Origin of the sequence: Schwartzia succinivorans DSM 10502, assembly GCF_900129225.1 — a bacterium.
Classification (GTDB): domain Bacteria; phylum Bacillota; class Negativicutes; order Selenomonadales; family Selenomonadaceae; genus Schwartzia; species Schwartzia succinivorans.
On record NZ_FQUG01000012.1, the window covers coordinates 1 to 51192 of the forward strand.

A 51192-nucleotide genomic window follows, 5' to 3' on the forward strand; every position below is an offset into this window, starting at 1 on the left:
CATCTAAGCGTGAAGCCTGCCTTAAGATGAGGTTTCTCACAGCACAAGCTGGTAAGGCACCTTGAAGACGACAAGGTTGATAGGTTGGGAGTGGAAGTCCCGTGAGGGATGGAGCGGACCAATACTAATATGCCGAGGGCTTGACTTACAAGACTAAAATGTTCGAATCTTCTTCTGTATAGTTTTGAGAGAGCAATCTCTTAACAAAATATATCCGGTGGTGATGCCTACGTGGTTCCACCTGTTCCCATTCCGAACACAGTAGTTAAGCACGTAAAGGCCGAAAGTACTTGGCTGGAGACGGCCCGGGAGGATAGGAAGCTGCCGGTTAAAATGAGCGATACACCTTTTGGTGTGTCGCTTATTTTATTTGCCTTCCCCTTTAGGGGGAGGGGGACCGCGTCAGCGGTGGAGGAGGTACACAGAGGCAAGTCACTATATATGTAGATAGTAGGCAATTTGGGGAACACCTCATCCGAGCCCTACGGGCCCACCTTCTCCTAAAGGAGAAGGCATGCAGGAGAGGAAGGAGCGCAGCGACGCACATCGACGTGCGAGTCGGCTATGCAGGCGTGAACGAAACATAAAGCTATAGAAGAATAAAATGCCAGCTGGATAGGAAGCTGCCGGTTAAAAGAAAAGACACGCCTTTGGGTGTGTCTTTTCTTTTATGTGTATGAGCGTCCTGTCCGACCGGGGCCCCCTACTTGTTGAAACGCTGACAGAGGAAGTTTTGCCCTTGGCAAAACCGGAACAAAGGCGTTATAATACTTCTAAAGAGTATGAAAACTCTATATGTTGATGGAAGGACAATCTATGGAAATAATTGATTTACATACACATTCTACTGTTTCGGACGGAACCTATACACCTTGTGGACTGGTTGAGCTTGCCTCCAAAAGAAATATCCGCGCTTTTGCTTTAACCGACCATGATAATGTAAGCGGTTTGGAAGAGGCAAAGAAAGCTGCCGATAAGGTTGGTATCGAGCTTATTCCTGGCATGGAAGTTACTATGAACTTTCATGGCAGAAAAATTCATGTTATTGCGTTAGGGTTTGCTGTTGATTCTCCGGATTTTCAGGAGCTGTACAGGAAAATTCGTATCAACAAGGAAGAGAAAATTGATAAACTCATTGAAGGTATTCAGCGGTGCGGGGTGCCTATTACGCTGGAGATGGTGCAGAAGCATTCCTCAGGACAGATGGATCAGTATACTGTTATGAGATGTCTTGTTTCGATGAAGATAGAGAAAAAGATTCAGCCGTTATGGGATAAATATATTGACCCGATTGCCGCGGATCTTGGAATGAATGAAAATGTTACCCCCGAAGAGGCGTTTCCGATTCTGCATAAAGCCGGAGCTGTTGTTTCTTTGGCACATTTTCATAAAAAAATCGGATTGAAGGATTTGTCCAGAGAGGCCCAGGCAGATGCGATTCGTGAGCTGCGCCATTTAGGTCTTGATGGAGTTGAAAGATGGTATCCTTCATATTCGGAGGATGACATGGTGTTCCTCCAGAGCATGATAGATGAACTTGGAATGTGTTCAACCGGGGGAACAGATTTTCATGGTCTTAACCGTTCGGGAGTGGAAATGGGAACCGGTATTAATGGGAATATTTCAATTCCCTATAGTGCATTAGAGGCTATTAACGAGTACAAAAGAATGGAGGGCTTGAAATGAAAAAATGGGTATGCGGCGTATGCGGATGGATTTACGATGAGTCTCTTGGTGATTCGGATTATGGTCTTGAGCCTGGAGTAGCTTTTAAGGATTTACCTGATGATTTCGTTTGTCCTTTGTGCGGTGTCGGAAAGGATCAGTTTGAAGAGCTGAATGAATAGTTTAAAGTCGTGCACCGTCGTGCACGACTTTATTTTTGCACGTTTAAGGGATTATTGATTTTTTTCGATAACAGTATTGAAAATATTTATTCTGTCGGGAGGTGTTGGTTATGGCTGAACGTATTGAAAAGATTTCAGCGTCTAAGAAGGTTACGTTTGATGTTGAACAATATGGCAGCAAACGTCGATTTGTTGATGACAACGGAGAGTCTTTCCGCCATGAACTAAAAAAGAATCTCGAAAAGAAGGATGACAAAGAGGAAAATAAGGACGAGGGGTCCGAGCCTTATGTCGTGAATATAAGCAGAGCAACACAATCTTTGTTTTATGAAGATGATTCTACGGTTAAGGAGATAATTAAGGAGATAAATGAGACCTGATTATAAATATATGGCTATGGCACTTGAAGAGGCTGAGTTGGCAATGGCTCAGGACGAAATCCCTGTAGGTGCTGTGCTGGTAGATTCAACCGGCCGTGTTTTGTCAAAAGGCCATAATGAGCGTGAGTCTTTGCATGACGCTACCGCACATGCAGAGATACAGGTAATTCGTGAGGCCGGGAAGATAATGGGAGACTGGCATCTTACCGGATGCACGTTGTATGTAACCTTGGAGCCATGTCCGATGTGTGCAGGAGCATTGATTATGGCTAAAATTTCCAGAGTCGTGTATGGCCTTCCTGATGCCAAGACCGGGGCCGTCGAGTCTATTTTTAATATACCGGGACATCCTGCGCTGCATCAAAATATTGAGGTAACGGCCGGAATTATGGAAGATGAGTGTCACGAAATTTTGATGCGTTTTTTTAAGAAAAGAAGATAAAAGCTGTAATCCTTTCATTTGGATTGCAGTTTTTTTGTGTATGATGTTCTACAAATTGAGACTTAATCAGAAGGCTTATTTTTATCCATTTATCTTCACTTACGGGAGAAGGTATGATAAAATAAACTAGCGAAAAGAGAGTAATAGGAAGGAGTTCTTACAAAAAAATGTGGAGTCTGTTTGGTGGTTTGTCTCGTGATATGGGAATTGATCTTGGTACGGCTAATACGCTTGTGCATGTTAAAGGAAAGGGTATTGTACTGCGTGAGCCGTCTGTAGTTGCTATAAAGGGTGATAATGGAGAGGTTTTGGCTGTTGGCGAAGATGCTAAGCGCATGATTGGCCGTACGCCGGGAAATATTGTTGCTATTCGTCCTATGAAGGATGGCGTTATAGCCGATTTTGATGTTACCCAGGCTATGCTTAAGTACTTCATCCGCAAAGCTATGAACACGAAATCCTTCATTCGTCCCCGTGTTGTTGTGGGTGTGCCTTCCGGTGTTACCGAGGTTGAAAAGCGTGCGGTTATTGACGCAGCGCAGCAGGCAGGAGCACGTGAGGCATATCTGATTGAAGAGCCGATGGCTGCTGCTATCGGTGCAGGTCTTCCGGTAGAGGATGCAACGGGAAGCATGGTTGTTGATATCGGCGGCGGTACAACTGAAATCGCGGTTATTTCTCTGGGTGGTATTGTTACCAGCCGTTCTATACGCATTGGCGGCGATGAGATGGATTCCGCTATCGTTCAGTATGTAAAGCGTATGTATAATCTTATGATAGGCGAACGTACTGCCGAAGAGGTCAAAATAACGATTGGTTCGGCTATTGTTACTCCTGAAGCTGATAAATCCATGGATATTCGCGGACGCGATTTGGTAAGTGGACTTCCAAAGACGTTGAATATCAAGGCTAGCGAAGTTCGTGATGCTTTGGACGAACCGATTTATAAGATTATTGATGCTGTAAAGGGTACACTCGAAAAGACCCCGCCTGAACTTGCTGCTGATGTCATGGATCATGGCATCATGATGACGGGCGGCGGTGCGCTTCTCACGAACCTTGACAAGCTTCTCAGCAAAGAGACAGGTATGCCTGTTCTTGTTTCGGAGGATGCATTGTCATGTGTAGGTGAGGGAACAGGCAAATCCCTGGAAAATATTGAACTCCTTAAACGTGTTGTAATGACGACGAAGAAGCTGAGATAATGGGAAAGATTAAACGCGAACAGGAATCTGGTCGTGTCGTTTGGATTCTGGTTTTTGTTGCGGCCAGTATTTTCATATTGATTTTCTTCGCTGCCAAAGGGCGGTTTAATGTCCCTGTTCATAATCAGACTGTAATGACGCTTTTAGCTCCGTTTCAAAGGGCTGCATCGTGGGCAGGTGACGGGATTCATGATGGACTGGCAGAGATTTGGGACATCCTTACTGTACAGAAGCAAAATAAAATGCTGAGAAATGAAGTTGAGCAGCTTCGGGTACAGAACGTCAAGGCTAATGAGTATGCCGCAGAAAATCAACGGCTGCGTGAACTTCTTGGGTATAAAAACGCGGCTGTTCAATTTGATCTTGTTGTTGCGCGTGTCATCGGACGAGAGTCAGCGACATGGACACGGATGATTGTGATTGACCGCGGTACACGGGACGGCGTTGAGAAAAATATGGCCGTTGTGACGTCACGCGGCCTGGTTGGGGTTGTTACTGAGGCAGGGCCGATATCATCGAAGGTAGAAATGATTCTTGATACGAGAGCTGCTGTCGGTGCATTGGTTCAGCGTTCACGTGTTGCGGGGATTATAGAAGGCAGTCCGGATAATGCAAGTCAGCCCAGGATGGTTAATATTCCAAGAAATGAGGATGTACAGGAAGGCGACATTGTTGTCACATCCGGTTTCGGCGGTGTATACCCCAAGGGAATTATGGTTGGAAAGATTGAGAGTGTCCATAATGATTCCGGAGGTCTTTTGAAGTACGCTGTTTTGGAGCCAGCTGTTGATTTTCAGCGGTTAGAAGATGTTGCTGTGATTGTTGCTTCAAGAGAAGCACCACCGGAACCGCTGGTTCCGCCGAAGCAGACTCCGGGGACTGAAACAAATGTCCAGGAGACCGTGGAGCAGGCCGATAGTGCTCCAACTACAGTTAATAATATCAGTCAGGATGTCCCTGCTTCTAATTCAGGGGCTGTTTCCTCCGGTTCACCGACTGTAAATCCTAATTCCGGGGTGAACGCTTCGGCCGGGGGCACCGGGAAGAATTCTACTGCGGGACGTGGAACAAGGTGACACGAAAATATATTCTGTGGGCTTTATTTGTTTTAGCATTATATGTTATTCAATCTTCACTTATGCCGTTTATTTCTATACATGGCATAAGTGCTGATTTGCTTTTGTTATTTGTTGTTTCTGTGTCCTTTCAAAAGGGAAGCAGGAATGGTTCCCTGGTCGGATTCCTTTCAGGCTTGCTGCAGGATTTGGCAACGGGTACTTTTTTTGGAATAAATATCTTTATTAAGATGATTGTGGGGTATGTGTGCGGAAGATTTTCCAAGCAGGTATTCAAGGAGCAGTTTTTTCTGATGATAGCTGCTGTCGTTTTTGCGAGCGCATTCAATTATGTTATTTATGCGTCCTTTATGTTTATGCTTGGATACAGCTTTAATTTGCTTCTTCAGTTTAATTCCGTGTTTATGCCTATGATGTTTTATAATGTTGTGTTTTCTCTGCCGGTTCACATTGGTGTATGTAAAATGTGTGAACGGCTTCAAGAGGATAAGTAAGAAAAGCACAAGATGTCCTTTTGTGGATGTCTTGTGCTTTGTGTAGTCATGTAAAGTTTTTCGGGAGCGATTTTTTTGGTTGTCAATGAGTATGAAAACCGTTTGAGAATATTAGGCTGTCTTGTAATTCTTATCATAGTGATTCTGGTTGCTCGGGTAGGATATTTACAGGTCTATGATGGGGAAAAATATGCCCGGCTTGCAGATGGTAATCGTATAAGATTGATTCCTACTATGGCTCCGCGAGGAACATTTTATGATCGTAATGGCAATAATATCGTTACGAACCGCCCCGGATTTACTGTTTCTTTGCTTCCTCTTACGGGGCCGATATCTCCTGATGTTATTTCAAGGCTGTCCAGCCTGCTTAATATCTCAGAGGAAGAAATAAAGAGCAAAATCGAATCACATGTTGGATTTGAACCGATTAGAATTAAGAATGATGTCGGTCCGGAAATAAGGACAATTATTGCCGAGCAAAAAAATTTATATCCGGGAGTCGTCATTGAGGTTCAGGCTGTACGTGATTATCTCTATAAGGAACGTGGTGCTCATGTTCTTGGATATGTCAGCGAAATCAGCGATTCGGAGCTTGAAAGCAAGAAGGAGCAGGGCTATAAGACAGGAGATATTATAGGAAAGTTTGGGCTTGAGAAGATATATGACCAGCAGCTTCGCGGGTCTAACGGCGGACGTCAGGTCGAGGTTGATGTTACAGGCAAGCCTGTGCAGATTCTTGGACGGAAGGACGCAATAGCAGGAAATGACCTCATTTTAACGATTGATTGGAAGCTGCAGCTTGCGGCTGAGCAGGCTGTTGATGCACAATTAAAGTTGATTGGAGCACACGCTGCGGCTGCCGTTGTCATGAATCCGCAGACAGGTGAAGTTTTGGCTTTGGTAAGCCGTCCTGCCTTTGATCCGAATTTGTTTGTTCACGGAATTTCTGAGAAGGATTGGAAAACAATAAATGACAATCCGTATTTTCCGTTGGATAATAAAGCTATTACCGGTGAATATCCGCCGGGTTCTACATTCAAAATTGTAACGGGTACTGCTGCACTGACGGAGGGTGTAATAACACCTTATGAACAGATTTTTGACAGTGGTACTTACTGGTTGGGTGAAAAAGGAAATGCTGACGGTGAGGCTCTTGGCTGGCTGAATTTTTCTCAGGCATTGGCCCATTCCGATAATGTGTATTTCTATGAGCTTGGATACAGGCTGGGTGTGGACCGCCTTGAGCATTATGCCCGCATGTTCGGTCTTGGAGCAAAAACCGGAATAAATCTTCCTTTTGAATCAGAGGGACTTGTAGCAAACAAAGCATACAAGGAGAAGGTTTTTGAGGAAGACTGGTATATTTCAGAGACTCTTGATGCCGCGATAGGACAGGGCTTCAACCTTGTTACACCGCTTCAGGCGGCCATGGTCATGGGCGAAATCGCTGCTGATGGACGGCGGTATCAGCCGTATCTTGTTCAGCGTATTGTTGGACCGGACGGTAAAACCATACAGGAATTTCAGCCTAAGCTTTTATCAACGCTTGAGGTTCCGAGTGATGTAATCCGTGAAGTGCAGAATGGTCTCCGTGATGTTACCAAAATCGGTACGGCGGCATCAATCTTCGGGCCTAATTTTCCAATTGATTTAGCCGGTAAAACAGGAACCGCAGAAAATCCGCAGGGAAAAGATCATGGTTGGTTTGTTGCATATGGACCGTTTCAAAATCCAAATATCGTGATTGCGGTTATTGTGGAAAACGGCGGATATGGTTCACAATCAGCTGTTCCGATAGGAAAGAAGATTATTGAGGCTGCCTTTGGATTAAATAATCCGGTGACGATGCCAAAATAAATGGATATGTGTTGTTTTGAAACAAATTATGTTAGGCGGGGGATTTATGGGTGACGAGGTTTTTAAGTTAAAAGGCAATCAGACAGGCTTACAGCTTGTTTTTGCCCCCGGTATTGCTTTTGAAACACTGCGAAATGAAATTCAGAAGCGTTTGGAATCGGGCTCGCAGTTTTTTAAGCGCGGAACTGTGATACAATTAGTACCGGATCAGCTTTCAAAGGAAAATGAAGAAAGCTTGAGAAAGTTGTTTCACCAGTACGGCGTACTATTCAGGGTTGAGCCGATTGAAGATGTATCAAAGGCACGGCGGCCGATACCTAAGCAGAAGGCACCTGAAACAAATATTCCGGCGGCACAGGCTGCTGCAAAAGAGAGTCCTGCTGAACCAAAGCCTGCTGAAGAACACAGGATGATGGTAATCAATCGGACTGTCAGAAGCGGACAGGAGATACAAACGCAGGGAAGTGTATTGATTTGCGGTAATGTAAATCCCGGGGCAGAGATTATTGCAGGCGGAAGTATTGATATCAGGGGAACCTGCAGAGGTATTGTTCATGCCGGAGCGTATGGGGACCGTAATTCTTTTATAATAGCGGATTGTCTGATGCCCGTTCAAATCCGTATAGCTGATTTGATAGCGCAGGCTCCGGATTCGATAGAAAAACCGGCTTATGCTGAAAAAGCATCTGTTAAAAATAATCAAATAATAATCGAGCCGATAGAAAGGTAGGAACAGGGATATGGGTGAAGTAATTGTTATTACGTCCGGTAAAGGCGGAGTCGGAAAATCAACAACAACAGCCAGCTTGGGTGTAGGCCTGGCAATGCGTGGCAAAAAGGTTGCTTTGATTGATACAGATACAGGGCTTAGAAACCTTGATATTCTGCTCGGCCTTGAACGCCGTATCGTTTATACTTTGGTAGATGTTGCGCAAAAACGTGTAAATTACGGACAGGCATTGGTTCGTCATAAGAAATATTCCAATCTGTTCCTTCTGCCGACCTCCCAGGTTGCTGATAAAACAGCGATTGAGCCTGAACAAATGAAGCAGCTTGTGGATACTATGCGGAATGAGTTCGATTTTATTTTGATTGACTGTCCGGCCGGAATAGAACAGGGCTTCCAGACAGCTGTCATCGGAGCTGATTGGGCTGTCGTTGTAACTATTCCTGAGGTTTCAGCTGTTCGTGATGCTGATAAAATTATTGGAAGGCTGCAGGCAGTCAACAAGGATATAAAGCTTATTGTTAACCGTATTGATCCTCAGATGGTCAAAGCAGGAACTATGCTCGATATGACATCAATAGATGACATTTTATCGCTGCCATGCATCGGACAGATTCCTGATGACCGTGAAGTCATCAATGCGTCAAATCAGGGTATTCCAATCATTGAGTGGAGTAACACAGCGGCCGGAAGAGCCTATAATGATGTTGTCGGACGTATCTGCGGAGAGGACATTCCGTTCAAACCTTTTGAAACAGAAGGCTTCTTTGCACGTCTTAAACATGTGTTTGGGCACTAAGGAGGGAGTGTCGGACTATGAGTATTTGGGATAAGCTTTTTGGCAGTTCAAACAACCGTTCTTCGAAGCAGATTGCTCACGACAGATTGAAAGTTGTTTTGATTCATGATCGTGCAAATGTTTCTCCTGATGTTATGGAGCATATAAAGAACGATATCATAGAAGTTATTTCGCATTATATGGATATTGATAAAAATGCAATGGAGATAGCGCTGGAGAATGATGCTGATTCTGTTGCGTTGGTAGCAAATATTCCTGTAAATAATATGCGGCATGATGCAGGGGTAAGGCGTCGATAATTTTAGATTAAATGATTGGTGAACGCTTCTGGCTTGCCGGAAGCGTTGTTCTTTATATGCCTTCATGTTATTATGTTTTTAAATTGGGTGTCTTTCAGGGAGGCTTGTTGGGTTCATGAATAAGCGGTTGCTTAGACGAACAGATTTTACATTGATTTTTGCTGTGGGTGCGATTATCATACTGAGCTTGGTGATTATCGGAAGCGCAACCCACATTAATGAGGCAGCATCAGGACAGCGTTTTGCATTTGTAGAACGTCAGGGTTTTTTTGCTGTTTTAAATATTGCACTGGCGGCTTTTTTTATGAATTTTGATTATAAAATGCTGCAGCGGTACGGAAACCGATTGTATATATTCAATCTTATCCTTTTGATTGCGGTAATGCTTATTGGTCATTCGGCTCTTGGAGCACAGAGATGGATACAGATTGGACCTGTTACATTGCAGCCTTCCGAGTTTGCAAAGCTCATTATGATAGTATCCCTGGCCTCGATGCTTGAGGATAAGGTGGGTAAGCTGAACACCCTGCATGATTTGCTGCCTATAGCTCTGTATGTAGGCATTCCATTTATTTTGGTTCTAAAACAGCCTGATTTGGGAACTTCATTGGTTTTCATTGCTATCTTCATTGGCATGATTTTTGCCTGTGGGGTTAATTTGAAGCTGCTTGGCGGTTTGTTTGCCGCAGGCGTGGCATGTGCTCCGATTTTATGGCATTTTTTGAAGGATTATCAAAAAATGCGTATTATGGTTTTTTTGGATCCTAATGTAGATCCCCTTGGTTCGGGATATCATATTATCCAATCAAAAATTGCTATCGGTTCGGGTATGCTTTTCGGCAAGGGGCTTTTTGGAGGAACACAAAGCCAATTGAATTTCCTGCCGGAGAATCATACTGATTTTATTTTTGCTGTTGTTGGTGAAGAGCTGGGATTTCTTGGGGCAGCAGTTCTTTTACTGCTGTATCTTGTTGTTTTGTGGCGCGGTATCATGATTGCACGTGATGCCAGTGATACCTTCGGTATGCTTCTGGCTGTCGGAATAACTTCAATGCTGGCATTTCATGTGCTTGTCAACATAGGAATGACAACCGGTATAATGCCTGTTACTGGAATACCGCTTCCGCTGATGAGCTATGGCGTAAGCTCACTTACAACCAATATTATGTCAATTGCTATTTTGCTGAACATTCATATGAAAAAACAGAAATTATTATTTTAAAGCTCGGAGGATTTAAGTTTTATGGTTCGTATTACATCTGATATACTTCAGTCCGTTGTAAAACCGGCACGATATACAGGTAATGAATGGAATTCTGTACACAAAAAGTGGGAGGATGTTTCTTGTCATTTTGCACTTTCTATGCCTGATGTATATGAGGTCGGAATGTCAAATCTTGGGTTAAAAATCCTGTATGAGATTTTAAATAACCGTGAAGATACATGGGCTGAACGTGTATATGCTCCTTGGATTGATATGGAAGAGGAGATGCGCAGCCGTAATATACCTCTTTATTCTCTTGAGTCATTTACTGAACTGAATAAATTCGATTTTATTGGCTTTTCTTTGCAGTTTGAGATGTGTTTTACAACTGTGCTAAACATGCTTGATTTATCGGGTATAAATGTTTGGGCGAAGGACCGTGGGGACGATGAGCCTTTTATTATTGGCGGCGGTCCGTGCGTTTATAATGTTGAACCGGTAGCAGACTTTTTTGATTTATTTCTTATAGGAGAAGCGGAAGAGGCACTTCCTGAGCTGGTAGAAGTATTCTGCGAATGGAAAAAGGAAGGCCGTCCGAATGGCCGGGGAGAATTTTTGAAGCGTGCAGCCCGTGTGAGAGGCATTTATGTCCCGAGCTTGTATGTTCCTCAGTATGATGAAAAGGGAATGTATACGGGACTTCAAACAATTGGCGAAGATACACCGCCGGTAATTTACAAGCGTATCATACAGGATATGGACAGTGTTGCGACGATGGAACGCCCGATTGTACCTTATATCGATATTGTTCATAATCGTATTATGCTTGAGCTGTTCAGGGGATGTTCACGGGGCTGCCGGTTCTGTCAGGCCGGGGTTGCATACCGTCCGGTGCGTGAGCGGACAGAGTCACGGCTGCGTGAGCTGGCACGTAAAATGATTGATGTGACAGGATATGATGAAATTTCGTTGACTTCATTAAGCTCAGCGGATTATTCCTGCCTTGGCGGACTTGTTGACAATCTCATGAATGATTTCAGCTGTGAAAAGGTCGGTTTTACGCTGCCATCGTTGAGAATAGACAGCTTTTCAATTGATTTGGCTGATAAAATGCAGCAAATCCGGAAAAGCGGCCTTACTTTTGCACCTGAGGCCGGAACACAGAGAATGCGTGATGTTATAAATAAGGGTGTCACAGAGGAAGATTTGCTTAAGGCGACAGGCGCGGCCTTTAAGAAGGGCTGGAAAACAGTAAAGCTCTATTTCATGATAGGACTTCCGACGGAGACTGATGAGGACGTTATCGGTATAGCTGAGTTGGCACAAAAGGTTGTCAATCATTATAAAGAAACAACAGGAAGAAAGGATGTAAAGGTCACGATAAGTGTCTCATGCTTTGTTCCTAAAGCATTTACTGCATTTCAATGGTTTGGACAAAATACTTTGGAAGAATTTTCAAGGAAGCAGATGCTTATCAAAGAGCATATAAAGGACCGTTCCATCCATTATAATTATCATGACGCTCATGTCAGTCTGCTTGAAGGTGTGTTGGCAAGAGGCGACCGCAGATTGTCAGGGGTTATTTATTCTGCATGGAAAAATGGGTCCAGGTTTGACGGATGGACGGACCAATTTGATGAAAGCCGCTGGACAAGGGCTTTCGAGGAAAATAATATAGATCCGGCACAATACAACATCCGTGAGCGTGCTTTTGATGAGGTATTCCCCTGGGAACACACAACTCCGGGAGTAAGCAGGGCCTTTTTAAAGCATGAATACGAGAAGGCTGTTGCCGAGTCGCTGACAAAGGACTGCAGACGCGGAGACTGTACAGGCTGCGGAATTTGTCAAAAGCTTGGCGTAAATATTGTTGACTGGGGGAAAGAACGTGCCTGAGGTAGTTTCTTATACATATCGTGCGGAATTGACCAAGGATGCGCAATTGCGCTTCATTTCACATCTCGATTATGCTGCACTTGTAGAACGTGCAATCTGCCGTGCAAAGCTTCCGGTTGTGTATTCTGAAGGCTTCAATCCACATATGAAGCTTTCTTTTGCATCAGCATTAGCGTTGGGTGTCACAAGTGAAAGCGAATATATGGAATTTATACTTTCCAAGGATTTGTGTCAGCCGGAGGTGTTTGACAAGCTCAGTTCTCAGCTTCCTGACGGTGTCAGACTGAAGGCCCTGAAGAAAATTGAGGGAAAGCACAAGGCATTGATGGCATTGGCTGATGAGGCAAGGTACAGGATTTCTTTTTCGACTGCCAATCCGCTGAGTGAATGGGAAACGGCGGTTTCTGAATTTAATAATGCGGAGAGCTGCTTTTTCCAAAGGAAGACGCCGAAAAAGACACGTGATATTGAAATAAAGCAATACATGATAGGCCAGCTTGAAATTGAAGCAAATGATGGACTGATTGAATTGTCTGCTTCGGTAAAGATTACTCAGCAGGGAAGCGTTAAACCGGCTGAGATACTTGAGTATTTGCGGAAAAGCAGCGGTAGTGAATACGATATTTCGAATGTTGAAATCCGACGGACAGCGCTTTTATGCGGCGGCAGAAATTTGATGGATGTAATGTGATTGGAGGCGATACTCCATGAAAATGATACTGGTGTCTGTATCAAAGGAAGAAACACGGACAGCAATCGTTCAGGACGGGGAGTTAATCGGGTTTGAGCTTGAACGACCTGCACATTCACATTTGGTAGGCAACATATACAGCGGCAGGATACAGAATGTTCTGCCCGGCATGCAGGCGGCTTTTGTAGATATCGGATTTCAAAAGAATGCGTTTTTGTATATAGGTGACGGCATGCCGCCTGACGTAATGAAAGCATTTCCAACGCAAACGAGGATACATGTCGGACAGGTTCTTCCGGTACAGGTTGTGAAGGATGCAATCGGTATGAAGGGGCCGCGTGTAACTACGCATTTGTCTATCCCCGGACGTAATGTTGTGCTGATGCCAACGGCAAAATACATCGGATTGTCAAGGCGTGTATCGGATGACGCTGAACGTAAAAGATTAAAGGATATTGCCGAGGATGTGTGTCCTGAAAATATGGGATTGATTATTCGTACGGCGGCTGAAAATCAACCAAGAGAAGCACTTGAAAATGAAGTGAGATATCTCGAAAAGCTGTGGGATTCAATTCAGGCAAAGCAAAAACGGGCATCTGCGCCGGCTCTTTTATACAGAGATGCAGATTTGTTAATCAGACTGGTCAGGGATCAGGCTGCTGAGGATATAGACAAGATTATCATTGATGATGAAGAAGCTGCACACCGTGTAAGCGACCTGCTGGAGATTATTTCATCGCAGACAAGGGAAAAACTTTTTGTCTATAAAGAGGAGAAACCACTTTTTGAAGAGTACGGGATTGAAGAACAGCTCAAACAGCTCAGTTCCCGTATAGTTGAATTACGTTCGGGTGGTTTCCTGGTTTTTGACCATACTGAAGCACTGACTGTTATTGACGTAAATACCGGGAAATTTGTTGGCAGTGATAATCGTCTGGGAAACACTGTTTATGATACCAATATCGAAGCAGCACATGAGATTATGCGTCAAATTTTCTTGAGGGATATTGGCGGAATCATAATCGTAGATTTTATCGATATGGAAAAGGAAGCGCAGAAAGAAGAGCTTTTACAGCTGCTGCGTGATTTGAGTGCTGATGACAAAAAAAAGACAAATATTGTTGGAATCACAGCACTTGGTCTTGTGGAAATAACACGCAAAAAAACGCGGGAGAATATGGAAAGCTTATTATATGCTGACTGCCCGTGCTGCGATGGAAGCGGGAAAATTTTATCTGCAGAGACAATTGCGGTAAATATATGTCACGATGTTCGAAGGATTGAGAAACACTCACACGCTCCATTTGGCTATGAAATTGACCTAAATCATGTTACAATGGAGCTGTTAAGAAATTCGTATGTTTTGGAGCAGTTCAGTAAAGAGTTGAGCATTGATATTGTTTTGCATAAAAAGGACGATTTGTATCCGGGGAAGTATTTAATTACGCGCCGCTCCAGTGATTCTTGACTGATATCAAGAGCCTGCATATGACAGGAGGCATTGACATGGTAGAAAAGAATACTGAAAAAATGGAAACAGGCAGCAATTCAAAAATGGCTTCAAAAGCAGACAGCTCGGTTGAAATGAAGAAACTGTCAATGAAAGAACCGCTGTGGGTATCTGTTGTTAAAGCCTTTTGGGGAGTTTGTGTTTTCCTCGTTTTATGTGGAGGAATGTATTATGCATGGACCAGTCATCAACTGAATGTTTTTCGGGATGAAGTGCAGGCAGTGCTGGACAGCGGAAAAGGTTTGGAGACGCTGCGCCTTATTGATGATTGGCGGGTCGATAATATTACGGAGACAACAAAGCGGGTATCCAGAGCAGATGGGCATTATGTGCTGCTGGTATGGTATTTGCCGAATGGTAAATATCTTGTAGAAACAGTGGACAGATGATGCTTGCATAAATTTTAATCATGTGGTATCATATCTAGGTATGCGGGCGGTCCTCTGGACAGATATATTTTCTGCCACGAACGTCACGGAAATGGAGGAACAGACAAATGAACATTATTCAGGCTTTAGAGCAGGAACAGCTTCGCTCGGACATTCCGGAGTTTCGTCCGGGAGATACGGTTCGTGTACATGCGAAAATCGTTGAGGGTACACGTGAGCGTATTCAGATGTTCGAGGGTGTCGTAATTGCTCGTCAGGGTTCGGGCGTACGTGAGATGTTTACGGTTCGTCGTATCTCTTACGGTGTCGGTGTTGAGCGCACATTCCTGGTACATTCTCCGCGAATCGATAAGATTGATGTCGTTCGCCGTGGTATTGTACGCCGTGCTAAGCTCTATTATCTCCGCAACCTGACAGGTAAAGCAGCACGCATTAAAGAGCGTCGTTGATGATGATGGGGGACTGCAAAACAGTCCCCCAATTTGTTTTTATGCCGCTAGAAGGTGAAGGGATGAGTTCATTGGGAGAAGAAATTAAGGACTGGATTGTATCAATTGCCATTGCTGTTGTTCTGGCATTGGGAATTCGTTATTTTATCGTTGAATTATACTTGGTAGACGGTCCATCCATGCGGCCGACACTTCAGAGTGCGGAACGTCTTGTGGTCAATAAGTTTATATACCGTTTTCGGGCTCCTGAGCGTGGTGAGATACTGGTATTCAGGTATCCGCGTGACCCGAGCAGAGATTTCATAAAACGCGTTATCGCAGTTCCGGGTGACACAATCGAGATTAAAGACGGAAGGGTATATGTTAATTCTACGATTTTGAATGAACCATATATTTTAAGCAAGACGAGAGGCGATTATCCTCTGGCAACTGTTCCCGAAGGGCATATTTTTGTTATGGGAGATAATCGTAATAACTCAGAGGACAGTCGTTTTGCGGATGTAGGATTTGTCCCGTATGAACTGATAAAGGGAAAGGCTATCTTAGTATTTTGGCCGTTCAGTCAGTTTAAGGCATTGCCGTGATTTGCATTTAAAAAATACCTATGATAATATGAACATGTGAAGTCTTTGAGGCGGGGTGCGATTCCCCACCGGCGGTACAGCCCGCAAGCCGAGAGGCATGATCCGGTGTGATTCCGGAGCCGACAGTATAGTCTGGATGATAAAAGACGGTCCTAGTTGTGTTTGTTTAGCAGCCGCCTTTATTGGCGGCTTTTTTTATGGGGCGAGTATATGACTGATGAAGAATATATGCGTGTGGCGCTTGATGCTGCTTCGTACGCTAAAGGCAGAACATCTCCGAATCCTTTGGTGGGGGCAGTTGTAGTAAAGGATAACCGTATAGTTTCCGTCGGCTGGCACAGAAAAGCAGGAACGGAGCATGCTGAGATTCATGCACTTAAGATGGCCGGGGATTTGGCAAAGGGTTCGACTATATACGTTACCCTTGAGCCTTGTTCACACTACGGCAGAACCGGTCCCTGTGCAAAGGCTTTGGTGGAAGCCGGAATATCACGTGCTGTAGTTGCAATGCCGGATCCTAATCCGCTGGTCAGCGGCAGAGGGATTCAGATTCTGAAGGATGCTGGAATACAGGTAGATGTCGGGATTCTCGAAGAAGAGGCAAGGAAACTGAACGAAGTTTTCTTGAAATGGATAGTAAAAAAAATTCCGTTTGTTACGCTGAAAATGGCGATGTCCCTGGACGGGAAAATAGCAACATGTACGGGGGAATCCCAATGGATTACAAGTGCGGAATCTCGGCTTAAGGGACATGAGTGGCGTGACAGCACAGATGCTATTCTTGTGGGGATAGGAACTGTATTGGCTGATAACCCGCAGCTTACTGCAAGAATCGGAAATGGAGGACACAATCCTGTACGCATTGTGTTGGACAGCAAGGGCAGAATACCGTTGGAATCCAAAATACTGCATGACAATGAAGCCCCTGTGTGGGTTGCTGTTACAGAAAATGCTCCGTCTGAACGAATTGAAGCAATAAAAAGCACAGGCGCTGATATTATCGTCTGCGGAAGCGGTGATACTGTAAATCTTAAGTCTTTACTGGAACAAATAGGAGAAAGAGGAATAACATCGCTTCTTGTTGAGGGCGGCGGACAGACTATATACTCTTTCCTTCATGACGGTTTAGCGGATAAGGTAGAGGCTTTTATTGCTCCTATGCTTATAGGAGGGAAGGATGCAAAAACTCCTGTAGAGGGAGACGGCTTCGCCAGCCTTGAAGCTGCGGTAAAATTGGAGCAGATGACATATCAAATGATTGGAAGCGATATCCTTGTTACGGGATATGTGAGGAAGTGAGCGAGTGTTTACCGGAATTATAGAAGAACTGGGAACGGTAAAAAAAGTTACAACAAACACAATAGAGATTGCGGCATCAAAGGTTTTGGAGGATGTTCATATAGGTGACAGTATTGCCGTGAACGGAGTATGTCTCACGGTAGTTTCCTTCAGCAAAAATGATTTTTGCGCTGATGTAATGCCGGAGACTATGCGATGTACAGCATTAGGCAGGCTTGCGGCAGGAAAAAAGGTAAATCTGGAGCGGGCGCTGACATTGAATGGCCGTTTAGGCGGACATGTTGTAAGCGGTCATGTTGACCATGTCGGAGTAATCAGGGAAATACATGAAGAGGACAACGCGAAAATTATTTCCGTAGAAGTGCCGTCTGAGGCAATGGATTATATCATTCCCAAAGGCTCTGTGGCAATTGACGGAGTGAGCCTTACTGTGGTTGATACAGCCGATGACAGTTTTCGTGTATCTCTGATTCCCCATACGCAGCTGGAAACAGACCTGCATTTAAAAAAAGTCGGAGATCCTGTGAATATAGAAACAGATATACTTGCTAAATACGCGGTTAATCTTTTAAGCAGAAACCGTAGCAGGTCACAGGTAACAAAACAAAAAATAACGGCCGAGTTTTTGGCTGAACATGGATTTGATTCATGACAGGAGGTAAAGAGTTAATGGGATATGCAAGAGTTGAGGATGCAATCGAGGATATCCGCCAGGGAAAAATGCTGGTGGTTGTAGATGACGAAGACCGTGAAAATGAAGGCGATTTGATTATAGCGGCTGACTTTGTCACTCCTGAGGCTATAAATTTTATGGCAACATACGCAAAGGGGTTAATCTGCACCCCTATTGAAGGTTCGCGCCTTGATGAACTGGACATTCCGCAGATGGTTACAAACAATACGGACAATCATGAGACGGCATTTACCGTTTCGGTTGACGCATACGATACAGAAACCGGAATTTCGGCATATGAACGCTGTCAAACAGTGAAGATGCTGATTGACCCGAAGGCAAAGCCGTCCAGCTTCCGCCGCCCGGGGCATGTTTTTCCGCTTCGTACCGTACCCGGAGGTGTTCTGCGGCGTGCGGGACATACTGAAACCACGACAGATCTGGCACGTCTGGCAGGTCTTTATCCCGCAGGACTGTGCTGTGAAATCATGGCTGACGACGGACACATGATGCGTACGCCTGAGCTTATGAAATTCGCTGAGCATCACGGGCTGAAGATGATTACCGTACAGGATTTGATTGCTTACAGAAAAAGAACAGAAACCTTCATCAAGAAGGTGGCTGATGTGGATTTCCCAAGCAAGTACGGCCATTTCAGAATCAAGGCGTATGAAAGTACACTGGACGGAAAATGTCATCTGGCAATTGTTAAAGGTGATATCGCAGGCAAGGAAAACGTACTTGTACGTGTTCATTCCGAATGTCTTACAGGCGACGCCCTTGGTTCACTCCGCTGCGATTGCGGCGACCAGCTCGCAGCCGCATTGAGGCGTATCGAGGAAGAGGGCGAGGGAGTTGTGCTCTACATGCGTCAGGAAGGCCGCGGAATCGGTCTGGCCAACAAAATCCGTGCTTATGCGCTGCAGGACGAAGGAAAGGATACAGTAGAAGCGAACGTGCTTCTCGGATTTGCTCCTGACCTTCGCGATTACGGAATCGGAGCTCAGATTTTGTCAGATCTGGGACTGACCAGTCTCCGCCTTATGACGAATAATCCGGCAAAGAGAGCCGGGCTTGAAGGATACGGTCTTAAGATTACGGAGCGTGTACCGCTGGAAATTCATTCAAATAAATATAATCGCCGTTATCTCAAGGTAAAAAAGTTAAAAATGGGTCACATTTTGAAAGAGGAATAAGGAGGAAGAAAAATGGCTAACATTTTAGAAGGAAAATTAATCGCAGAAGGAATGCGTGTTGCAATAGTTGCATCGCGCTTCAATGAATTTATTACAAATAAGCTTTTGTCCGGTGCGCTGGATGTGCTTCACAGACACGGGGTTGCTGACGGCGATGTTGATGTAGCCTGGGTACCGGGAGCTTTTGAGATTCCGATGATTGCAAAAAAATTAGCAGAAACAAAAAGATATGATGCTGTTATCTGTGTAGGTGCGGTTATCCGGGGTTCAACATCCCATTACGATTATGTTTGCAGCGAAGTTTCAAAAGGGGTAGCGCAGGCAGGACTGGCTACAGGAGTTCCTGTTATTTTCAGTGTGCTGACTACAGAGAATATTGAGCAGGCAATCGAGCGTGCCGGAACGAAAGCAGGAAATAAGGGCGCTGACGGAGCAATGGCTGCAATCGAAATGGCAAATCTTTTACAGCAGATTCATTAATGGTAAAAGTTATGAAAATAGGAATTATTAGTGACACGCATGGCAGTGCAGAAGCATGGAATAAAGCGTATAAGGATTTTTTCTCGGATGTTGATTTGATTCTTCATGCCGGAGATCATCTGTATCATGGACCGCGTAACAAGCTCGCAGTGGATTATTCACCAAAGGATTTGGCTGAAAAAATCAATACCTGTGATACAACTATATTGTCTGTACGGGGAAACTGTGATTCTGATGTTGATGCGGGAGTACTTGATATACCGCTTGTTTCTCCATATTTATTCACCTATATTGAAGGTTTTCGCTTTGTTGTGACTCATGGAGATGTTACGGAAACGGATGAGGATAAACTGCAACTTGCACAAAAGCTGCATGCTGATATATTTATAAGCGGACATACTCATGTTGCCGGCATAAAAAAGGAAAACGGATGTGTTTTTATCAATCCGGGTTCTCCTTCGCTTTCAAAACGCAGTGACGGCAGACAGACTATTGCTGTGCTCGATTTAATCGAAAAATACGTTAGAATTTATGACCTGTACACAAAAGAAGTAATTGAAGAGGTTGAAATTTAAGGAGTTAGTATGGATCAATTAGTAAAGGCAACATCTGAAGGTATTCGAATTTACGCGGCTGTTACCACAGATTTGGTAAAAGAAGGAGCACGCAGACATAAATGCGGTGCACTTGCTACAGCTGCTTTGGGACGGACAATGACCGCAGCTCTTTTGATGGCTGCAAACCTGAAGGAAAAGGAATGTATCACGCTAAAGTTTAATGGTGATGGGCCGCTTGGAAACGTCACTGCAGATGCTTCCTCAGACGGCTATGTACGTGGTTATGTAAAGCATCCGGAGATAGAGCTTCCTCTTAATAACGGAAAGCTTGCTGTAGGACAGGGCATTGGACAGGGACTCCTGTCGGTTACCCGTTTTACAGGTGTAAAAGAGCCGTTTACCGGCAGCTGCGAAATCTATACCGGAGAAATTGCCGAGGATATTACGCAGTATCTTTTCCAGTCCGAGCAGACACCATCAAGCGTAGCTTTGGGTGTATTGATAGGTAAGGACGGTATCACACAGTCTGCCGGCGGATTTATTGTGCAGCCTTTGCCTGATGCTTCGGAAGAGGTAATAGAGAAGCTGGAAAACAATCTGAAGGATCTGCAGCCTGTTTCCGCAATGGTAAATGAAGGACTGGACGGAAAAGAAATTATCAAAAATGTTCTGAAGGGCTTTGAAGATATTCATTTTCTTACAACAACAGACCTGTCATTCAAATGCCAGTGCTCCAAAATACGTACTGAGGACATTCTTGTAACCTTGGGCCATGATGACCTGCAGGCGATGGTAAATGAAGGCCATGCCGAGGTAGTATGTCAGTTCTGCGGTGAGAAATATCAGTTCAACAAGGAAGACCTTACTGTTATTTTACATGTCTCAGATGAATTGAGAAGAAGAAAAGCAAAAGCAGAAAAAGAAAAGAAATAAAGATAAGAGGAGCCGATTCCATTTGGAATCGGCTCCTCTTATGATATATCAGCTGTTTTGAAATCTTAGATTAGATAGCGCGCTGAACTTTGCCGGAACGCAAGCAGCGTGTGCAGACATTTACACGTTTAACCTCACCATCAACTACAGCGCGAACACGCTGGATGTTCGGTTTCCATGTGCGTTTTGTCTTCAAATGGGAGTGGCTGACGTTCATACCACTGCGCTCACCTTTGTTGCAGATTTCACATACATTTGCCATGCAAAACACCTCCTTAAAACAGCAATGTTTACCATTCATGCATAACACAAATATATTAGCATAAAGACAGTGGTGTTTGCAAGCTTTTTTTCGTTAAGGCAAAGAGAAAACAACGGCAAAACTGGAACAAAGGCGTTATAATATACAAAGGTGATGACATGAGCAATAAAATTGTTTGGCTTGCAATCAACGCGCAATACGTGCATACCTCGCTGTCTGTGCGGTATCTGCGCGAAGTTAGCCGAAAATACGCAGAGACAGAAATACTTGAACTTACGATTAACAACCATCTGCCTGAAATGCTCGGGAGAATATATGAGACACAGCCTGATGTCCTTGGTATCAGCTGCTATATATGGAATATAGAACTTGTAAAGAAGCTGCTGCCCCTGCTGAGAAAGGTACTGCCCGGTACTGTCATAATATGCGGCGGTCCTGAGGTATCCTACAACACCGAAGCATTTATGCGTGAATATCCCGCGGTAGACTATGTAATACAGGGAGAGGGCGAAATTTCCCTGCAGGGCGTGCTGGAACACATCATAAACCATAAGGAAGCTCTGCCGGAGAAAGGCGTGTCGTGGAGAAGCGCAGACGGAGAACTACATATAAGCTGTGCGGTTGATGTACATGACGTAAATGAAATTCCTTTTCCGTACAGGGAAGAGGAAATGGGAGAAATAAAAGATAAAATTCTGTATTACGAAACATCCAGGGGATGTCCTTTTTCGTGTGCATACTGTCTGTCCTGTGCTACTGTAGGCGTAAGATTTCTGCCGATTGAAAGAGTTTTACGGGAAATAGATTTTTTTGCCCGACATAACGTAAAACAGATTAAATTTGTTGACCGCACGTTTAACGCGAACAAGAAACATTTTTTACCGATTTTGCGTTTCATAAAAGACCTTCCTGACACATGCCGTACCAATTTCCATTTTGAGGTCGCTTCGGATTACTTCGATGAGGAAACTCTTGAGATACTGAGCGAATTTCCAAAGGGACGGGTGCAGCTGGAGGTCGGTATCCAGTCAACAAATGAGCAGACGCTAAAAGCAGTAGCCCGTACCAACCACTTGGACAAAATAACACAGAATATACGCCGCATCATTGAAGGGAAAAACATACACGTACATACCGACTTGATTATCGGACTGCCGTATGAACCAATGGAATCATTTCACCGGTCCTTCAATGGAGTGTACAAGCTGCATTCTCATCAGCTGCAGCTTGGATTTTTGAAATTTTTGTCCGGCGCGTATATGATGCGTCTTGTTGACGATGGTGAATATCTTTATCAGAATCAGGCTCCCTACGAGGTGCTGTCAAATAAATGGATGACTTATGGAGAAATCCATTGGCTGCATATCTTTGAGGATGTATTTGAAATGTATCATAATGCAGGCAGAGCCGGAAGAACCATTGATTACCTTGTAGAAGCAATGGAAGCAGGAGACGGATTCAGATTTTATCAGAAATTTACTGACTGGTGGAAAAAGAAGGAATATCATCATAGACCGCATTCGGACGTGCATCTGTACGAAGCGCTATATATGTTTGCTCTGGAAGAATACAAAGAGCTGTCCCCTGAAACGGTTGACGGGCTTTTGAGACTTGATTTACTGGAGCAGGGAAGCTCCCACAGCTGGCCGTCTTTCCTGAACTGGAGTCAGGAAAGCATGAAGAACCGTATCGCAGAGTTTTGGAGAACCGGAAGGGCGGCGGAATATATTGCTGACTACAGATTTACCAACTGGCACGACATCCGCCATAAATATCATGTGGAATACTTTGAAAAAGACCCTTTCCATCCGAATGATACAGCCAAAGAGGGTGTCTGCATTTTGTTTGACTACAGTAAAGATTCGCTAGAGTGGCATGAAATTACTCTTTGAGATATTTTATCATTTTGCGATTTTATGCAGTAATCAGAGAAACTACCCTACGATTTTATGCAAATCTATGAAAATATTATCTCAGAATGTCTTATAAGTATTGAGGAATACATTCTTTGACCACCTATATTTTTAGAAAAGCAAGTAGTTTCCGGCTGGTGTCGAATAATGTATTTGATGTCTGCATATGATGGATTGGAGGGGTAGACGATGAAAAAAGTAATCGCAATAAATGGCAGCCCGCGACGTAACGGTAATACGGCAGAACTCTTGCAGCAGGCCTTAAAAGGGGCGCAGGAATCCGGTGCGGAAATTGAGTTAATCAATCTTTACAGTTTGAATTTCAAAGGCTGTATCAGCTGCTTTTATTGCAAGCGTAAGGACAAGGCGCATGGCACCTGCGCGATGAAGGATGATTTGACTCCGATTATTGAGCGAATCAAGGAAGCGGATGCCCTGATAATGGGTGTACCGGTCTACTTTATGAACCTTTCCTCCGGCATGAGTGCCTTTATCGAACGGCTGCTTTTTTCCAACTACATTTACAGCAACGAAATTCCGACGGTATTTCCCAAGTCCTTGCCCAATGCCTTTATTTATACCATGAATATGACTGAGGAGGATGTCAAGCAGTTTGGCATGCGGGAAAAATTTGCGGTTCACGAAGGCTTTGCCGGAAAAATCCTGCGGGCGGAAACCAAGAATCTTTATGCGTACAATACGACACAGTTTAGCGACTATGACAAATACGAGTCCTCAATAATCGACCCGCAGGCAAAAGCTGCCTACCGTGAGGAGATGTTCCCCAGGCAGTGTACAGCAGCTTATGAATTAGGAAAAAGTATATTGGCTGATTAAACGTGTCGGGCCTGTTAAAATAATCAACATGGATATCCTGCAATGCATTTTATTTCAATGAACTGAAAAAACTTTACAGAAATAGATAGTTTTTATATAATTGAAAAAAAGATTGGGGGTGTGGCCATGATTTATCGTGAAAAATATTTAAATGAATTGCAAAATTGGCGGGATAAGCAGGTTATCAAGGTTATCACAGGTATCCGACGCTGCGGAAAATCGACAATGTTTTCTTTGTTTATTGATGAACTGATAAAAGATGGGATATCACCGGATCAAATAGTCAGGATAAATTTGGAAGATATAGGTAATGAAGAATTACTGGACTATCGCAAGCTATATAGTTATGTAAAAGAGCATTTTCATCCGGGCAGAAAATTATATGTTTTTTTGGATGAGATTCAAAATTGTCCGGAGTTTGAAAGGGCTGTTGACAGCTTGTTCATTCAGCCGGATACAGATATATATATTACCGGTTCTAACGCCTTTATGCTGTCCGGTGAGCTGGCAACACTTCTGTCGGGGCGTTATGTTACGATTGATATGCAGCCACTGTCCTTCGCTGAGTTTTATTCAGCACAGGAAGAGCTGGATAAAGAGCAGGCGTTTCGGGAATATATACGCTTTGGCTCATTTCCGTATATAACATCTTTGAATCATAATGAAGCAGCTGTACGTATTTATCTTGAAGGTATATATAATTCGATTCTGGTAAAGGATGTTGCAAGACGGGAGAGCATTACGGATTTAACTGTTTTGGAGAATATTGTGCGGACATTGGCAAGCAATATTGGAAGTCCTGTTTCCACAAAAAAAATAACTGACACCTTGATTTCAAGCGGCAGGAAGATTTCAGTCAATACTGTGGAGCGATACATACGCGCACTTGTAGACAGTTATATTTTTTACAGAGTAGACCGCTATGATGTTAAAGGGAGGCAGTATTTGAAGACACTGGGCAAATATTATATTGCTGATACCGGGCTGCGTACGATATTAACTGCAGAGAAGGCAAATGATTTGGGACATTTGCTGGAAAATATAGTGTATCTGGAGTTGAAGCGGCGTTATTTGCGGGTGAATGTTGGCAAGGTGTCTGAATACGAGGTTGATTTTGTGGCTGATAATGGGAATGAGACAGCATATTATCAAGTATCAGCCAGTGTTATGGATGAAAAGACCAAGGAACGGGAACTGCGTGCCTTACAGAAGATAAAGGACAATCACCCAAAGATTTTATTGACACTTGATGTTATCGGCGCCGATGCGAATTATGATGGGATTCGACAATACAATCTGATAGAATGGCTGCTGGAAAAAAATAATTAAAAGCGTGCATAGAAAAAGCCCGGTCTCGATTGAGGCCGGGCTTTTGATATTCATTTGAGTTATTATGCTTTTCCGTTGCAGCCGAGTACGTGAACGAGCTTGTGCTGTACGAGTTCTTTGATGTATGCACGGGCAGGTTTCAGATATTCACGCGGGTCGAAAGCATCCGGATGTGCTGCCATGTATTCGCGGATACCTGCTGTCATTGCAAGACGCAAATCGGAGTCGATGTTGATTTTGCAGACAGAGGATTTTGCAGCACGGCGGAGCTGGTCTTCAGGAATGCCGATAGCATCTTTCAGCTGTCCGCCATTCTCGTTGATGATTTTTACGTATTTCGGAATAACGGAGGAGGAGCCGTGAAGTACAATCGGGAAGTGGGGCAGACGTTTCTCGATTTCTGCGAGGATATCGAAACGAAGTTCAGGCGGTACAAGTACGCCTTCTGCGTTTCGTGTGCACTGCTCAGGCTTGAATTTGAATGCGCCGTGGCTGGTTCCGATAGCGATGGCGAGAGAGTCAACTCCGGTTTTTTCTACAAATTCTTCTACTTCGTCCGGACGGGTGTAGGAAGCATCTTCAGCGCTTACGTTTACAGCGTCTTCGATGCCTGCAAGCTTGCCGAGCTCACCCTCAACTACTACGTTATGGGCATGAGCATATTCAACGACTTTCTTTGTAAGAGCAATATTTTCTTCAAATGGCAGTTTGGAGCCGTCAATCATGACAGAAGTAAATCCTCCGTCCACACAGGATTTACATATTTCAAAATCGGCACCGTGGTCGAGGTGAAGCGCAATCGGTAAATCTGTATCTTCAAGTGCTGCTTCTACGAGCTTAACGAGGTAAGCATGCTTTGCGTATTTACGCGCACCTGCAGAAACCTGCAGAATAAGAGGAGCGTTTTCTTCCTTTGCTGCTTCCGTGATTCCCTGAATGATTTCCATGTTGTTGACGTTGAATGCGCCGATTGCGTATCCTCCGTCGTAAGCTTTACGGAACATTTCTGTCGTTGTAACTAATGGCATGATTCTGTGCCTCCTTTATTTATACTTACTAACTTTTTACATTATATCATAAATTGAGACAAAGAAATTGTTTATTTTCGAATTAGAGAACAGGTTTTTATTTGCTGTAATATATCAGCAGGAAGTAATTTTTCAAAGTCAGTGGGAACAGGAGCTGTTATGCGAAGTGGCTTATGTGTGACGGGGTGTGTGAGTTCCATAAGGTATGCGTGGAGAGCCTGTCTTTGAAGGTGTTCACGCGAGCCGCCATACAAATCATCCCCGACCAAGGGGCAGCCTATGTGTGAAAAATGAACGCGTATCTGATGTGTCCGACCTGTAACCGGTGCCGCTTCAACAAGGGAATAATCATCCCAGGCTGCTATGGTTTTGTAGTCGGTTGCAGCAGGCTTTCCTGTGTCTGCTACGCAGCGTTCGATTATGCTGCCGGGTTTTCGGCCGATAGGAGCATTTATTGTTCCGTTGGCCGGATTAGGGGTTCCTTCAAGAATGGCAAGGTATCTCCGGTGGAATTGCGGTGCTCCGTTCTCGGATAAAACATGCTGAACGTGAGGCAGCTTTGCAATCATAACAATTCCCGTTGTGTTTCGGTCTAATCTGTGAACCGGATGGGGAATGAGGTCCTGCGTGTCCGTGTGAAGGTGATATGCCGCATAGTTCAGTAAAGTTTCTTCGCTGCTGTGTGCCAGCGGATGGACTAACTGTCCTGCTGGTTTGTTGACAAATAGAAGCGCGTCATCTTCGTAAAGTATTTCCAGAGGCCCTTTTATGGGCGGTATGCTTGTGGATTCCGGAATCTCACATGTTAGTATGTCGTCAGCTTCAAGCTTTGTCAGGGCAGCGATTACGACATTGCCGTTGACGCAGGTTGTTCCGCTGTTTTTTAGTCTGCGCCAGAGGTGCACGGAAAAGCCTTTTTGCACCAAAAAAGCTCTGACAGAGATTCCTGCCAGAGTTTTTGGTACTTTATATTCAATCTTCATTTTCGATTTCACCGTTAAAGTGGGCAATGAGGCGGAACACCAGATTGAGGAGAATTGCGACAACCGTGGCAAGAGCCATTCCCTTTAACGTTACAGTTCCGATTGTGATGCTTGCAGTGCTGACACCGATACCGAGAACGATGGATGTCAGAATAAGATTTATTGGTTTGTTGTAGTCAACTTTTGATTCGACCAGGATACGTACACCGGATGCTGCGATGACGCCAAAGAGGAGCAAGGAAACACCGCCCATAACGGGAGTCGGGATACTCTGTATTGCCGCGGCAAGTTTACCAAAGCATGAGAGTATGATTGCAAAAACAGCCGCACCTCCGATTACCCAGGTACTGAATACTTTTGTGATGGCAAGTACACCGATGTTTTCACCGTAGGTAGTGTTTGGTGTAGAGCCGAAAAATCCGGAAATCATGGTTGAGAGACCATTGCCGAAAATAGAACGGTCAAGACCGGGGTCTTTTTTCAAATCGCTGCCGACAATATTGCCTGTTACAATAAGATGACCAATGTGTTCAACGACAACTACCAAAGCAGCCGGAAGAATAATGAGTATTGCGTTCAGATTCCAGACCGGAGTGTAGATGGTGGGGAATGCAAACCACGGAGCCGTACGGATTGGTTCGTAGTCTACAATACCGAATAATGCTGCTACGATGTATCCTCCGACAACACCAATCAGGATTGGCAGAATTGATAATAATCCGCGGAATGCAACAGAGGAAAACAGCGTAATGGCCAGTGTGAGTATCGCAACAGTAATAGCCGTGGTGTCTGGTGTTTCTGCGGTGAGTCCTGCCATGCCCGCGGCTGTTGGCATAAGCTCAAGTCCGATAACGGCAACTATAGATCCCATTGCCGCAGGGGGGAAGAGAATGTCTATCCATTTTGTTCCGATTGAGTGAACCAGCGCGCCCACAAGACAGAATATCAGACCGACAACTATAAATCCGCCCAGGGCTGCTTCATAGCTGTATTTCGACATTACAAGAAATACAGGTGAAAGGAAAGCGAAGCTTGAACCCAGATAAGCTGGGATTTTTCCGCGGCAGAGAATCAGATAAAGGATTGTACCGATTCCGTTAAAGAGAAGTACAGTGGCAGGGTTGACCTTGAAAAGCATAGGAACCAGGACAGTAGAGCCGAACATCGCGAAAAGATGCTGCAGGCTGAGAGGAATAGTTTCCGCTAAGGGAAGCTTTTCATCTACACGTATAACTCGCTTTGACATAATAACTACAACTCCTATTGGTAGAAATAAGATAATTACATATACGGCAATCAAAATAACCTATAAGAATTTATCATGCTATTCAATTTTTGTCCATAGATATGTATACATAATGATAAGAAGGTTTTTTGTAGACAAACACTTTGAGACTGTTGTATAATGAAGCGAAATTCGACAAAAATAAATTGATTTCAAAACGAATGTCTTTTGTCAAAAGAGTTTTGTGACAATATGATACATTTGTTTCTGGGTATAGGAGGAGAGACATGGGACTCATTGTAAAGAAGTTTGGAGGCAGTTCGGTGGCGACCACGGAAAAAATCATGGCTGTCGCTAAACGTATCCTTGCAGAGAAAAAAGATGATGATCAAATTGTAATGGTTGTATCTGCAATGGGAGACACAACGGATGATTTGATTCAATTGGCCAAACAGCTGACCAAAGACCCTTATCAATATGAGCGTGAAATGGATATGCTTCTTACTACAGGGGAGCAGGTCTCTATCGCACTTCTTACGATGGCATTCAATTCATTGGGTCATCCTGCTGTCTCTCTTACAGGCATGATGGCTGGAATGAAGACTGATTCAGTACATACCAAAGGACGTATTTTGGATATTAAACCCAGGAGAATAAAGGAAGAGCTTGACAAAGGAAATATAGTTGTTGTCGCAGGCTTCCAGGGGGCTGATGAGTTTGGCGACCCGGTTACGCTGGGACGCGGGGGCTCGGATACTTCGGCGGTGGCTATTGCGGGAGCACTCCATGCAGACAGCTGCGAGATTTTTACGGATGTTGACGGAATCTATTCTGCTGACCCGCGTGTCGAGCCTGATGCGCGCCGCATGAAGGAAATTACTTATGATGAAATGCTTGAAATGGCACGTCTGGGTGCAGGTGTTATGCAGCCGCGCTCTGTTGAAATGGGCAAGCATTTCAATATCCCGATACATGTTCGCTCTACGTTTACAAATACACCGGGTACAATGATTAGGGAGGCTTATACAATGGAAGAAAAGGATTTTGTGATTCGTGGAGTTGCTCATGACTCCAATGTAGCAAAGGTTGCTGTTTTGGGTGTCCCTAATAATCCGGGAATTGCACATTCGATTTTCTCTGCGCTGGCTGACGCACATGTGTCTGTTGATATGATTGTGCAGAGCATACGCAATGTGGAAAAAAATGTAACGGATATGGTGTTTACGCTGGCTCATGATGATTTGTCGAAGGCGAAGCCTATTGTTGATGCTGTTGCAGACAAGTTAAATGCGGTTGCGGTTCTTGTGGAAGAGGATGTTGCAAAGGTCTCTATTGTAGGAGCAGGTATGCTCGGTAATCCGGGAATCGCTTCAAGAATGTTTGGAGCGCTCGCCAATGGGGGAATAAATATTGATGTTATAAGCACATCTGAAATCAGTATCTCCTGTCTTGTTAAAACAACGGACCTGAGTAAAGCTGTGAATGTTATTCATGACGAGTTCTTCCCCAAGAAAGCGTAATACCTGTAAAATAAGTGCAGCTTATTAAGTGGGAGTTTCATACTCCCACTTAATTTTAGTAACGGATAAAAATAATGTATACATTGGTAAAAAACAATTATTCCAATGTAAAAAATGCTATGATAGTGATACATTCCAAAAAAGAGAGGCGTATTATTTATGTCAGATACGATGACTGCATCCCATGCATTTGGGAAAGAGTTAAGTGATGTAATTTTCGGTGCAAGCGCAGCAGCGCAGAAGGCGGCAGCACAGCATGGCGCACAGAAGGTAACGAATGCGACAATCGGAGCTATTATTGATGATGACGAAAAGCTGGCATGCATTCCAACGATGGAAAATGTTTTTCGTTCTCTTCCGATGAATGATATTATTGCGTATGCGCCTATTGCAGGTCTTCCGGGATATCTTGATACGGTTATTGATTTGACATTTGCAGACCAGAAGCCGAACGGATATTTTTCGGCTGTTGCATCGGCAGGCGGTACCGGTGCTGTACATAATGCAATCGCGAATTATTCTGAGATTGGAGACAAGGTTCTTACATCTGACTGGTACTGGGGACCATATAACGCGCTTTGCCATGAGCAGGGCCGTGAGCTGGATACATATCAGCTCTTTGATGAGAAGCAGAATTTCAACATCGCTGATTTCACTAAAAAGGTTGAGGAGCTTCTTAAAAAGCAGTCGTCGCTTTTGATTATCATCAATACTCCGGCACATAATCCGACCGGCTACAGCCTTTCTGAGGATGACTGGGCACAGGTTATTGATGTATGTAAATCTGCCGGCAAATCCGGCGATAAAAAGATAAGCATTTTGGTTGATATTGCTTATATTGACTATGCAGGAGAGAAAAACGAAGCACGTAAATTCATGAAGCAGTTCTCCGATTTGCCGGACAATCTTTTCGTTATGTTCGCCTTCAGCATGTCAAAGGGCTACACAATGTACGGACAGCGTACAGGCGCTCTTATTGGTCTCTCTGCCAACAAGACAATCATTGATGAATTTACGGCTGTTACGAAGTACACGAGCCGTGCAACGTGGTCTAATATTAACCGCGGTGCAATGACTGTTTTGACGAAGATTCAGCAGGATGCAGCGCTCTTAAAGCAGTTTGAAGCAGAGCGTGAGGCTTTGTATCAGAAGATTAAGGAACGTGGCGCTATCTTCATGAAGGAAGCTGCAGAATGTGGATTGAATGCTCTGCCGTATAAGGCCGGCTTCTTCCTTTCGATTCCTGCCAAGGATCCTGCGGCTGTATGCGATAAGCTGCATGATGATCTGATTTTTGCGGTTCCTCTGAAAAAGGGTGTTCGTGTTGCTGTGTGTGCGGTGCCGGCATCTAAGATGTATGGTATGGCTGAAAAGATTAAACACGCCTGGGATGCAGTTCAGTAATTTCATAAATGAAGCGTACGGCTTGAGGCTGTACGCTTTTTTATGTTAAAATACATTAGTTAACTACTATCGTGTCAGGCTGGTGAATTTTTTGCAGTTAAAGCGTTTGGAAGCCTATGGCTTCAAATCCTTCGCAGATAAAATTGAAATAGAATTTGATCACGGCGTCACGGCTATTGTCGGTCCTAACGGCAGTGGCAAGAGTAATATTACAGATGCGATCCGTTGGGTTCTGGGTGAGCAGAATGTGCGTAATCTACGCGGAACAAAATCGGAAGATATTATTTTTACGGGAAGCTCTTCACGCAAGCCGCTTGGAATTGCCGAAGTCACATTGACACTGCTTAACGACGGCGATTTGTCTCTTCCGTTTGACGAGATTACTGTAACCAGAAGACTTTTCCGCTCAGGAGAAAGTGAGTTTTTTATAAACAAGGGAAAGTGCCGTCTGAAGGATATTTATGCGCTTTTTGCTGATACGGGTCTGGGGCATGATGGTATTTCTGTTATCAGCCAAAATAAAATGGATGATATATTAAACAGCCGTCCGGAGGAACGGAGACTGTTTTTTGAGGAAACAGCAGGAATAACGAAATTCAGAGACCGGAAAAACGAATCGGTCAAAAAACTGGATGATACAGAAAAAAATCTGACACGTGTCAATGATATTATCGGCGAAATAGAGGTCCAGCTGGAACCTTTGGCTGCAGAGGCCGAACGTACGGAAAAATACAATAATTGGAACAGTGAATATACAAAGGGACGAATAACTGAAATCTATCGTAAGATTCAAAAAATCCATGAAATTGAACAAACGCAAACAGAGGTAAAAGAGGAAAAAGAAAAGGCTAAAATTTCACTGGAAACGGAACTGCGGAAAGTTGAAGTTGCAAAAGAAGAGCTGGAAAACAATGTGCTTTCACTGGATACGCAGATACAAAATAAAAACCAGGAAAAAAATCAGACAGCCATAAGGCTGGAGAATATTAAAAGCAGTATTTTGCTGGCAGAGCAAAAAGCACAGCAGGAAAATCAGGAATATACAAATCTTCAGGACAGTATAAAAAATTTAGAACGTGAGCTTACTGAAGAAAAAGAAGCACAGGAGAAGCTTTCGGCAATTGAAAAAGACATCTCCGAAAAGTTTGAAAAAATAAAGGTACAATTTGATGCTGAGCAAAAAAAATCTGCCGATTTTGCTGAAAGGATTCGCAGCGCAAAATCTGAAATACAGGTAAAGCAGTCTGAAAAAGAAAATATCAAGCAGCAGCTTGCAGAAAAACAAAATGATGCGGTTATTCTTGAAAAGGATATTGAATCAGGCGCAGCTGCTCATGAGTCAAATGTAAAAGAGTTTGAATGTCTTGAATCTGTTTTGCGGGATGAGAAAGTAAAATGCAAAGAGCAGGAAGAGAGACTCGAAAACGTACGCAAAAGTCTTGTTCAGTTAAAAGCCGATAAAGATGGAAGTCTGAACAAGCAAAGGAAGGCTGCAGAAAATCTGAAGACTGTACAGCAGCAGCTTCGAATAGATGAACAGTATGTTGCCCAGGGAAGCGCAAAATTAAATGTGCTTGAGCATATGCAGCAGGCGTACGAGGGCTTTGGCAGGTCTGTTAAGGCAGTTTTGCTTGCCAGGGAATCATGGCGGCCGCAGATTTATGGTGCGGTAGCAGAACTGATTCATGTCGATGCAAAATATTTGTCGGCTGTAGAGGCTGCACTGGGGGCGGCTCAGCAGAATCTCATCGTCAAGGATGCGGAGACAGCAAAAAAAGCAATAGATTTTTTGAAAAGAACAAAGGCAGGCCGTGTAACTTTTTTGCCGCTTTCTGATTTGGCGGTCAGGTCGCATCCGGATGATTCAGTTAAAAATATGCATGGCGTAATAGGCTATCTTGATGAAGTAATTACAACGGATGAATCTTATAAAAAGGCAGTTTCTTTCTTGCTTGCGAAAACACTGCTGGTAGATAATTTTGACCATGCAATAAAAGTGGCAAGAAACAGAGGATTCAAATTCCGAATCGTTACTTTGGATGGTGAGATTTTGAATCCCGGAGGCTCGTTATCAGGTGGAAGTATCCCACAGAAAGAGTCAGGCTTCCTGAACCGAAGTAATGAACTGATAAAACTCAGAGAAGATTTAAAAGCAAGAAACAGAGCTTTGGCTGAAAATGAAGATAATAAAAAGCGGCTTTTGGCTGAGCTGAAAAATTTTGACGAAGAAATTCAGAATATAAAAGACCGGTTGGAATCCAAACGGATAAATGAAGCTGAGCTTAAGGTTGCGGTCAGGCAGATAAAAGAAAATATTGAGCATGAAGAGAAGACCTTTAATGAATTAAGGATTCTTGTTTCGTCGTATGATGATGATTTTTCGAATGTTCAAAAGAAGCGAATAGAATTGAAGCATGAAATTGATGCAATAAAAGAAACTCTGAAAAATTATGAGGCTGCAGTCCAGAACAAAACTGAGGAGTTGGATGATTTAGAGCAGGATGCTTCTGATTTTTCCAAGTGGCTGCATCAGCTTGAGCTTCAAAAGGTTGGTACAGAACACGAGGTTTTGCGCAGCCATGAGCATGTGCTTTTAAGTCAGAAAAAAATATCCGGAATTATTTCCGCAAAGGATGAAGCAGGTAAAAAATTAAGCTCACTGCAAGAAGAATTAACGCAAGGGAAAAATGATGTTTCTCAATTGATTGAAGAGAAGGAAGGTATCCAGCGGGAATATTCCGAACTGGATGCAGTGCTTAATACTTATTTTGAGCAGAAGATGAATCTTCTGACGAAAGGTAAGGAGCAGGAAGAAGCGCTGCAGGAAATCCGAAAGAAAATGCAGAAGGTTCAGGATGAACTGCATTCGTGGGAAATTGAGCATTCGAAGCGTCAGTTTAACCTTGAGCAGTATGAAATTACTCTTCGCGACGAGTATCATTTTTCAGTAGCAGAGGCAGCAGAACAGCTTTTGGATATTGATGATGAATCGCTTGGTAAAATGTTGAAAAAACTCAAGGCAGATATTCTTGCACTTGGCACTGTTAATTTGCAGGCAATAGACGATTATAAAAAGCAAAAAGAGCGTTACGATTTTTTGAAGCTGCAGGCGGATGATCTTTCTGATGCCAAAGAAAATCTGATGAAAATTATAGCCGAAATTGACGCGACTATGACAAAGCAGTTCAAGGCGGCTTTTTTGCAAATACAGCAGCACTTCAATGATATTTTTGTTGCTTTGTTCGGTGGCGGACATGCTGAATTATCTTTGACCAACGAAAAGGAAATTTTGCAGTCAGGTGTTGAAATTAATGTTCAGCTGCCACAGAAAAAGCAACAGAATTTATCTGTACTTTCCGGTGGCGAAAGAGCCCTGACGGTTATAGCGCTTTTATTTGCATTCCTAAAGGTACGGCCAGCACCTTTTTCTGTGTTGGATGAAATAGATGCTCCGCTGGATGAAGCAAATATTATGCGTTTTGGTAAATTTTTGCGGGATTTTTCCGAGCAGACGCAGTTTGTTGTTGTAACGCACAGAAAAGGAACGATGGAGTCTGCTGATATGATGTATGGTGTTACATTGGAGGATGCCGGGGTGTCCAAGATTTTGTCAGTTAAACTTGATGATATTGCCGGGTAACAGGAGGAAAATATAATGGGATTTTTTGACCGTTTGAAAAAAGGTCTTACAAGGACGAGGGAAACGCTGACAGCAAAAATCGGTACAGCAGTTTTGGGCTATGCTGATATAAGTGATGACCTTCTGGACGAGATAGAAGAGATTCTTATCATGGCAGATGTCGGTGTATCTACAACCGAGAAGCTGATGCAGGAAGTACGAAAAGGAATAAAAAAGAAAGAGATACATACACCTGCTGATTTGAAGCCGTTTTTGGAGAATAAGATAACGGAGATTCTGCTTGAAGGCGGCGCCGGTGTACGCATGGCCGCGGTCGGACCGACGGTAATTCTTATCGTCGGGGTTAATGGTGCAGGCAAAACAACGACAATCGGTAAATTAAGTGCTTTTTACAATTATTACGGCAAGAAGGTTATGCTCGCTGCCGCGGATACATTCCGCGCTGCTGCAATTGACCAGCTGGAGATATGGGGAAAACGCACAGGTGCTGAGGTCATCAAGCATGAGGAAGGCTCTGACCCCGCGGCTGTTGTTTTTGATGCCGTAAAAGCAGCAAAAGCAAGAGGTATTGATATTCTGATTGTTGATACTGCCGGAAGACTGCAGACAAAAACAAATCTTATGTCCGAGCTCGAGAAAATCAATCGTGTGGTTGGACGGGAAATTCCGGGCGCACCGCATGAGACGCTGCTGGTGCTTGATGCAACAACGGGACAGAACGCAGTCAGTCAGGCAAAGCTGTTCACGCAGTCGGCGCCTGTTACCGGAGTCGTTCTGACCAAGCTGGACGGAACCGCCAAGGGCGGCGTCGTTATAGGTATTAAATCAGAGCTTTCTATTCCTATTAAATGGATTGGTGTTGGTGAAGGAATAGAGGATCTAAGACCTTTTTCGGCGGAAGAATATTCAAAAGCATTATTTGACAAGTAAAAATCCTTGACATAAGAATTTGAATAGTATATACTGTCACTTGTCAAGTTTTTACCTTGACACACAAGGTGATATTTATGATTGATGAACTATTACATACGTCGGCTTTGTTCGATTTATACGGGGGATTACTCACTGATAAGCAGCAGATGTGCCTGAAAATGCATCTTTTTGATGATTTTTCATTATCTGAAATCGGCGATACAATGGGAATTTCCAGACAGGCTGCACATGACATGATTAAAAGGTCAGAAGCTGCGCTGGTAGAATATGAACATAAGCTTGGATTTTTGGAAAAGGCTTCTGCACAGCGTGAGTTGTTTGACGGTATATATTCGGATTTGAAAAACGCTGCGTTTAAGGATGAGCAGACAAAGAAAAAGCTGCTGGAAGCCGTTTTGCCGTTTACTAATTTTGAGCTGGAGGACGAAACGTGATTTTTGAGGGTTTGTCAGAGCGCTTACAGGAAACATTTAAAAAATTACGTGGGCACGGGAAACTGACAGAAGATGATGTCAATGAGGCGATGCGTGATGTGCGCATGGCTTTGCTGGAAGCGGATGTCAATTTCAAGGTCGTAAAGGATTTTGTCAAGAAAGTAAAAGAACGGGCGATTGGTCAGGAAGTTCTTGAAACTCTGACACCGGCTCAGGTAGTTATAAAGATTGTAAATGAAGAGTTAACTGCTCTCATGGGCGGGACTCAGAGTAAGCTGAATATTTCCTCGGTGCCTCCTACTATTATCATGATGGTTGGACTTCAGGGTGCCGGTAAAACGACAACCGCAGGAAAGCTTGCGTTGTCTCTTCGCAAGCAGGGAAAGCATCCTTTACTGGTTGCAGACGATATTTACAGACCGGCAGCTGTTAAGCAGCTGGAAGTGCTTGGAAAACAGCTTGATATACCGGTGTTTTCAATGGAGGCAGGAACTGATGCTGTCACTATAGCGAAAGAGTCTGTTCCGTATGCTAATTCACATGCCGCCGATGTTATTATCATAGATACCGCGGGCCGGCTCCACATAAATGAAGAGCTGATGCAGGAGCTTACCTCGATAAAATCTGAGGTAAAGCCGCATGAAATCCTCTTAGTGGTTGATGCTATGACAGGTCAGGACGCTGTTAATGTAGCAGAAAGCTTTAACGGCAGTTTGGGCTTGGACGGCATCGTTATGACCAAGATGGATGGTGACGCACGAGGCGGTGCCGCACTTTCCGTAAAAGCTGTAACAGGATGCCCAATCAAATTTGTCGGTATGGGTGAAAAACTCGAGGCACTTGAGCCGTTTTATCCGGATAGAATGGCTTCCAGAATTTTGGGCATGGGCGATGTGCTTTCTCTTATTGAGAAGGCTCAGGATGTTTATGACATCGAAACAGCCCAAAAGATGGAAAAGAAGCTGCGTAAAGACGAATTTACGTTAGATGATTTCCTTGATCAGCTGCAGCAGGTCAGAAAGATGGGCTCATTTGAGCAGATTCTCGGCATGCTTCCGGGAATGGGAAATATAAAAAAGCAGCTTGAAGGCGTTGATGTCGATTTCAACGGCAAGGAAATTAAGCATATAGAAGCAATTATTCGTTCAATGACTCCTCAGGAGCGTGCAGACATATCTGTTATTAACGGAAGCAGACGGAAGCGTATCGCAGCCGGAAGCGGAACCCGCGTTCAGGATGTCAATAAAATCATTAAGCAGTTTGCTGAAATGAAGAAAATGATGAAAAAGATGAAAAAAATGCAGAAAAGCCCTATGGGCTTGGGAAGGTTTAAACTACCTTTCATGCATTAAATAATGTACACCAATTTAAGGAGGTGAATTTTCATGGCAGTTAAAATTCGTTTGAATCGCATGGGTGCAAAAAAACATCCGTTTTATCGTATTGTTGTCGCTGATTCCCGTGCACCGCGTGACGGTCGTTTTATCGAGATTCTCGGTAACTATGATTCCACAAAGGATCCGGCAGTTGTTAATGTTGATGAGGCAAAAGCAATTGAGTGGATGCAGAAGGGCGCACAGCCGACAGACACGGTTCGTTCTTTGTTGAAGAAACAGGGAATTATGGCTAAATTCGATGCTTTGAAGCATGCGAAGAAATAAGAAAGAGGATATCCACATGAAAGAGATTGTCGAGATTATAGCCAAATCGTTGGTTGACCATCCTGATCAGGTTGTTATTGATGAAAAAGATGGTGAACACATGACGGTCTTTGAATTACATGTTGCCTCGGATGATATGGGAAAAGTCATCGGAAAGCAAGGTAAAATTGCGAAGGCTATGCGTACAGTTGTAAAAGCTGCTGCTACCCGTAAAAACAAAAAGGTAACTGTGGAAATTTGTTGAAAGACGCGGCTGCGTTTCCTTATTCGGGATGCAGGCCGCTGTTTTTCTATTCAAATACGAAAAGAGGAAACGTTATGGACAGCATTACAGTAAAAATGCCTGTGACAATAAAGGCAAAGCTTACCGAAAAACTGAAAAAAAGAATTATTGACGATTTGACGAAAAATATTGAACAGGTTGACCTGGAATTGCAGCAGGTTGATATCGAGGAAAAACGTGTAATTAATGAACAGGCACAGAGTAATCTGCAGAATCTTCAGGCAATCCGTCAGCACTTCGGAATTGAGAGGCAGAAACGTTTGGAGTTCAAGGCTGAAGCTGAACACAAGCTTGAAGATACAAAGAAGCTGGCTATTGGTGCTGAAATTATCCAGGGCACATTGGAGCACCTTGTTGAATTAAAGGTTGGCAGCAATATGCGTGAACTTATGAATGTTGAGGTTTTAGTTGAAGATGACACAATCGTCGCAATCCGCAGCTAAAAATAATATTGTGATTGGGAAAATCGGAGCTCCTCATGGTGTACATGGGGAGCTCAAGGTTGTGCCTATTACAGATTATCCGGAACGATTCAAGGGTATGAAAAAGGTATTTGTTGACGGAGATGCGATGGATATAAAATCCGTCAGATACCAGAACGACCGTATTTTGATGACGTTCAGCGGATATGATTCACGCGAAAAGGCTGCAGCGCTCACGGGGCGTATTCTGTCTGTGGAGAGAACAGATGCAGTTCCGCTGGAGGAGGATGAATACTACACCTTTGATATTCTCGGGCTTACTGTTGAGACAGAAGATGGAAAAATTTTAGGGAATGTTACAGATGTTCTGCAGCCCGGAAGCAATGACGTGTATGTGGTAGAGTCACCTGAAAGTGATGAACCTATTTTGATTCCTGCTTTAAAATCCGTGGTCAAAAAAATCTCTGTTGCAGACGGTAAAATGATAGTTAAACTACAGGAAGTGTTGGAATAATGCGCATTGATATTCTGACATTGTTTCCGGCAATGTTTGAAGGGCCTTTTAGCGAAAGTATTCTCAAACGTTCGATTGAGCAGGGAATTCTTGACATTCACCTGACCAATTTTAGAAATTTTGCGTATGACAAGCACAGACAGGTAGATGATTCTCCCTTTGGAGGCGGAAGCGGTATGGTTTTAAAACCTGAACCGCTTTTTCGTGCTGTGCAGCATGTGAAAACACAGTCAGCTGCCCAAAAGAAGCGTGTTGTTTTATTGAGTCCCAACGGAGTTACTTTTACTCAAAACAAAGCTAAGGAGCTTGCAGAGTATGAGCAGCTTATTTTGATTTGCGGGCATTATGAAGGTTTTGACGCAAGGATAGAGAAGAATTTGGCTGATGAGGCGGTTTCCATAGGTGATTATGTTTTGACAGGGGGAGAGCTGCCTGCTATGGTTATGGTGGATACCATAGCCAGAATGCTGCCCGGAGTTTTAGGCTCCGCAGAATCAGCTGTAACGGATTCATTTTATGAATCCATTTTAGAGTTTCCGCAATACACCAGGCCGCGTTCATTTTTAGGTATGGATGTCCCGGAAGTTTTATTTTCCGGGGATCATGCAAAGATTGCAAGTTGGAGAAAGCAGCAGGCGCTGCTTCAGACCGTAAAAAATCGTCCGGATTTGCTGGAAAACTATGTGCCTGATGAAGAGGAAAAGAAGTTCCTGAGTTCTATTAAACGCTGACAGAATATTTTGTCTTTGTCAAAATTGGAACTAATGCGGTATAATTAGATTGTAAATCATAGTTACGGCGGGGTGGTAGATTTGAGAAAAAAGGCTGCGTTGTTTTTTTCGATACTAACTGTTGTATTATTGGTATTATCGTCCAGCACTTATGCCGCAGGGAAAATTCTTGTTAAACAGGGTTCACGTGGTGAATCTGTCCGGCAGGTACAGGAGCTTTTAATTGAGAAGGGTTTTTTGTCGGGAAAGGCAGATGGCATTTGTGGACAGATGACTGTTGACGCCATAAAGCTTTTTCAGAGAGAGAATCATTTGGAAGTTGACGGGATTTGCGGGGCTGTTACATTCGAGGCATTAAAGAAGGCTCCGCATCATGATCCGAAATTTGCTGCTGAGCATCATCCGCATAAGGGAGAGGCTGTGTATGTTGAAGCGACGGCATACAGTGCGTTTGATCCCGGAAATGGACCGAATACCGCGAGCGGTACTCCTGTAAGACATGGCGTTATAGCAGTTGACCCATCCTTTATTCCATTAGGCTCCAGAGTCTACATTCCGGGCTATGGTGAGGCAGTTGCGGAGGATATCGGCTGGGGAATAAAGGGAAATATCATTGACGTTGCATTTGACACTCACGAAGAGGCATTGATGTTCGGCCGACAGGAGCTTGAAATTTATATCATTGAATATGGTGAATAGTGCGGTCAGTAAAGTCAGGCTTTTAACACTGGAAGTTATGTGTTAAAAGCCTTTTCTTCACCATACTTTTGGAGGAAATTTGATTTGTACATAGCAGACGTTTATGTGAACTTACCTGTAAAAAGCATAGCACAGGCGTATTCGTATATAATCCCCGAGGATAAACTTTTCCTTGATGCAGGATGGCGCGTTGTTGTTCCTTTTCACGGCCGTGCCACTGAGGGCTTTATACTTAATAAGTACGAGGTGGAAAGTACTGACAGACCGTTAAAAAAAATCACTGACGTACTGGATGACGAAGCATGGTTTCCTGCTGAAATAATAAAGGCTGCATCAAAGCTTGCGACTTTTTATTTATGTTCACTTGCTGAAATTATGCGTCTTTTTATGCCCGGGAAAAGCGGCGCCAAAATAAGCTGTGTCTATGAAGTGAATGAAGAAGCAGACTCCGGCTGCTATTCCGATGGAACCGCTGAAAAAAAGATATTGGATTTTCTGCATGAGTACGGCAATGCATCAAAAAACAAGCTGAAAAAACTGCTGCCTGATGCGCCGGTTGAGTCTGTAATTGAGAAAATGTGCAGGCGTGATGAAATAAGGCGGATATATAATGTAGCCAAAAAATCCAAGGAACGGTTTGAAAAATATATCTGCCCGCAGATAGAAATTACAGATACACTGATACAGGAAAAATTCAAGGGAAAGCCTGCACAGCAAAAAATACTGCGGCTTCTTAAGGACTGTGATTCAGTTTCCTTAAAATACATAAAAGATCAGGGAATTTCATCGGTTCCGTTAAAGGCATTGGCTGAAATGAACTGTATCAAATATATAGAGAAAAGAATTCTGCGGGACAGCTATCAGGATTTTGAATGTGAAAAAAATGTAAAAAAAATAAAGCTGACAGATACTCAGGGAAAGATTATTGACAGTATCCGACCACATATTGATTCGAAACAGTATTTCATGGCTTTGCTTCATGGTGTTACCGGAAGCGGTAAGACACAGGTTTATGTGGAGCTGACGAAGCTGGCCCGGATGCAGGGGCGGCAGGTAATTGTACTTGTTCCTGAGATAGCGCTGACAGGGCAGATTGTTAAGGTATTCAAACAGAATTTTTCTGAGGATATAGTTGTAATCCACAGTCAGCTTTCTGTGTCAGAGAGGAATGATTCTTTTTACAGATTTCGTCACGGACAAGCCAATATTGCAATCGGTGCCAGATCAGCGCTTTTCCTGACACCTGAAAATCTCGGCCTTATCATTATTGACGAGGAGCAGGACCCGTCATATAAGCAGGATGAAGCACCAAGGTATCATGCCCGTGTTGTGGCTGAAATGCTGGCTAAAGCATATAACTGCACGTTGATTCTGGGGAGCGCGACCCCGTCGCTTGAATCATATTATCAAACGCAGCTTGGAAAAATCGAATGTTTCGAAATGCCTGAGCGTGTGGGGAACAGACCAATGCCAAAGGTTTATCCCGTTGATATGCGCATGGAGCTCAAAAGGGGAAACAGAAAAATACTTTCCAATGACATGATGAGGCTGATAAGGGAAACAATTCAGCAGGGGCAGCAGATGATTTTGATGCTTAACCGCAGGGGCTTTTCAACCTTCATTATGTGCAGGGAATGCGGTCATGTTATAAAATGTCCTGACTGCGGACTGCCTATGGTATATCATAAAGCCAATACGCTCATGTGTCATCACTGCGACACACATCTTCATCCTCCTTCTATCTGTCCGCAATGCGGAAGCACTTATATCAGATACTTCGGGTCAGGAACAGAAAAGCTGGAGGCTGAACTAAAGGAACTGGTGCCGGAAGCAAGAGTTGTCAGACTGGACAGAGATACAACACAGAGAAAATTTTCTCAGACGGAAATACTCAGCGCTTTCAGTGAAGGAAAATATGATATATTGCTGGGAACGCAGATGGTAGCAAAGGGGCATGATGTCCCGAATGTAACGGCTTCGGGAATTCTAAGCGCTGACGCGGCATTGAATCTTCCTGATTTCCGTGCTGCGGAAAGGTGCTTTATGCTGATTGCCCAGACTGCAGGCCGTTCGGGCAGAGGAGAAATCCCCGGAAAGGTTTTGGTTCAGTGCTACAATCCTGAGCATTATGCCGTTCAATATGCCTGTGAGCAGAATTACCATGCTTTTTTTGAGCATGAAATTGAAATCCGCAAGGCATTGTATTATCCGCCATTCTGCCGCCTGATTAAGCTGACATTTGTCGGAGATACAGAGGACGAAACACGAAAAAGAGCTGAGTCGCTTAAAGATAAATTCGTATCATATTTTTCCGGCAGGGCAGAGCAGCAGATAATCGGACCTGCGCCTGATACGATACCTGTCTTTCGGGGACGATATCGTTATAATCTGGTGATTAAGGCGGGGAAATATCTGGATACGCTTCAGTTTATGAGAGAAAATAACCTGCATGAAGATACAAATGTTTTAATTGATATCGACCCGATTAACATTTGAAGTGTGATTCATTGCTTTTTCGGTGAATCTATATTATAATCTTACAATATAGTGAATATAGCAATGAAGAAGAGAGTAGATTCGTTGATGCGTTCAGAGAGTCCGGGGTGCTGTGAACCGGATCGTTAATGCGGGTTGAAGTTCACTTTGGAGCTTGGCAGTGAAGCAGCAGTAGTTGTCACGTTGGCGGCGTTAACGCGTTTGAGTATCAATTAGGGTGGTACCGCGGAATAAAGCTTTCGCCCCTTGCAGGGGGCGGAGGCTATTTTTATTTTTGTGATTAAATCAGGAGGTTGTGTATGGAAGAGAAAATTGCCCGCTTAAAACAGGAAGCGGCTGAGGTAATAAGGAAACATGTTGATAGCTTATCGCAGTTGAATGATATCAGAGTTCAGTATCTTGGAAAAAAAGGTGAAATCACCAGCCTTCTCAGAGGATTGGGACAGCTCAGCAAGGAGGACCGTCCGCGTATCGGACAGATTGTAAACGAGGCCCGTGCTCAGCTGGAGGCTTTGATTGAGGAAAAGAATACACAGTTGAAGGCTGCAGAGCTGCAGCAGAAGCTGGACAACGAGAAGATTGATATTACTCTTCCGGGCAGAAAAGCGTGGGCAGGTCATCTCCACCCGTTGACGCTCACTTTGAACAGAATCAAGAGCATTTTTATGGATATGGGATTTTCTGTTGAGGAAGGCCCTGAAATCGAGACTGATTATTACGATTTTGAAGCATTGAATCTTCCCAAAGACCATCCGGCACGCGATATGCAGGATTCCTTCTACATCACGGAGGATATTTTGATGCGTACACAGACTTCCCCGGTACAGGCACGTACCATGGAGGCTCATGAGCCCAACAGTCCGATTCGTATGATTGCTCCGGGCCGCGTATACAGAAGAGATGATTATGACGCAACTCATTCGCCTATGTTTACACAGGTTGAGGGGCTTGTTATTGATGAGGGCATCTGCTTCTCTGATTTGAAGGGAACGCTGGAGCTCTTCCTGCATAAGATTTTTAATGAAAATATCGGAGTACGTTTCCGTCCGAGCTTTTTCCCGTTCACGGAACCAAGTGCTGAGGTAGATATTTCATGCGTAATGTGCCATGGTCAGGGCTGCCGTGTTTGTAAGGGTACCGGCTGGCTGGAGATTTTAGGTGCAGGAATGGTTCATCCCCATGTTCTGGAAATGAGCGGTTATGACCCTGAGAAGGTCAGCGGCTTTGCGTTCGGTATGGGTGTAGAGCGTATTGCAATGCTTTCCTACGGCATTGACGATTTACGTCTTTTCTACGACAACGACGTTCGTTTTCTTCAGCAGTTCAAGTAAAGGGGTGCAGTTATGCAGGTATCAATAAAGTGGTTAAAGGATTATATAGATTTTACGGAAACACCGGAAGAGCTTGCCGATAAGCTCACAATGGCAGGCATTCCGGTAGAAAATGTTGTTCATACAGGAGAAGGTCTTGAGAAGGTTGTTGTCGGAAAGCTGACGGAGGTACGTCCTCACGAGAATTCCGACCATCTGCAGATTTGTACTGTTGATGTTGCAAAGGGTGAGCCTTTAACGATTGTTACAGGAGCTCCGAATGTACAGGAAGGACAGCTTGTTCCGGTTGCTTTGGTTGGCGCACATCTTCCGAACGGCCAGAAAATCGAAAAGAGCAAGATGCGCGGAGTATTGTCCATGGGTATGCTCTGCTCGGCAGAGGAAATGCGGCTTGATTTGGATGCACTTCCGGAATCTCAGAAGAATGGCATCTATATTCTCCCGGAGGATACGACTGTTGGCGTGTCCGTGAAGGATGTTTTGGGATTAGATGATGTTATTCTTGAGTTCGAGCTTACCGCAAACCGTGCGGACTGCTTCAGCGTTTTAGGTCTTGTAAGAGAAATATCTGTTTTGACAGGAAACCCGATGCACTTCCCGGAGATTAAGGTAAATGAAGATGATGCCGCTGATTCCAAGGATTTAGTCAGCGTGTCAATTCAGGCCAATGACCTTTGCAAGAGATTTTCCGCGGGAGTCCTCAAAAATGTAAAAATCGGACCGTCTCCTAAATGGATGCAGCAGCGTCTTGAGGGTGCCGGAATCCGTTCAATCAATAACGTGGTTGACGTTACAAACTTTGTTATGATTGAGCTTGGTCAGCCGATGCATGCTTATGATTATGATGAAATAACAGGTCATTCTCTTACGGCACGCAAGGCAGTCAAGGGTGAGAACCTCCATACGCTTGATGACTCATCCCGTGTTGCAAACGGAACGGAGCTTGTAATTGCCGATGCTGAAAAGCCGGCAGGACTTGCAGGTATCATGGGCGGACTGGAATCTGAAATAACAGAAAAAACAACAACGGTAGTTCTGGAAGCGGCCTCCTTCTATGGCCCGAATATCCGCAGAACAGCAAGAAGCTGCGGGCTTCATTCAGAAGCTTCGGGACGTTTTGAGCGTGGAGTGGATGTTACGGAAACACCGCGTGCCATAAAGAGAGCATCGCAGCTTTTGCAGGAAATGGGCGCCTGCACGGTATGCAAAAATATCGTTGATGTTTATCCGGAGCCTGTTGTTCCGGTGAAGATTTCCTTTACTGCTCCGCAGATTAACCGCAGACTTGGTACAAAGCTTTCCGGTGACGTTATGTGCGATATTTTGAAGAAGCTTGGCTTCGGTATCGAAACAGTTTCTGATGAAAGCTATACAGCTGTTGTTCCGTCCTGGAGAAATGACGTTACACGCTGGGAGGATTTGTCCGAGGAGGTCGCTCAGGTCTACGGCTTTGATGAAATTCCGTCAACAACACCACATGGCAGGGTTATGAGTGCGGGACAGAGTAAAAAACAGTATTTCATTGAGAAGATGAAGGCTGTTCTTTGCAGTCTTGGTCTTGATGAAACCGCTTCCTTTGCTTTTACTCATCCATCCATGTATGATAAAATGCAGGTACCTGAGGACAGCATGCTCAGGACGGCGATTCCTATCATGAATCCGCTGACAGATGAGTATCCTCTGGTAAGGACTACGCTGCTTTCCAGTGTTTTCGAAAATGTTGTAAGAAACCTTTCACGTAAAAACGAGGATGTCCGTCTCTTTGAAATTGCACCGGTATTTTATCCGAAATCGCTTCCTGTTACGGAGCTTCCGGATGAGGTCATGAAGGCTGCCGGAATCATAACCGGACGCCGTGCTCCTCTTGGTTGGAATCAGGTAAATGATGAAGTTGATTTCTATGATTTGAAGGGTATTATAGAAGAGCTTTTGACGGCTCTTTCCATTAAACGTTATACTGTAGAGGTCGGAGAGCATTATGTAATGCATCCGGGGAAAACGGCTGTCATTAAAAAAGGCAATGATATTCTGGCCTATATAGGTGAGGTACACCCTGCTGTCGCAGAGGCATTTTCTGTCAAGAAAAAAATGTATGCCTTTGAAATGGATGTCCTTACGCTTATGAAGCATTCGGAAGAGCATTTCAATTACACACATCTTCCAAAGTATCCTGCGGTAAGCCGTGACCTGGCTCTTCTTGTTGATCGTGATTTGCCTGCAATGGATATTGAAAAAGTAATCAAGAAAAATGCAGGCCCGTATTTCAAGGAGGTTTGCCTGTTTGATGTTTATACAGGAAAGCAGGTTGACTCAGCAAAGAAGAGTGTCGCGTTCTCACTTCTTTTCCAGTCAAATGATAAAACTTTGACAGATGCAGAAGTTGATGAAGCATTTGGTAAAATTGTTTCTGAAGTCGAAAAATTGTTTGGCGCAGAACTGCGCGCGTAAAAATAAAGCTGCTCTTGGCGTTCGCTGGAGCAGCTTTTTGAAAATTAAAGAAGGTGAGTTTATGAAGAAAAAGGTAGATGTTGAAATTTTTGGGGAAATTTATTCCCTAAAGACGGACGAAGATTCCGAATATGTAAGAAAAGTAGCAGCTGCAGTCGATTCATCCATGCGTGAAATTGCACAAAAAACACACAGCTTTTCGTCAGCCCGGATTAGTGTATTTGCGGCACTGGATCTTGCAGATAAATATTTTCAGATGAAAAAGGATTACGAAGAACTCTTGAAACTCGTGGACTCCAAGAACCGACATAAATAGATTTCCTTTTTTTTAATAAGTATTAAGGATTGATGAATGTTTGAAATGATGATATAGTACTTATGAGATAAATTGATTGAAGTGGGAGTGTAGAATGTTTAATTTCAAACACAAGAACACGGAGTTTTTTGATCTTTTTGTTGACAGCGCCAAGTATTTTTATAAGGGTGCGTTGATTATGGAAGAAGTAATGCTTGATTCAACAAAAGCTGTCGCAAAGATGAAAGAAATAATTGATTTGGAACACGAAGCAGATGCTGTGAATGACAAGATTATTGATCATTTGAATCAGACATTCATAACGCCCATTGACCGTGAGGATATTTTTGCATTGGCAAACGGCTTGGATGATGGCGTTGACTTTTTACAGGGTACACTTCAAAGAATTGTAATTTATCGCATCGGGCCGGCTAAGGAAGGCGCTGTTTCCCTGACTAAACTGCTTTTGGAAGCAACTGAGGAAATTATTAAGGCGTTTTCTTTACTTAAAGATATTAAGAAGAACCGTGTCTTAATACTGGAAGCGACACATAAGATAGGAAAACTCGAGAGCGAGGGCGATCGGGTGTACAGGCATGAGATTGCGTTCCTGTTTGATAATGTGAAGGATCCGATAGAACTGATTAAATGGAAGGATATCCTTGAAAATCTTGAGGATACTCTTGATCATTGTGAGGATGTTTCTGATATGATTCGCGGTGTGGTAATGAAATATGCCTGAACTTCATTGGATGATATTTACAGTTATCGGACTTGCGCTGCTGTTTGATTTTATCAATGGATTTCATGATACAGCAAACGCGATAGCAACGTCTGTCTCTACGCGTGCCATAGCACCACAGGATGCAATATTTATGGCAGCGGGATTGAATTTTTTGGGTGCAATGTACAGTACCGGTGTTGCAAAGACGATTGGAAGCGATATCGTAAGCTCTGCCGATCAGGTTGATGAGCGTGTTTTGATTGCTGCTTTGGCCGGTGCTGTTATATGGAATGTTTTGACGTGGTGGCTTGCTTTGCCCAGCAGTTCATCGCATGCACTTGTGGGCGGCGTTATCGGTGCAGTTTTGGTTTCTACGGGGATGGGGGGACTAAACTTCATCGGAATTGGTAAGATTGTTCTTTCGCTTATTGTTTCGCCGGTTATTGCTATTGTGTCCGGCTGCGGCATTATGTATCTGCTGTATATGATTTTTGGGCAGTCATCGCCGCATATAATAAATGGGCGGTTTAAGAAGATGCAGCTGGTTTCAGCTGCAATGATGGCCTTTTCACATGGTTCCAATGATGCTCAGAAATCTATGGGTATCATTACTTTGGCACTTGTGAGCGGAAATTATATTTCTTCCTTCGAGGTTCCTTTTGTCGTGAAGATGTTGTGCGCGATAGCTATGGCAGTCGGAACTGCTATGGGTGGCTGGCGGATAATAAAAACAATCGGAGGAAAAATATTTAAGCTTGAGCCTATCAGTGGATTTGCTGCTGATTTAAATTCATCTATCGTTATTTTTACAGCTACATTATTGCATTTACCTGTTAGTACGACACATGTTGTTTCAGGATCCATTATGGGAGTTGGAACGGCAAAAAGAATTCGGGCTGTACGCTGGGGAGTTGCGCAGCAGATGCTGGCAGCGTGGGTATTGACCATACCCTGTACAGCACTTCTCGGTTCTGTTTTGTATCAGGTTGTTCTTTGGATCTTTGGGACTTGAAAGGAAATCTTCCTTTCAGGTTTTTTTTTGGGAGGTTGGAGATATGTTGCCTATTGAAAAAGGTTTTTTCGTTTCGGAAAAACAAACGCTGGGAGAATTTTTTCACAATAATTTTCCGAATGACGAGATGAATATCGTAGCAGGAATCCTTGATGACAAAATCTGCGGGCTTCAGACTGAGGTATTCGGGAATCATGTTATCAGGCCTGTTTTCCTGCAAAGTGAGATTGGGCAGAGAATATATCGAAGATCTGTTGTGTTTATATTGATTATTGCGGTACATAAACTGTTTGACAATGCTGAGGTTGTGGTACGTTTTACGGCAAATAAAGGGCTGTATTGTGATGTATCACTGAAAGACGGGGTTCTTAGTGCTGAGCATATCACACAGATTCGCAATGAAATGAAAAAAATTGTGTCAGAAAACATACCTATAACGAAGAAACACCTTGAAAAGGACAAAGCGATACAGCTTTTTAAGGAAACAAAACAAATAGCAAAGGTTAATCTGATTAATTCACTAAAACTGGATAAGGTCAGCATATATTATTGCGGCAAATATTACGATTATTTTTATGGCACTATGCTGGACAATACAGGAAGATTAGGTAAGTTCGAAATTGATTTTGAAGAGCCGGGGCTTCTGCTCAGAACTCCCGCAGGCGGTGATGAGCCGAGTGCTAAAATCAAACAGCCTAAGCTTAAATACATATTGACTGAATCAAAAAAATGGGCCGGAATTCTGCATTGCGGCTATATTTCCGATTTGAACCGTTTTATAAAGCAGAATCGTATAACAGATATTATTCGGGTGTCTGAAGCACTTCATGAAAAATGGATTTCCAATATAGCGGACGATATAGCAGAAAATATTGACAGAGCAAGACTTATAATGATTGCCGGACCATCTTCTTCAGGGAAAACATCTTTTACCCAGCGGCTCAAGGTACAGCTTCGTGTATGGGGACTGGAACCAGTTTCGCTGTCTTTGGATGATTATTTTCTTGAAAGAGTAAAAAGTCCGAAGACTGCGGACGGGCAATATGATTATGAGGCGCTTGAAGCATTGGATCTTGAGTTGATTAATGATCACTTGGTGAAACTGCTTGACGGCGAACCGATTATGCATCCTAAATATGATTTCATATCAGGGGAAAGAGAACTTGATGCCGTAGGTCCCGTCATTCTTCCTCCGGGACAGCCTTTACTTATAGAAGGAATACATGGATTAAATGAGAAACTGACCTCGGCTATCCCGAGAAACAAAAAGTATAAGATATATGTAAGTGCTTTGACGCAGCTTAATATTGACCAGCATAACAGGATTCCGTCAACTGATGCGCGTATGATAAGGAGACTGGTCCGGGATTACCAATTCCGCGGGGCAGGTGGATTGAAGACATTAAAACAATGGCCAATTGTCCGGGCAGGAGAAGAAAGAAATATTTTTCCGTTCCAGGAGGATGCAGACACTGTTTTCAATTCTGCGCTGCTTTATGAACTGCCCGTTCTGAAAAAATATGCGGTTTCAATTCTTAAAGATATTCCTGATGATTCTGAATATCATTGGATTATACAGAACATCCTGGATAAGCTGTCATTTTTTGAAGCGATAGAAGACGAGGATGAAATTCCACACAACTCAATACTGCGTGAATTTATCGGTAACTCGTGCTTCTTTAAGGCTGATGGAGATTTGAAGGAATAAAAAACTGCGGTGCATTCCACATGCACCGCAGTTTTTTTTGGTAGCCGAATAGGCGATATTAAACCACCAGCTATGCTGGTGGTAAGTAAAAATTTCTTTTAGTAAAAAACCTCCTATGCTACAATCTGCGTGGTCTGGCAACCGCGGAGAAAAAGTATAGGAGGTTTTGTCGATGAACGACGTGAAAAGTTTATCACATAGCAAATGGCGTTGCAAATATCATATTGTTTTTGCACCAAAGTATCGTAGACAGGCAATTTATCGCCAGTTAAAACAAGATGTAGGAAAAATCTTGAGAGATTTGTGTGAACGCAAAAAGGTTAAAATTATTGAGGCAGAATGTTGCCCGGATCATATACATATGTTAGTGGAA

At 43.6% G+C, this 51192-nt stretch carries 51 protein-coding genes, 2 rRNA genes, 1 riboswitch and 1 other annotated feature; of the genes, 49 read left to right on the top strand and 4 right to left on the bottom strand.

Annotated features, from left to right (window positions below; translation table 11 throughout):
• From BUA83_RS11295 to hslO, 26 genes are all read left to right on the top strand, one after another.
• A 23S ribosomal RNA gene (locus BUA83_RS11295) occupies positions 1-148 on the top strand; the annotation flags it as partial.
• 65 nt (positions 149-213) lie between these two features.
• A 5S ribosomal RNA gene (gene rrf / locus BUA83_RS11300) occupies positions 214-330 on the top strand.
• A gap of 486 nt (positions 331-816) precedes the next feature.
• The gene (locus BUA83_RS11305) at positions 817-1686 is read left to right on the top strand and encodes a PHP domain-containing protein (RefSeq protein ID WP_094756621.1); all 870 of its coding nucleotides are present in this window, start codon (positions 817-819) and stop codon (positions 1684-1686) included.
• Positions 1683-1847 carry a rubredoxin gene (locus tag BUA83_RS11310; protein ID WP_072936403.1) on the top strand — a complete coding sequence of 55 codons (165 nt, stop codon included), beginning with the start codon at positions 1683-1685 and terminating at the stop codon, positions 1845-1847. The genes BUA83_RS11305 and BUA83_RS11310 overlap by 4 nt, the downstream gene beginning before the upstream one ends.
• 110 nt (positions 1848-1957) lie before the next feature.
• Entirely contained in the window at positions 1958-2227 is a 270-nt protein-coding gene (locus BUA83_RS11315) for a hypothetical protein (RefSeq protein WP_072936404.1), read from the top strand.
• Positions 2217-2669, top strand: a complete 453-nt coding sequence (gene tadA, locus BUA83_RS11320) for a tRNA adenosine(34) deaminase TadA (protein WP_072936405.1) — start codon at positions 2217-2219, stop codon at positions 2667-2669. The genes BUA83_RS11315 and tadA overlap by 11 nt, the downstream gene beginning before the upstream one ends.
• Before the next feature lie 167 nt (positions 2670-2836).
• Complete coding sequence (locus BUA83_RS11325) at positions 2837-3874, top strand: rod shape-determining protein (RefSeq protein WP_072936406.1); 1038 nt, start codon at positions 2837-2839, stop codon at positions 3872-3874.
• A complete protein-coding gene (gene mreC / locus BUA83_RS11330) occupies positions 3871-4950 on the top strand; it encodes a rod shape-determining protein MreC (RefSeq protein WP_200796071.1) in 1080 nt (359 codons plus the stop codon). Before BUA83_RS11325 ends, mreC begins: the two co-directional genes overlap by 4 nt.
• Positions 4947-5444, top strand: a complete 498-nt coding sequence (gene mreD, locus BUA83_RS11335; protein WP_072936408.1) for a rod shape-determining protein MreD — start codon at positions 4947-4949, stop codon at positions 5442-5444. Before mreC ends, mreD begins: the two co-directional genes overlap by 4 nt.
• Positions 5445-5519: 75 nt before the next feature.
• On the top strand, positions 5520-7301 hold the full coding sequence (gene mrdA, locus BUA83_RS11340) for a penicillin-binding protein 2 (protein WP_072936409.1): 1782 nt from the start codon (positions 5520-5522) through the stop codon (positions 7299-7301).
• Between the two features lie 46 nt (positions 7302-7347).
• Complete coding sequence (minC, locus tag BUA83_RS11345; RefSeq protein WP_072936410.1) at positions 7348-8031, top strand: septum site-determining protein MinC; 684 nt, start codon at positions 7348-7350, stop codon at positions 8029-8031.
• A gap of 10 nt (positions 8032-8041) precedes the next feature.
• The gene (gene minD, locus BUA83_RS11350) at positions 8042-8827 is read left to right on the top strand and encodes a septum site-determining protein MinD (RefSeq protein ID WP_072936411.1); all 786 of its coding nucleotides are present in this window, start codon (positions 8042-8044) and stop codon (positions 8825-8827) included.
• 17 nt (positions 8828-8844) lie between these two features.
• Positions 8845-9126 (top strand): cell division topological specificity factor MinE, encoded by a 282-nt coding sequence (gene minE / locus BUA83_RS11355; RefSeq protein ID WP_072936412.1) that lies wholly within the window; start codon positions 8845-8847, stop codon positions 9124-9126.
• 115 nt (positions 9127-9241) lie between these two features.
• Complete coding sequence (rodA, locus tag BUA83_RS11360) at positions 9242-10348, top strand: rod shape-determining protein RodA (protein ID WP_072936413.1); 1107 nt, start codon at positions 9242-9244, stop codon at positions 10346-10348.
• A gap of 21 nt (positions 10349-10369) precedes the next feature.
• On the top strand, positions 10370-12226 hold the full coding sequence (locus BUA83_RS11365; RefSeq protein ID WP_072936414.1) for a TIGR03960 family B12-binding radical SAM protein: 1857 nt from the start codon (positions 10370-10372) through the stop codon (positions 12224-12226).
• A complete protein-coding gene (locus BUA83_RS12920) occupies positions 12219-12917 on the top strand; it encodes a TIGR03936 family radical SAM-associated protein (RefSeq protein WP_072936415.1) in 699 nt (232 codons plus the stop codon). Before BUA83_RS11365 ends, BUA83_RS12920 begins: the two co-directional genes overlap by 8 nt.
• Before the next feature lie 16 nt (positions 12918-12933).
• Entirely contained in the window at positions 12934-14385 is a 1452-nt protein-coding gene (locus BUA83_RS11375; protein ID WP_072936416.1) for an Rne/Rng family ribonuclease, read from the top strand.
• A 38-nt stretch (positions 14386-14423) separates the two neighbouring features.
• A complete protein-coding gene (locus BUA83_RS11380) occupies positions 14424-14816 on the top strand; it encodes a hypothetical protein (protein WP_072936417.1) in 393 nt (130 codons plus the stop codon).
• Positions 14817-14923: 107 nt separating this feature from the next.
• Positions 14924-15265 (top strand): 50S ribosomal protein L19, encoded by a 342-nt coding sequence (gene rplS, locus BUA83_RS11385; protein ID WP_072936418.1) that lies wholly within the window; start codon positions 14924-14926, stop codon positions 15263-15265.
• A gap of 62 nt (positions 15266-15327) precedes the next feature.
• Positions 15328-15849 (top strand): signal peptidase I, encoded by a 522-nt coding sequence (gene lepB / locus BUA83_RS11390; RefSeq protein WP_072936419.1) that lies wholly within the window; start codon positions 15328-15330, stop codon positions 15847-15849.
• A 37-nt stretch (positions 15850-15886) separates the two neighbouring features.
• Positions 15887-16001: riboswitch (FMN riboswitch) on the top strand.
• 58 nt (positions 16002-16059) lie between these two features.
• On the top strand, positions 16060-17148 hold the full coding sequence (ribD, locus tag BUA83_RS11395) for a bifunctional diaminohydroxyphosphoribosylaminopyrimidine deaminase/5-amino-6-(5-phosphoribosylamino)uracil reductase RibD (protein WP_072936420.1): 1089 nt from the start codon (positions 16060-16062) through the stop codon (positions 17146-17148).
• A 4-nt stretch (positions 17149-17152) separates the two neighbouring features.
• Positions 17153-17800 (top strand): riboflavin synthase, encoded by a 648-nt coding sequence (gene ribE / locus BUA83_RS11400; protein WP_072936421.1) that lies wholly within the window; start codon positions 17153-17155, stop codon positions 17798-17800.
• Positions 17801-17817: 17 nt separating this feature from the next.
• On the top strand, positions 17818-19017 hold the full coding sequence (locus tag BUA83_RS11405; RefSeq protein ID WP_072936422.1) for a bifunctional 3,4-dihydroxy-2-butanone-4-phosphate synthase/GTP cyclohydrolase II: 1200 nt from the start codon (positions 17818-17820) through the stop codon (positions 19015-19017).
• A 12-nt stretch (positions 19018-19029) separates the two neighbouring features.
• Entirely contained in the window at positions 19030-19497 is a 468-nt protein-coding gene (gene ribH, locus BUA83_RS11410; protein ID WP_072936423.1) for a 6,7-dimethyl-8-ribityllumazine synthase, read from the top strand.
• 11 nt (positions 19498-19508) lie between these two features.
• Positions 19509-20072 carry a phosphodiesterase gene (yfcE, locus tag BUA83_RS11415; RefSeq protein WP_072936450.1) on the top strand — a complete coding sequence of 188 codons (564 nt, stop codon included), beginning with the start codon at positions 19509-19511 and terminating at the stop codon, positions 20070-20072.
• Between the two features lie 9 nt (positions 20073-20081).
• Positions 20082-20987, top strand: a complete 906-nt coding sequence (gene hslO / locus BUA83_RS11420; protein ID WP_072936424.1) for an Hsp33 family molecular chaperone HslO — start codon at positions 20082-20084, stop codon at positions 20985-20987.
• A 70-nt stretch (positions 20988-21057) separates the two neighbouring features.
• On the opposite strand, the gene rpmB is transcribed toward hslO, so the two are convergent.
• On the bottom strand, positions 21058-21249 hold the full coding sequence (gene rpmB, locus BUA83_RS11425) for a 50S ribosomal protein L28 (RefSeq protein WP_072936425.1): 192 nt from the start codon (positions 21247-21249) through the stop codon (positions 21058-21060).
• Between the two features lie 158 nt (positions 21250-21407).
• Here rpmB and BUA83_RS11430 point away from each other — a divergent pair, with 158 nt between their 5' ends.
• From BUA83_RS11430 to BUA83_RS11440, 3 genes are all read left to right on the top strand, one after another.
• On the top strand, positions 21408-23141 hold the full coding sequence (locus BUA83_RS11430; RefSeq protein WP_072936426.1) for a B12-binding domain-containing radical SAM protein: 1734 nt from the start codon (positions 21408-21410) through the stop codon (positions 23139-23141).
• A gap of 210 nt (positions 23142-23351) precedes the next feature.
• Entirely contained in the window at positions 23352-23999 is a 648-nt protein-coding gene (locus BUA83_RS11435) for a flavodoxin family protein (RefSeq protein WP_072936427.1), read from the top strand.
• Between the two features lie 126 nt (positions 24000-24125).
• Entirely contained in the window at positions 24126-25328 is a 1203-nt protein-coding gene (locus tag BUA83_RS11440) for an ATP-binding protein (RefSeq protein WP_072936428.1), read from the top strand.
• Positions 25329-25390: 62 nt separating this feature from the next.
• Here the strand turns inward: BUA83_RS11440 and fba are convergent, their stop codons facing one another.
• From fba to uraA, 3 genes are all read right to left on the bottom strand, one after another.
• Entirely contained in the window at positions 25391-26356 is a 966-nt protein-coding gene (fba, locus tag BUA83_RS11445; RefSeq protein ID WP_072936429.1) for a class II fructose-1,6-bisphosphate aldolase, read from the bottom strand.
• Between the two features lie 71 nt (positions 26357-26427).
• Positions 26428-27339, bottom strand: coding sequence for an RluA family pseudouridine synthase (locus BUA83_RS11450; RefSeq protein ID WP_072936430.1), 912 nt, complete (start codon positions 27337-27339; stop codon positions 26428-26430).
• Entirely contained in the window at positions 27329-28585 is a 1257-nt protein-coding gene (uraA, locus tag BUA83_RS11455) for a uracil permease (RefSeq protein WP_072936431.1), read from the bottom strand. The genes BUA83_RS11450 and uraA overlap by 11 nt, the downstream gene beginning before the upstream one ends.
• A gap of 266 nt (positions 28586-28851) precedes the next feature.
• Here uraA and BUA83_RS11460 point away from each other — a divergent pair, with 266 nt between their 5' ends.
• The 20 genes from BUA83_RS11460 to tnpA form a co-directional block, all read left to right on the top strand.
• Complete coding sequence (locus BUA83_RS11460; protein WP_072936432.1) at positions 28852-30084, top strand: aspartate kinase; 1233 nt, start codon at positions 28852-28854, stop codon at positions 30082-30084.
• A 159-nt stretch (positions 30085-30243) separates the two neighbouring features.
• Complete coding sequence (locus BUA83_RS11465) at positions 30244-31488, top strand: pyridoxal phosphate-dependent aminotransferase (protein ID WP_072936433.1); 1245 nt, start codon at positions 30244-30246, stop codon at positions 31486-31488.
• 91 nt (positions 31489-31579) lie between these two features.
• Positions 31580-35128, top strand: coding sequence for a chromosome segregation protein SMC (gene smc / locus BUA83_RS11470; RefSeq protein WP_072936434.1), 3549 nt, complete (start codon positions 31580-31582; stop codon positions 35126-35128).
• 15 nt (positions 35129-35143) lie between these two features.
• Positions 35144-36058, top strand: a complete 915-nt coding sequence (gene ftsY / locus BUA83_RS11475) for a signal recognition particle-docking protein FtsY (RefSeq protein WP_072936435.1) — start codon at positions 35144-35146, stop codon at positions 36056-36058.
• Positions 36059-36135: 77 nt separating this feature from the next.
• Positions 36136-36495, top strand: a complete 360-nt coding sequence (gene ylxM, locus BUA83_RS11480; protein WP_072936436.1) for a YlxM family DNA-binding protein — start codon at positions 36136-36138, stop codon at positions 36493-36495.
• On the top strand, positions 36492-37847 hold the full coding sequence (gene ffh, locus BUA83_RS11485; protein ID WP_072936437.1) for a signal recognition particle protein: 1356 nt from the start codon (positions 36492-36494) through the stop codon (positions 37845-37847). The genes ylxM and ffh overlap by 4 nt, the downstream gene beginning before the upstream one ends.
• Before the next feature lie 33 nt (positions 37848-37880).
• Positions 37881-38156 carry a 30S ribosomal protein S16 gene (rpsP, locus tag BUA83_RS11490; RefSeq protein WP_072936438.1) on the top strand — a complete coding sequence of 92 codons (276 nt, stop codon included), beginning with the start codon at positions 37881-37883 and terminating at the stop codon, positions 38154-38156.
• 16 nt (positions 38157-38172) lie between these two features.
• Positions 38173-38400, top strand: a complete 228-nt coding sequence (locus tag BUA83_RS11495) for a KH domain-containing protein (protein ID WP_072936439.1) — start codon at positions 38173-38175, stop codon at positions 38398-38400.
• 74 nt (positions 38401-38474) lie between these two features.
• Positions 38475-38882, top strand: coding sequence for a YlqD family protein (locus BUA83_RS11500; RefSeq protein ID WP_072936451.1), 408 nt, complete (start codon positions 38475-38477; stop codon positions 38880-38882).
• Complete coding sequence (rimM, locus tag BUA83_RS11505; RefSeq protein WP_072936440.1) at positions 38854-39375, top strand: ribosome maturation factor RimM; 522 nt, start codon at positions 38854-38856, stop codon at positions 39373-39375. Before BUA83_RS11500 ends, rimM begins: the two co-directional genes overlap by 29 nt.
• Complete coding sequence (gene trmD, locus BUA83_RS11510; RefSeq protein ID WP_072936441.1) at positions 39375-40106, top strand: tRNA (guanosine(37)-N1)-methyltransferase TrmD; 732 nt, start codon at positions 39375-39377, stop codon at positions 40104-40106. The genes rimM and trmD overlap by 1 nt, the downstream gene beginning before the upstream one ends.
• 99 nt (positions 40107-40205) lie before the next feature.
• Positions 40206-40805: a peptidoglycan-binding protein gene (locus BUA83_RS11515; protein ID WP_094756624.1), complete on the top strand. Its 600-nt coding sequence runs from the start codon at positions 40206-40208 to the stop codon at positions 40803-40805.
• Between the two features lie 84 nt (positions 40806-40889).
• The gene (gene priA, locus BUA83_RS11520) at positions 40890-43301 is read left to right on the top strand and encodes a replication restart helicase PriA (RefSeq protein WP_072936443.1); all 2412 of its coding nucleotides are present in this window, start codon (positions 40890-40892) and stop codon (positions 43299-43301) included.
• 54 nt (positions 43302-43355) lie between these two features.
• Positions 43356-43551 (top strand) — a binding site (T-box leader).
• 49 nt (positions 43552-43600) lie between these two features.
• Positions 43601-44632: a phenylalanine--tRNA ligase subunit alpha gene (gene pheS, locus BUA83_RS11525; protein WP_072936444.1), complete on the top strand. Its 1032-nt coding sequence runs from the start codon at positions 43601-43603 to the stop codon at positions 44630-44632.
• Between the two features lie 12 nt (positions 44633-44644).
• On the top strand, positions 44645-47080 hold the full coding sequence (gene pheT / locus BUA83_RS11530; RefSeq protein ID WP_072936445.1) for a phenylalanine--tRNA ligase subunit beta: 2436 nt from the start codon (positions 44645-44647) through the stop codon (positions 47078-47080).
• Between the two features lie 61 nt (positions 47081-47141).
• A complete protein-coding gene (locus tag BUA83_RS11535; RefSeq protein ID WP_072936446.1) occupies positions 47142-47396 on the top strand; it encodes a cell division protein ZapA in 255 nt (84 codons plus the stop codon).
• A gap of 94 nt (positions 47397-47490) precedes the next feature.
• Positions 47491-48117, top strand: a complete 627-nt coding sequence (locus BUA83_RS11540) for a DUF47 domain-containing protein (RefSeq protein WP_072936447.1) — start codon at positions 47491-47493, stop codon at positions 48115-48117.
• The gene (locus BUA83_RS11545) at positions 48110-49111 is read left to right on the top strand and encodes an inorganic phosphate transporter (protein ID WP_072936448.1); all 1002 of its coding nucleotides are present in this window, start codon (positions 48110-48112) and stop codon (positions 49109-49111) included. Before BUA83_RS11540 ends, BUA83_RS11545 begins: the two co-directional genes overlap by 8 nt.
• A gap of 43 nt (positions 49112-49154) precedes the next feature.
• Complete coding sequence (locus tag BUA83_RS11550) at positions 49155-50819, top strand: nucleoside kinase (RefSeq protein ID WP_234988332.1); 1665 nt, start codon at positions 49155-49157, stop codon at positions 50817-50819.
• Between the two features lie 172 nt (positions 50820-50991).
• On the top strand, positions 50992-51192 hold a 201-nt coding region (gene tnpA / locus BUA83_RS11555), incomplete at its 3' end, for an IS200/IS605 family transposase (protein ID WP_144340539.1).

What these genes read in the sequence shown, in the direction of transcription:
- BUA83_RS11305 (WP_094756621.1), top strand. Translation starts at nt 817, where the DNA reads ATGGAAATAATTGATTTACATACACATTCTACTGTTTCGGACGGAACC.
- BUA83_RS11310 (WP_072936403.1), top strand. Translation starts at nt 1,683, where the DNA reads ATGAAAAAATGGGTATGCGGCGTATGCGGATGGATTTACGATGAGTCT.
- BUA83_RS11315 (WP_072936404.1), top strand. Translation starts at nt 1,958, where the DNA reads ATGGCTGAACGTATTGAAAAGATTTCAGCGTCTAAGAAGGTTACGTTT.
- tadA (WP_072936405.1), top strand. Translation starts at nt 2,217, where the DNA reads ATGAGACCTGATTATAAATATATGGCTATGGCACTTGAAGAGGCTGAG.
- BUA83_RS11325 (WP_072936406.1), top strand. Translation starts at nt 2,837, where the DNA reads ATGTGGAGTCTGTTTGGTGGTTTGTCTCGTGATATGGGAATTGATCTT.
- minC (WP_072936410.1), top strand. Translation starts at nt 7,348, where the DNA reads ATGGGTGACGAGGTTTTTAAGTTAAAAGGCAATCAGACAGGCTTACAG.
- minD (WP_072936411.1), top strand. Translation starts at nt 8,042, where the DNA reads ATGGGTGAAGTAATTGTTATTACGTCCGGTAAAGGCGGAGTCGGAAAA.
- minE (WP_072936412.1), top strand. Translation starts at nt 8,845, where the DNA reads ATGAGTATTTGGGATAAGCTTTTTGGCAGTTCAAACAACCGTTCTTCG.
- rodA (WP_072936413.1), top strand. Translation starts at nt 9,242, where the DNA reads ATGAATAAGCGGTTGCTTAGACGAACAGATTTTACATTGATTTTTGCT.
- BUA83_RS11365 (WP_072936414.1), top strand. Translation starts at nt 10,370, where the DNA reads ATGGTTCGTATTACATCTGATATACTTCAGTCCGTTGTAAAACCGGCA.
- BUA83_RS11375 (WP_072936416.1), top strand. Translation starts at nt 12,934, where the DNA reads ATGAAAATGATACTGGTGTCTGTATCAAAGGAAGAAACACGGACAGCA.
- BUA83_RS11380 (WP_072936417.1), top strand. Translation starts at nt 14,424, where the DNA reads ATGGTAGAAAAGAATACTGAAAAAATGGAAACAGGCAGCAATTCAAAA.
- rplS (WP_072936418.1), top strand. Translation starts at nt 14,924, where the DNA reads ATGAACATTATTCAGGCTTTAGAGCAGGAACAGCTTCGCTCGGACATT.
- lepB (WP_072936419.1), top strand. Translation starts at nt 15,328, where the DNA reads ATGAGTTCATTGGGAGAAGAAATTAAGGACTGGATTGTATCAATTGCC.
- ribD (WP_072936420.1), top strand. Translation starts at nt 16,060, where the DNA reads ATGACTGATGAAGAATATATGCGTGTGGCGCTTGATGCTGCTTCGTAC.
- BUA83_RS11405 (WP_072936422.1), top strand. Translation starts at nt 17,818, where the DNA reads ATGGGATATGCAAGAGTTGAGGATGCAATCGAGGATATCCGCCAGGGA.
- ribH (WP_072936423.1), top strand. Translation starts at nt 19,030, where the DNA reads ATGGCTAACATTTTAGAAGGAAAATTAATCGCAGAAGGAATGCGTGTT.
- yfcE (WP_072936450.1), top strand. Translation starts at nt 19,509, where the DNA reads ATGAAAATAGGAATTATTAGTGACACGCATGGCAGTGCAGAAGCATGG.
- hslO (WP_072936424.1), top strand. Translation starts at nt 20,082, where the DNA reads ATGGATCAATTAGTAAAGGCAACATCTGAAGGTATTCGAATTTACGCG.
- rpmB (WP_072936425.1), bottom strand. Translation starts at nt 21,249, where the DNA reads ATGGCAAATGTATGTGAAATCTGCAACAAAGGTGAGCGCAGTGGTATG.
- BUA83_RS11430 (WP_072936426.1), top strand. Translation starts at nt 21,408, where the DNA reads ATGAGCAATAAAATTGTTTGGCTTGCAATCAACGCGCAATACGTGCAT.
- BUA83_RS11435 (WP_072936427.1), top strand. Translation starts at nt 23,352, where the DNA reads ATGAAAAAAGTAATCGCAATAAATGGCAGCCCGCGACGTAACGGTAAT.
- BUA83_RS11440 (WP_072936428.1), top strand. Translation starts at nt 24,126, where the DNA reads ATGATTTATCGTGAAAAATATTTAAATGAATTGCAAAATTGGCGGGAT.
- fba (WP_072936429.1), bottom strand. Translation starts at nt 26,356, where the DNA reads ATGCCATTAGTTACAACGACAGAAATGTTCCGTAAAGCTTACGACGGA.
- BUA83_RS11450 (WP_072936430.1), bottom strand. Translation starts at nt 27,339, where the DNA reads ATGAAGATTGAATATAAAGTACCAAAAACTCTGGCAGGAATCTCTGTC.
- uraA (WP_072936431.1), bottom strand. Translation starts at nt 28,585, where the DNA reads ATGTCAAAGCGAGTTATACGTGTAGATGAAAAGCTTCCCTTAGCGGAA.
- BUA83_RS11460 (WP_072936432.1), top strand. Translation starts at nt 28,852, where the DNA reads ATGGGACTCATTGTAAAGAAGTTTGGAGGCAGTTCGGTGGCGACCACG.
- BUA83_RS11465 (WP_072936433.1), top strand. Translation starts at nt 30,244, where the DNA reads ATGTCAGATACGATGACTGCATCCCATGCATTTGGGAAAGAGTTAAGT.
- ftsY (WP_072936435.1), top strand. Translation starts at nt 35,144, where the DNA reads ATGGGATTTTTTGACCGTTTGAAAAAAGGTCTTACAAGGACGAGGGAA.
- ylxM (WP_072936436.1), top strand. Translation starts at nt 36,136, where the DNA reads ATGATTGATGAACTATTACATACGTCGGCTTTGTTCGATTTATACGGG.
- rpsP (WP_072936438.1), top strand. Translation starts at nt 37,881, where the DNA reads ATGGCAGTTAAAATTCGTTTGAATCGCATGGGTGCAAAAAAACATCCG.
- BUA83_RS11495 (WP_072936439.1), top strand. Translation starts at nt 38,173, where the DNA reads ATGAAAGAGATTGTCGAGATTATAGCCAAATCGTTGGTTGACCATCCT.
- BUA83_RS11500 (WP_072936451.1), top strand. Translation starts at nt 38,475, where the DNA reads ATGGACAGCATTACAGTAAAAATGCCTGTGACAATAAAGGCAAAGCTT.
- rimM (WP_072936440.1), top strand. Translation starts at nt 38,854, where the DNA reads ATGACACAATCGTCGCAATCCGCAGCTAAAAATAATATTGTGATTGGG.
- trmD (WP_072936441.1), top strand. Translation starts at nt 39,375, where the DNA reads ATGCGCATTGATATTCTGACATTGTTTCCGGCAATGTTTGAAGGGCCT.
- pheS (WP_072936444.1), top strand. Translation starts at nt 43,601, where the DNA reads ATGGAAGAGAAAATTGCCCGCTTAAAACAGGAAGCGGCTGAGGTAATA.
- pheT (WP_072936445.1), top strand. Translation starts at nt 44,645, where the DNA reads ATGCAGGTATCAATAAAGTGGTTAAAGGATTATATAGATTTTACGGAA.
- BUA83_RS11535 (WP_072936446.1), top strand. Translation starts at nt 47,142, where the DNA reads ATGAAGAAAAAGGTAGATGTTGAAATTTTTGGGGAAATTTATTCCCTA.
- BUA83_RS11540 (WP_072936447.1), top strand. Translation starts at nt 47,491, where the DNA reads ATGTTTAATTTCAAACACAAGAACACGGAGTTTTTTGATCTTTTTGTT.
- BUA83_RS11545 (WP_072936448.1), top strand. Translation starts at nt 48,110, where the DNA reads ATGCCTGAACTTCATTGGATGATATTTACAGTTATCGGACTTGCGCTG.
- BUA83_RS11550 (WP_234988332.1), top strand. Translation starts at nt 49,155, where the DNA reads ATGTTGCCTATTGAAAAAGGTTTTTTCGTTTCGGAAAAACAAACGCTG.